The organism is Pseudonocardia sp. N23, assembly GCF_002583555.1.
Taxonomy (GTDB): Bacteria; Actinomycetota; Actinomycetes; order Mycobacteriales; family Pseudonocardiaceae; genus Pseudonocardia.
In genome coordinates this window covers 1-57,671 of the sequence record NZ_BEGX01000048.1, presented here as the reverse complement: position 1 = coordinate 57,671, position 57,671 = coordinate 1, and the positions used below count along the sequence as shown (strand labels likewise).

Genomic DNA, 57,671 nt, shown 5'->3' with positions numbered 1-57,671 from the left:
TCGACCCAGGACCTCATCGGCGCGCTCGCGTTCCGGGCGACCTCGCCGTCGGGACAGGGCAGCCGGCCGCCGATCCTGCTCGCCCCGCCCCACCTGTGGGGCGCCGAGGGCGTCGGGGCCGACGCCCTGCTGTCCGCGGTCACGCTGATGACCGAGCGCGGCCTGCTCACCCCGCGCCCCCTCACCACCAGTGGCGCGACGGGCCGCCCCACGTCGCTGCTCTACCCGATCGGCGCCGGTGCCGAGGAGGTGCCGACGACGCTCGTCGACCGCACCCGGACCCTCGTCGGCGAGATCGACTCCGTGGCCACGGCCGCCGTCGCCGACCCCGGTGCCGACGTCACCCCCGACGACGTGTTCGTCCCGCTGCGCCGCGCGATGCTGCGTCCCGTCTCCGCCACCTGGCGCGGCCGGCCGGCGCTCGCCTCCCGGTTCGCCGACCTGGCCTCGACACGCCTCGACGAGCTCCGCGGCACCGTCCGCGTCCTCGAACCGCCCGGGCCGTACTCACTGGGCACGTCCGACGCCCCGCTGCTGATGACGGTGTCCAACGGCCTGCCCGTGGCGCTCGACGTGCGCATCGTCATCGCCAGCACCGCAGGCCTGCAGGTCACGCCCATCCCCGACCAGCGCATCCCACCGCTGGGGCGCATCCAGGTCCGGGTCAGCGCGCAGGTCGTCCGCGCCGGACAGTTCGCCGTCGACGCCATCGTCCAGACCCCCACCGGCGGCGACCTCGGCCCGCCCACGCGGCTACAGGTCCGCTCCACCGCGTACGGGACCGTGACGGTGTGGCTGACCGTGATCGCCGGTGCCCTGCTCGTCCTGCTCGTGATCCGCCGGATCGTGCGCCGCGCCCGGGACCGGTCGGGGCCGCCGGACGGTCCGGACCGCGGTCGCGGCCCCGGGCCGGGCGGCCTGCCCGGCCCGGGGGAGGAGGGCGCGTCCGCATCCGAGCCTGCGGGAACCGGCCCCACCGTCCCGATCAGGACAGAGTGACGAGAACACGAACGGTTGCGTCGTCGTGTGGAAACGCACCCGACGCGCCCGGAGCGACTGCTCCCCGCAGGGGCCGCCCCTGTCGTAGTCTGGCCGCCGGGGGAATGTGACCGGGCGTGAAGCAGCGTCCGGTGGGGGGAGGCGTCGCTGGTGAGCGGGCAGACAAGGGGCCGGCCCGCGTCCACGCGCACCGTGACCGCGACGGTCCCCGCACAACCCGGCCGGCCGTCCGACGAGACGACCGCGCCCGCCGACCCGGCCGAGGTCCCCACGACGGAGACCGACGGTTCCGCGCCGGGTGACCCGGCCGTCACCGACGCAGGCACCACGCTCGCCGGCCGCTACCGGCTGCGCGCCAAGCTGGGCTCCGAGCCCGCCGCCGGCGCCGAGTTCTGGACCGCCGAGGACACCGTCCTGCGGCGCGACGTCGCCGTCACCCTGCTGCGCCGGCTCGCCACCGACCCGGACGCCGACGACCCCGACGGGACCGCCCGCGCCGGCGAGATGATCGTCCGCGCGCTGCGCACCGGCAGCTTCGAACACCCCGGGGCCGCCCGCCTCCTCGACGTGCTCGCCCCCGGCGGCGCCGCACTTCCCACCGACGTCCTCGGTGCCGCAGTCAGCGAATGGTGCGGCGGCCGCGGGCTCTCCGACGTCCTCGCCGACGGCATGATCCGCCCGCTCACCGCCGCCCGCATGGTCGAGCCCCTCGCCGAGGCGGCCGCCGCCGCGCACCGGCACGGGCTCGTCCTCGGCTGCGACCACCCCCAGCGCGTCCGGGTCAGCGCCGACGGCCGCACCCAGCTCACCTTCGTGCTCGCCCGCCCCGACGTCACCCCCGACGACGACGTCCGCGGCCTCGGCGCCGTCCTCTACGCGCTGCTCACCGGCCGCTGGCCGCTCGCGGTCGCCGACGCCGCGCGCGCCGGCATGCCCGCCGCCGAGCGACTCGTCAGCGGTGACCCGGGCGGCCGCGTCGTCCCGCCCTCGGAGGTCCGGCCCGGCGTCCCCGTCGCGCTCGACGCCATCGTCCTCGGCGCCCTCGCCGGCGACCACGCCGGCACCTCCACCCAGCGCGTCCGCACCGCCGCCGCCGTCCACCGGATGCTCGCCGAGATCGTCTCCGAGGACGACAAGAACGCCCTGTTCCCCCCGGTGCACGACGGCCTGCCCCCCGAACCCGGCGACGTCTGGCAGGCACGCCGCAAGGCGCCCACCGACCGCGACCGCCGCCGCAAGCTGATGCTCGGCCTCGGCGTCCTCGCCGTCGGCGTCGTCGTCGTACTCGGCTACCTCGGGCTCGTCCTCGGGTCCGTCTTCGGCGACTCCTCGGGTGCACCGAAGATCGTCGTCGACGCACCCGCCGCGCCCGGGGGCGCCATCGCCGCCGGACCCCCGCAGCCGCAGGCCGCCACCAGCTCCGTCGCCGCCGCGGGCGTCGAGGTCTACGACACCACCGCCGACCCCGACAACGCCGGACGCATCTCCCGCGTCATCGACGGCAACCCCGCCACCAGCTGGCGCACCTACGCCTACCGCCAGCAGTTCCCGGTGCTCAAGCCCGGCATCGGCGTGATGGTGTCGTTCGCCTCCGCGGTGCAGCTGTCCAGCCTGTCGATCAACTCGCCGAGCGACGGAACCGTCGTCCAGATCCGGTCGGCACCCACCGCCGACGCCGACTTCGCCGACACCGTCCCGATCGCCGACGCCACGCTCACCTCCGGCGTCACCCCGATCTCGCTGACGCAGAGCCAGCCCGTGCAGCACGTGCTGATCTGGATCACGAAGCTCGGCAACGACAACGACCAGCACATGACCGAGATCAACGAGGTCACCTTCCAGCGCGCCGGGGTCTGATCCGGTACCGGTTCGCGGCCGCGAACGATCCCCCCGTTCCGCCGCGGGGCGCCCGGCATCCTTCGTAGCGTGCGGCCGTGTCCGCACCGGCCCTCGACGACGTCGCCCTCGTCGCGGCCCATCGCGAGGGCGACCCGCAGGCGTTCGTCGAGCTCGTGCGCCGCCACGGCGACCGCCTCTGGGCGGTGGCCGTCGGAATCCTGCGCAACGCCGAGGACGCCCGCGAAGCCGTACAGGAAGCCCTGCTCACGGCTTTTCGTCGACTCGACGGGTTCCGCGGCGACGCGGCGCTGGGCACCTGGCTGCACCGCATCCTCGTCAACGTCTGCATCGACCGGCTCCGCCGCGACCGCACCCGTCGCGCCGAACCGTGGCCCGACCACGACGTCCCCGACCGCCGCCCGGATCCGTCCCACACCGCCACCACGCGCCTCGACGTCGTCCAGGCGCTCGCGCTGCTGCCCGTCGAGCAACGGGTCGCCATCGAGCTCGTCGACGTGCAGGGCCACCCCGTCGCCGACGCCGCGCGGATCCTCGACGTCCCTACCGGGACCGTGAAGAGCCGGTGCGCCCGCGGCCGGCTCCGGCTCGCCGAACTGCTGGGCCACCTGCGCGAGGAGTACTGATGAGCGACCGCCTGCACCTCGCGTCGATCTGGGACGCCGCACCGGTGTGCGTCGCGGCGGGGGAGCGCCCCTGTCCGCGGTGCGCGGCGGTCGTCGACGATCCCGGCGCCGCGGCCGTGTTCGCCGCCCTCGACGCGACGCGACGCGACCTCGCCGGACTCCCCTCCCGCTCGCCCGGGGAACCGGGGCAGCCGTCGATGCCCGACGACCTCCGCGACGCCGTCCTCGCCGCCGCCGACGCGATCCGCAGGGGTCCCGCCGCAGCTGAGCCCGTCGTCCACGGCGTGCCCGCTGTCGAGGGCATCTCCTCCGTCCCCGATGCTCGAGGACTGCTCGGGGCACCCAGGGCATCAGTTGCATCCGGCGGGTCCGGCGCTCTCGGCGCTCTCTGCGCGGCCGACGTCTCCGGCGCTTCCGGTACGTCCGATGCTTCCGGTACGTCCGGCATGGCCGACACCCTCGGCGTCACCGGCCCGTCCACCGCCTCCGGCGCGTCCGGACCGGGCGTCGCGTCCGGCCCGGCTCCCGGCGCGCCCTGCCGGTCCGGTGCGGCCCGTGGTGGGTCGGACCGCGGGACGTCCGGTACCCGGGGTCCTGGCCGCCGGGGCCAGCGTCCGGGCGGCCGGTCACGCGGTCGCGGGCTGCTGCTCGCCGCCGTCGCCGCGGGCGTCGTCCTCTCGGGGGTCGCCGTCATCGGGGTCGCCGGACAACCGTCGCCCACTGTGCCCCTCGCTGTGCCGGACCAGCCCGGCACGCACGCCCTCGTCGGCACCCCGGAGACCGTTCACGGACCCCTCGGCGACCCCGCTCGACAGGCTGCGTGCCTCGGCGTCGTCGGCGTCCCTACGACCCGCGCACTCGCGACCCGGGAGGTCGCGGTCGACGGCGTCCCGGGCGTCCTGCTCGTCCTGCCCACCGGCTCGGTGGGCCGGTTCCGCCTGCTCGTCGTCGACCCCGGATGCGGCGCCGGGGGAGGACGCGTACTGGCCGACCGCACCGTCGACCGGTGACACGTGAGCCGGATCCCCCCTGACCGGCAGCGGAACGGGGAATGCCCGCTTCTAGACTCGTGTTCTTACGACCGGATGCGGAGCTTCTCGTTCCGTCCGATCTACCTGAGGAGGGACCGCCGCGGTGAGCACCGACGACGTCCGGGAACTGATCATCATCGGGTCGGGCCCGGCCGGCTACACGGCCGCGGTCTACGCCGCCCGAGCCCAGCTCAACCCGCTGGTGTTCGAGGGTTCCCAGTTCGGTGGCGCGCTCATGACCACCACCGAGGTCGAGAACTACCCCGGCTTCACCGACGGGATCATGGGCCCCGAGCTCATGGAGCAGATGCGAAGCCAGGCCAAGCGTTTCGGCGCCGAGCTGCGCTCCGAGGACGTCGACTCCGTCGACCTCGAGGGGCCCGTCAAGACCGTCACCGCCCACGGGCAGACGTTCACGGCGCGCGCTGTCATCCTCGCGATGGGCGCTGCCGCCCGCTACCTGAACGTCCCCGGCGAGCAGGAGCTGCTCGGCCGCGGCGTCTCGGCCTGCGCGACCTGTGACGGCTTCTTCTTCCGCGAGCAGGACATCGCCGTCATCGGCGGTGGCGACTCCGCGATGGAGGAGGCCACCTTCCTCACCCGGTTCGCACGCTCGGTGACGATCATCCACCGCCGCGAGGAGTTCCGGTCGTCGCGCATCATGCTCGAGCGCGCCCAGAACGACCCGAAGATCAAGTGGCGCCTCAACTCCGAGGTACTGCGGGTCGACGGCGACGGATCGGTCTCCCACCTGCGGCTGCGCGACACCGTCACCGGCGAGGAGTCGACGCTCGACGTCACCGGCATGTTCGTCGCCATCGGGCACGACCCGCGCAGCTCGCTCGTGCGCGAGGTCCTCGACGTCGACGGTGACGGGTACGTCAAGGTCGAGTCGCCGTCGACGCGTACGACCATCGAGGGCGTGTTCGCCTGTGGCGACCTCGTCGACCACACCTACCGGCAGGCCATCACGGCCGCCGGCTCCGGCTGCTCCGCCGCGATCGACGCCGAGCGCTGGCTCGCCGAGACCCCGGTCCCGGCCGAGCTGGCCGGCGGCGGGTACGGCACCGCCGCCCCCGAAGCCGCGGCCGCGGCGCACTGACCACCGACTCCACCGACCATCTCCGCGAAGGGCAGAACACGATGGGCAACAACACCGTCGACGTCACGGACGCCTCGTTCGAGGCCGACGTCATCAACAGCGACAAGACCGTCCTCGTCGACTTCTGGGCCACGTGGTGCGGCCCGTGCAAGATGGTCGCCCCCGTCCTCGACGAGATCGCGGGCGAGCACGCCGACAAGCTGACCGTCGCGAAGCTCGACATCGACGTCAACTCGAAGACCGCCGCCGCCTACCAGGTCATGTCGATCCCGACCATGATCCTGTTCAAGGACGGCAAGCCGGTCAAGACGATCGTCGGTGCCCGCCCGAAGGCCGCACTGCTCTCCGACCTCGCCGACTACCTCGGCTGAGCCGAGAACGATCGTTCGGCAACGGACCGGCCGGTTCCCAGCGGGAACCGGCCGGTTGCACGTCCGGGACGGGGCCGTTGCGAACACCGCAGGTCACGACGAGGACACGCCCGTGCACGCCCCGCTGTCCCCCGGTCGGGGTGGCGCAGGGCAGAATGGGCCGCGGCCGCACGCCGACGGCGGCGGACTGACGACGATCGAGCGAGGGTGCATGCATTTGCTCCGCCGCGGAGACAGCGGTCCGGCGGTCGCCGAGATCCGGGGGATGCTCGTGCGTCTGGGGCTGTCCTCCGGGGAGCCGGAGCCTCCTGCCGGCTCACCCGCGGAGTTCACCTTCGACGCCGACGTCGAGCACGCCGTGCGCGCCTTCCAGCAGCGCCGCGGGCTCATCACCGACGGCATCGTCGGCCCCGCCACCTACCGCGCGCTGCGCGAGGCAGGCTGGAAGCTCGGCGACCGGATGCTGGCCCTGCTCGTGTCGGCGCCCATGAGTGGCGACGACGTCGTCACCCTGCAGGAGCGGCTCCTCGAGCTGGGCTACGACGTCGGCCGCCCCAGCGGTGTGTTCGACGACCTCACCGAGCGCGGCCTCAAGGCCTTCCAGCGCGACTACGGCCTGGCCTCCGACGGCGTGTGCGGCCCGCAGACGCTGCGGGCGCTGCGCCAGCTGGGCCGCAAGGTCACCGGCGGCCGTCCGGGCCTGCTGCGCGAGCAGGAGCTCCTGCGCCGCGCCGGGCCCCGGATGCGCGGCAAGCGCATCATCGTCGACCCGGGCCACGGCGGCGCGGACCGCGGCGTCGTCAACAGCGGTGTGGCCGAGGCCGACCTGATGTGGGACCTCGCTCGTCGCCTCGTCGGCCGGATGGCGGCCACTGGCATGGAGGCGATCCTCACCCGCCGGGAGGACACGTGCCCGCCCGAGGCCGAGCGGGCCGCCTTCGCCAACACCGCGGGCGCAGATCTCGTGCTGTCGCTGCACACCGACGCCAACCGCAGCATGCATGCGCAGGGCCTCGCGACCTTCCACTTCGGCAGTGGCTCCGGCCCGACCTCCACAGTGGGGGAGGCGCTCGCCGGGCTCATCCAGCGCGAGCTGCTGAGCCGGACATCGATGCTCGACTGCGGCAGCCAGGGTCGCACCTGGGAACTGTTGCGCCTCACCAGGATGCCGACGGTCCGCGTCGAGGTCGGCTACCTGACCAACATCGGCGACCGGCGCAAGCTGCTCAACGCCGAGTTCCGTGACATCGTCGCCGAGGGCATCCTCGTCGCGGTCAAGCGCCTCTACCTGCTCGGCCAGGACGACCACCCGACGGGAACGTTCACGTTCTCCGACGTGCTCGCCCACGAGATCGCCCGCAACGAGGCGACGGCGATCTGATCGACGCCTCCCCTTGCGGCGCAGCGGTCCGCGGCACACGGTCAGCGCGCGGGGATGACCTGACGCTCGATCGGCGGGGCGGACTGCAGCGGGATCGTGACGGTGCCGAGGATCTGCTCAAGGGCAGCCTCGACGTCTTCCTTCCACGTCATCGCCGCACGGAGCTCCATCCGCAGCCGCGGCCAGCGCGGGTGCGGGCGGATGGTCTTGAAGCCGACGCCCCGCAGGAACTCCGCAGGGATGACGCAGCTGGGCTCGGTTCCGGGACGCGCGTCGCCGAACACCTCGACCGCCTTCACCCCGCGGCGCGTGAGGTCCTTCACGACGGCCTGCGCGAGCATGCGTCCCAAGCCTTCCCCGGAGAACTCGGGGAGGACCTGCATCGTGGTGAGCAGAACGGCGTCGGCACTCACCGGCCCGGTGGGCATGTCCGCCGCGCGGGGCACCGCTGACGGCGGCGCGTACATGACGTACCCGGCGGGCGCGCCCTGGACGTGCACGATCTTGCCGCAGGAACCCCACTCGAGCAGGACGCCCGAGACCCAGGCCTCCTTCTCGAACTCTGTCGACCCGAAGTCACGCGCCTGCTTGCCGAGGTGGTCGGACAGCTCCCAGTAGACGCACGTGCGACAGCGCTTCGGAAGTTCGTCCAGATTGTCCAGAGTGATGCTGGCGACGTGCCAGGACAAATCGACCTCCGGCTGGTGGTGACGATCGCGCGTGAGCGTCCGGCTGCGAGACCACGCGCAGGGCCGGGACACGCCGATGTTAGATCGATCCAGACCCGTTGGACAGGAAATGTGCTGCGACCGGGCCTCCCCGCTCGCCGAAGGGCAGCGCGTTCCCCCGTCCCGGTTACACTCGAACGGTCCGCTGCGCCGCTTGACCTCGCCGAAGGGGAGCCCCAGGTGCCCGTGCCACCGCCCGCCGTGCCCGATCCGTACGACCTCGGCGGAGCGGCAGCAGCGGCAGCGGCAGCCCCCACCGGACGCTTCGCCCGGCGCACCGCCGGCATGACCGCCTCGGAGATCCGTGCGCTGTTCGCGGTCGCCAGCCGGCCCGAGGTCGTGTCGCTGGCCGGTGGCATGCCCAACCTCGCGGCCCTTCCGCTCGACACCCTCGCCGCCGAGATCGCCCAACTCGTCGCCGCCGAGGGGCAGACCGCGCTGCAGTACGGCTCCGCCCAGGGCACCCCTGCGCTGCGCGAGCAGATCTGCGAGGTCATGCGGCTGGAAGGGATCGACGCCGACCCCAACGACATCGTCGTGACCGTTGGCTCCCAGATGGCGCTCGACCTCGTCACGCGCATCTACTGCGACCCGGGCGACGTCGTCCTCGCCGAGGGCCCGTCCTACGTCGGGGCGCTCGGCTCCTTCGCCGCCTACCAGGCGCGGGTCGTCCACGTCGCGATGGACGCTCATGGCCTGGTGCCCCAGAACCTCCGCGACGCGCTCGAATCCCTTGCACGCCAAGGAGTCACACCGAAGTTCCTGTACACGATCCCGAACTTCCACAACCCCGCGGGTGTCACGCTCGCCGTCGAGCGGCGCACCGAGATCCTGGAGATCTGCGCGACCTACCGTGTCGCCGTCGTCGAGGACAACCCCTACGGCCTGCTCGGGTTCTCCGGCACCGTCTACCCCGCGCTGCGCTCCTTCGACCGCGACGTCGTGTACCTCGGCTCGTTCTCCAAGACCTTCGCCTCCGGTCTGCGCGTCGGCTGGGCGCTCGTGCCGCCGGCCGTCCGCGACCGTCTGGTCCTCGCCGCCGAGTCCGCCACGCTCTGCCCGCCGACGTTCAACCAGATGATCGTCTCCCGGTACCTGCAGACGCAGGACTGGCGCAGCCAGGTCAAGACCTTCACCGAGGCCTACCGTGAACGCCGCGACGCCATGCTTGCCGCGCTCGCGACGTACCTTCCCCCAGACTGCAGCTGGAACGTCCCCGACGGCGGGTTCTACGTGTGGCTCACCGTGCCCGAGGGAGTCGACACCAAGGCGATGCTGCCCCGCGCCGTCACCGCCCGCGTCGCCTACGCCTCCGGGACCGGCTTCTACGCCGACGGCTTCGGCACCCGCCAGCTCCGGCTCTCCTACTGCTACCCGACGCCCGAGCGGATCGAGGAGGGCGTCCGCCGGCTCGCGGGTGTCCTCGGCGCGGAGCTCGACGTCATGAGAACCTTCGGCGTGCCCGCGCGGACCCTGCGCCTGCGGTCCGGACCCGACGCACCGTCCCCGGACACCGCCTGAGCGTTTCACGTGAAACGTGAGCGGCCGGGCCGTCCTTGTTCATGAGACCGACCAGGAGCTGACGTGACGGACCGGACCGTGGCGGTTCTCGCCGGTGGGCTCTCCCACGAGCGGGAGGTATCGCTGCGGTCCGGCCGCCGCGTCGCCGGCTCCCTGCGCTCCGCCGGAGTGACCGTCTACGAGTGGGACGTCGACGCCGCGCTCGTCGGACGCCTGCGCACCGAGCGACCCGACGCCGTCGTCATCGCCCTGCACGGCGGGGAAGGGGAGAACGGCGCGGTCCAGGCAGTGCTCGAGCTTCTCGACGTCCCCTTCGTCGGCACCCCTTCGCCTGCCTGCCGCCGCGTCTGGGACAAGCCCACCGCGAAGTCCGAACTCCGACGTGCCGGCCTCGAGACCCCCGACTGGGTCGCCCTCCCGCATGCCACCTTCCGCGAGCTCGGCGCCCGCGCCGTCCTCGACGCCATGGTCGAACGCCTCGGGCTCCCGCTCATGCTCAAGCCCGACCAGGGCGGCTCCGCCCTCGGCGCACAGGTCGTCACCACGATCGACGACCTGCCCGCCGCGATGGTCAGCTGCCTCGCCTACTGCGACACCGTCCTCGCCGAGCGCTTCGTCGACGGCACCGAGGTCGCCGTCTCCGTCGTCGAGACCGACGACGATCCCCGCGTCCTGCCGCCCGTCGGCGTCGAGCCCCTCGGCGGCGTCTACGACTACACCGCCCGCTACACCCCCGGCAACACCACCTTCCACTGCCCGGCGCCGCTCGACCCCGACCTCCTCGCCCGCGTCCAGGACGTCGCCCTCTCCGCCCACCGCCTCCTCGGGCTCCGCGACCTCTCCCGCATGGACGCCATCGTCGATCGGGACGGGAAGGTCCAGATCCTGGAGCTCAACGTCTCGCCCGGGCTCACCGACACCTCCCTGCTCCCCACCGCCGCCACGGCCGCCGGTCTGGACCTCGGCGACCTCTTCGCCTCCCTCGTGGAGCGCGCGGTCGACCGCGCCTGATCCAGTAGATGCAGCGCGGTGTTTCACGTGGAACCACGACCGCACCGGAGAGACGACCCGACATCCGTGCCCTGGACCGTCCCGCGCAGCCAGGTTGCCGCCGCCGGGGGAGTGGGGTCGATCGGTCGCATCCCGGACGAGGACAGCCCGTACCGAGCGGCCGACCGCCGACTCCGCCGGCTCGGGCCCTGACTTCGTCAACAGAACCCGGTGAGCAGGGGTCGCTCGCCCGGGAATCCCACAAGTCCGCCACGGCTGCCGTCACGCCACGCGGGACGTCGCGACGCCGTACTGCCGGCCGGGCACGGTGCGTCTGAGTGCAGCGGCGGTCTCGTGTCGTAGCTACTCGCCTCGTCGGCGTGTGCGGGTATGTCGCGAAGGACGACCGCCGCCGCGTCCCCTCGACGTGTCGCCGCGCTGCTGGTCCGGCGAACTCGCGTCGTTGATGGCCGGCCTCCGCCTACTCAGACGCCGTCCCACGGGTTTCGCGCGAAGGCCGGGGTGGCGCTCGTGGCCCCTGGTTGGTGAATCGACTGTAGGACTCGTGGCGACCGCCCCGCCCGCGTGACGAGGACGACGCACGCGCGCCACCGGCACCGTCCGGTGAGCAGGCTCGGTCCATCGTGCGGAGCGGGAGGGAGTGCGGGGACCGCAGCTCCGACGGGCGTCGCATGTGCGCCCCCGGGGCACCGGTGCCGTCCGATGTGCGGGCTCATTGAGCGGGAGGGCGTACGGGGCCGGCGACCGTCGCCCCCACGCCACGACGACGCCTCGCGTTGACGACGTGCCGCTCAGCTGGGCGGAAGCCTGGACCCGGGGCATCGGCGACAACAACATCAACGCTTCGGCGCACTTCCCGCCGCCGGCTGACCCTGGGCTCCGCGGGCTCCCGGGGCTCCGTGGACTCCGTGGACTCCGTGGACTTCGTGGACTCCGTGGACTCCGTGGGCGAGTCTCCCAAGCGGTACGCCGGGCCATGTGAACCTGGTCCGAGGGGTCGACGTCGCATTGTCCGGCGGCAGCCGTCCAGCAGCACCGGTCCGGGCACAGTCCGGGGTGGTGCCGTACTACTGGAACTCACTGCGAGACTCCACGCCTCCGCGGGGTCCGGCTGCGGGCAGTCCAGTGGCGGACGCGGTCCGTCCCGAGACTGCCGACCGCGCGGCGGCGCTCGTGCCTTCCTGTTTCACGTGAAACACGCGGCAGGCATCCAACGAGGTACCCCGGGTACCCCTGTCGCACCAGACGTGCCGTCGTCGCGCGGGTGCGGGCGGCGACCATGAGCGCGCCGTGGTGCAAACGTCCCGCACGATCGCGCGTCCGCCTGCGCGGCACCCAGGGTCGGGTCCACCGCCTGCTGTGCTACCCGGCCGAGGCGCCGTCGCGGATCTCCGCCGACGAGGACATCGAACGACGCTCTGTCCGACCCGTGGGACAGCTGAAGATCTCCGGACAGACCCGGCCCCGATCGTCGCCCGTGGACCGGCCACTCGTTCGACCGGGATCGACGGCGAGATTGCTGCACTGGTCGGTCGGCAGGCGTGCGGATGCAGCAGCCGTCTGCGCAGCTCTGCGACCCGTTGAGCCCTGACAGCGCCGCGGACGGTGTCACGTGAAACACCAGCACCGGACCCGACACGACGATCCGTCTCAGAGGTGACTCCGGCAGCACCCCCGCACGCGCACGACGCGGCGGCCACGCCACGGAGCATCCACGGGTGCCCGACACCCTCCTCACTACGGTCCAGCCCTCGCCGGAGACCGCCCGGCGCAACCGTCAGCACATCGCCGGGGGAGCGCCTCACGGTCCGTCAGACAGTCGTGCCTGCGCAGCATGCCGTGAAACGCCGCCCTGAGGCCGGACACCGGAACTGTACGAGCGTCGGGATGGACATCTGCAGCCTCGTGCCGTGAACCGTCGTTCGGGACGTCGACGAGACATCCGCAGGCGCAGTCACGGGCGCCGTCCTCCGTCACGCATCTCAGCCCACGCCGGGCTGCATCCGGCGCCCGCTCCTCTGCCAGATGTGCTCGCGCAGTCGCACGGTCCCAGGCCACCGGCGGCGCGGTCGACAGGGAGACGCCCGACCGAGTTCGCCACGAAGACGGCGCCCAAGCGCTCGGACACCCCTTGCTCGATGTGGTCATCCCACCCGAGGCGATCCGAGCCACGGTTTCACGTGAAACACCGACACCGCTCGTGGCCCGGCAGCGCCGGCGGGCGGTCATTCGCGCTGTCACGACGGACTCGCCCCCTGCCGTGCTCGCGTCGGATTCACGCCCGACTACTCGCGTCGCATAGCCTTGATGTCGCCGCGGACGCGGGAACCAACGCTGTGGCGGGCAGATCGAGAAGACGTTGGCAGCGCCGACCGACGCCGCCGAGGTGCCCGCGCGGGATGGGCCCGAAGGTGGGCGCCACCGACGACGGCGCACCGTGTCCACCTGCCGCAGCGAGCTGCCACGAGACCACCCTGAGGTCATCGTCGACAACGCCCCACTGCCGAGGGTCCGCTCTCACCCGGAGCCCAGGGACAGGGTCCACCTCTCGGCACAGGATCACCGGGACGAGACACCGTCGCCACGCAGCCGGGGCACCTTCATCGGTGCCGCAGGGGCTGAACTCACTGTCACATCCGCCCGGATCGGCGAGTTGCCGCGGCTGAGGACAACGGGCGAGCAGGGTGTGAGCTGTGATTGCCGGTACCGCACCGGAGCAGGTCTATGCGGCAACCCTGTCCGCGGGGACGGCAGCCTGTAGAAGTGTCCGCTAGCCGGCACCGTTACACCGACCTCCACCCAGTCCTCGCTGTGCTTCCCGGACCGGTACGGCGAGTCACGCCGCTTCGCGACGATCACCGGGAGCCCGCCACACCGCCACAACGCTGGGACAGCATCGAATCTCGGTGGCGATCGGCCGCCTGGCGAGGGAGACGGCACGTGCACGAGCGACAGGCGTTCCTCGGCCACGGCGAGGCCGAATCCGACAGGGCAGGCGTGGCAGTCGCTGGGACAGCCGGGGAACCCGGGGATGCGAGGAGGACAAGCGGCGTCGCCCCTCAGAGATTGCGCCCGCCCCGCCGCTGCTGCAGTACGCGGCGAGAGCGGACGCGGCCGACGACACATCAGCAGGACCGGCGGTGTCCTGGACGCAGAGCGACGGCAGCGTCGTCGCCATGGTCACCGGCCGATCCCGATCCTGCACCGGGCACCGGGCACCGGGCACCGGGCACCGGGCACCAAGCACTGGGCACCAAGCACTGGGCACCAAGCACTGGGCACGGAGGCTCGGCTGGTCGTCGCCGCGCAACGCGCCGATCGCCCGCAGGGCCTCGTCGAGTCCGTTGCGGCACAGTGATGAGCCGCGCTGTGCCTGCCGCCTGCCGAGGGAAGGCACAACCGACGAGCGAACGATGCCGACCCTCGACCTCTCCCGGTCGGGCGGAGTCGTCGTCGTCGTCGGTGGGCCGCCCTTGCGCGTCAGGGACACAATCGTGCGGCATTCGGTGACCGGGCCGGCAGCACGAGGGGCGCCCGGATCGCCGTCGCCTCGGACACAGCTGCTCTTCGGACCTGTCAACGGCGCGGTCGCAGGAGCCCCGGCAGCGTGGTGCGCGCCCCTGTCGCTCACCGTCGTGCAGACGGCGCTCCACTTTCAGCCTGAGCTCGGGCCACCCCGAACTCGGCGTGCATCTCCGCCGCGGAGCCGCCGCGCCGGCGGCCATGAGGACGGCACTGACTCGCCGAACCGCGCGGTGACGTCGCAAGATGATCTTCAGGAGGTGTGCCCGGCGGACCGATTCGTTCGGTACCGAACATTCGGTGCCGTCGTACGTGATAATCAGACAACGTCGTGCCGATCACCGAGGGTCCCTGGATAGCTCTCCAACGACCCGAAGATCGGCGTCAATTGCCCTTTTTCGGGCTGTTCATCAGCTCCGCGATCCGCTCGAGGTCTTCGACGGATCCGAACTCGACGACGATGCGCCCCTTCCGTTGTCCGAGCTCGACGCGGACGCGGGTGTCGAAACGATCGGAGAGCCGCTCCGCGAGTCGTTCGGCGCCGGGCGCCTGGATCGTCTTGCGACGGGCCGGGCGGGTCGGGGCCGGCTTCTCGCTACGCGCGAGGAGGACTGCCTCCTCGGTCGCCCGGACCGACATGCCCTCGGCGACGATGCGCGTCGCGAGCTCTTCCTGCCGGCCTGCGTCCTCGAGTCCGAGGAGGGCGCGGGCGTGGCCGGCGGAGAGGACTCCGGCTGCGACGCGGCGCTGCACCGCGACCGGGAGGCGGAGCAACCTGATCATGTTGGTGACGACAGGTCGACTGCGCCCGATCCGGTCGGCGAGCTCGGCGTGGGTGACGCCGAACTCAGCGAGCAGCTGCTCGTAGGCGGCGGCCTCTTCCAGCGGGTTGAGCTGGACGCGATGGATGTTCTCGAGGAGCGCGTCGCGGAGCATGGCGTCGTCGCCGGTGCTGCGGACGATGGCAGGGATGCGGTCGAGCCCGGCACGCTGCGACGCGCGCCATCGACGCTCACCCATGATGAGCTGGTACCGCCCTCGGGCCGCCTCGCGAACGACGACCGGCTGGAGGAGCCCGAACTCGCGGATCGAGTGTTCGAGTTCGGCGAGGTGCTCCTCGTCGAAGGCGGTCCGGGGCTGCTTCGGGTTGGGCTCGATCGAGTCGACGTCGATCTCGCGGTACGTCGCGCCGTCGATCATCATGGGTGCGGCGTCGCCGGGGCCGGCATCGGGCAGTGGCCGGCTCCACGAGCTGGGCACGTCGCCGGTCGGGTCGGGCGGAGCGCTCACGGGTCCGGTCGGGATCAGCGCGGCGAGGCCACGGCCCAGTCCACCCTTGCGCTCGGCCATGGTCTACCGCCCGTTCGTCTCTGCGCCGACCGTTCCCGGTGAGCCCATCTCCGCGCCGCGGACCGCAATCTCCCGGGCGGCGTCGACATAGGACATCGAACCGCGGGAGCCGGGGTCGTAGGCGAGGACGGTCTGGCCGTACCCGGGCGCCTCGGAGACCTTGACACTGCGCGGGATCACCGTGCGCAGCGCAACGCTGCCGAAGTGCTGGCGGACCTCGGAGGTCACCTGGTCGGCGAGCTTGGTGCGACCGTCGTACATCGTCAGCAGGATCGTGGAGACGTGCAGGCGGGTGTTGAGGTGCGACCGGACGAGGTCGATGTTGCTGAGCAGCTGGCCGAGCCCTTCGAGTGCGTAGTACTCGCACTGGATCGGGATCAGCACCTCCTCGGCGGCGACCAGGGCGTTGACGGTGAGGAGCCCGAGCGACGGCGGGCAGTCGATCAGGACGTAGTCGACGTCGAGCGCGTCGAGGACCTCGGGGTTCAGGGCCTGCTTGAGCCGCTGCTCGCGCGCGACCATGCTGACGAGCTCGATCTCGGCACCAGCGAGGTCGATCGTCGCGGGCACACAGAGCAGGTCAGGGGAGGCAGTACTGGTCGCGGCGGCCTCGGTGAGGCTGATCTCGCCGAGGAGCGCCTCGTAGACCGACGGCGTCCCGGCGCGGTGCTCGACGCCGAGCGCGGTGCTGGCGTTGCCCTGGGGGTCGAGATCGATCACCAGGGTCCGGACACCGTGCATCGCGAGGGCCGCAGCGATGTTCACCGTGCTCGTGGTCTTGCCGACGCCGCCCTTCTGGTTGGCGACGGTCAGCACGCGACGATGCGCGGGCCGCGGCATGGCGTAGCGGTCGGGATGCCGCATCCGGGCGGCGCGTTCCGCCTCCTCCGCGATCGGCGTCCAGTTCGGACTCGGCACCGGACCGCCCGATGTTCCACGTGAAACGTCGGCTTCGGTCACGATCGCTGCTCCCTCCTCCGGTCCGGACGCCCCGTGCGCGGCGCCGCGGTCCGTTCGACGAGCACGACGGTGCTCGGCACCTCGACGAGCCCTTCACCGCACCTGACGACCGTCGGCTCACCGCCACCGGCCCTGCGGACGGCGACGGCGTCACGAGCGACCTCCTGGTCGGCGGACGCACCCTTGACGGCGACCAGCGTGCCACCTCTGCGCAGCAGCGGTAACGCCCATCCGGCGAGACGTGCGAGTGGGGCGACGGCACGAGCGGTGACCACGTCCGCCCCCTCCCATCGCCGTCGGACCTCGGACTCCTCGGCCCGTCCGCGGTGCACGTGGATCGGCAGTTCCAGATCCTCGATCACCTCGGCGAGCCAGTCGACCCGACGGGCCAGCGGTTCGACGAGCACGATGTGCAGATCCGGACGTGCCAGTGCCAACGGTATCCCGGGCAGGCCCGCTCCCGAACCCAGGTCGACGAGACGTGCCCCTTCGGGGAGTACTTCCTTCACGACCGCACAGTTCAGGATGTGCCGGTCCCACAGCCGCTCGGTCTCACGAGGGCCGATGAGACCTCGTTCGACGCCCGTCGTCGCCAGGTGCTCCGCATAGCGCACCGCCGCCGGCAGCCGTTCGCCGAAGATCTCGGCGGCCACCGACGGCGGGGAGGCGCCGGGCGCGGCGTCGCCGGGCGCGGGGACGTCAGCCGCCACTGGGGAAGACGACGACCTGGCGACGGGGCTCCTCGCCCTCGCTCTCGCTGTTGACGCCCTTGATCCGGGAGACGGCGTCGTGGACGACCTTGCGTTCGAACGGCGTCATGGGCCGCAGCTTGACGGGCTGACCGGAGTCGATCACGTCCTTGGCGGTGCGCTCGCCGAGCTCGGTGAGCTCGTCGCGACGCCCCTGACGCCACCCCGCGATGTCCAGCATGAGCCGGCTTCGGTTGCCCGAGGCCTGCTGTACGGCGAGCCGGGTGAGCTCCTGCAGGGACTCGAGGCCGGATCCGCGGTCGCCGACGAGCTTCTCGAGGTCCTCACCGCCGTCGATGCTGACGATGGCTCGCCCGGCCTCGACGTCGAGGTCGATGTCACCGTCGTAGTCGAGCAGGTCGAGCAGGCGCTCGAGGTAGTCACCCGCGATGTCGCCCTCACGGATCAGCTGCTCCTCAGCCGTCACAGGCTTCGGGGTGGCTTCGGCAGGACCGTCCTCGGCGGTCTTCGGCACGGTGGGTCTCCCTTCTGAGAGTGCGACGTCACGACGGCAGCGGGAGCTGCCACGTGACGCCGTGGCCGGGTCCCCGTCGGGCCCGGCGCGAGGTTCGGGTCAGCGGCGCTTCTTGCCCTTGCGGGCCGCGGAGGGCCGTGAACCCCCGCTGGTCGCCCGTCCGTTGCGCGCGTTGGGTGATCCGTTGGACCCCCCGCGCTGCTGTCCGGAGGACGGCTTGACCGGCTTCGCGCCGGGCTTCCTGGCCGGGGGAGCGGGCGTGTCGCCGTTGGTCTCCGTGTCCTTGGTCAGGTCGACCTGGGCCTCGTCGGCCGGGTCTGCGTCGGCCCTGTCCGCGTCGGACGCGGTGCCGTTGCGGTTGGGCTTCTGACCGGGCTTGGGCGCGAGCGCCTGCCGCGTGGTCGTCGCCTTCTCCTTCTTCTCGGCCTCTTCGGAGTCGATCTTGTTGTACACGATCCGCTGCTGCGCGAGCGTCCACAGGTTGTTCGCGACCCAGTACATGAGGATCGCGAGCGGCAGGAACGGCGCACCGACGACGACACCGATGGGGAAGACGTAGAGCATCAGCTTGTTCATGATCGCCGACTGCGGATTGGCCGACTGGGCCTCCGTCTGCCGGGCGACCGAGTGCCGCGCCGTGATGTGCGTGAAGACACCCGCCATGATCATCAACGGGATCATGACGACGAGCATCTGCCCGACGGTCGTGCCGAGCTCGGCGAGGCTGGGGGCGCCCTGGATGGGGACGATCGAGGCACCGAGCTTGGCGCCGAACAGGTCCGACTCGACGAACGACTGCACATCGGTGGCGTTGAAGATGTAGTTCTCGGTCTTGCCGGGCTTGAACTCGCGCAGCACGTGGAACAGACCGATGAACACCGGCACCTGGATCAGCACCGGCAGACAGCCGCCGAGCGGGTTGACGCCCTGCTCGCTCTGCAGGCGCTGCATCTCCTGCGTCATCTTCTGCTTGTCGTTCGCGTACTTCTTGCGGAGCTTCTGGATCTCCGGCTGGAACTCCTGCATCTTGCGCATCGACCGCACCTGGCCGACGAACGGCTTGTACAGGATCGCGCGGAGCGTGAAGACCAGGAAGATGACCGACAGCGCCCAGGCGACGCCGCTGGTGGGCGAGAAGACGAAGCCGAACGCCTTGTGCCAGAACCACAGGATGGCCGAGACCGGGTAGTAGATGAAGTTCAGCACCGGGCTTGCTCCTCGTGGTTCTCACCGTGGTCGGCGCCGCGACGGGCATCTGCGTCCTCGGCCGGGCGTCGGTCGTCGTCGTGGCGTGCTGGTCGGCGCGGTGGCACCGGGTCCAGACCGCCAGGGTGCCACGGTCCGCAGCGGAGAAGCCGACGAACCGTCAGATAACTCCCGCGGAGCACCCCGTGGACCTGGAGCGCCTCGATCCCGTACGCACTGCACGACGGGTAGAAGCGGCACACGGGCGGGAACGCGGGGGAGATCCAGCGCTTGTAGAAGCGGAGCGCGCCGATCATCACGCGTGCCACGGGAGACGGTCGTGCCGCTCCCCCGGGGGCCGACCCGACGGCCGCGGGGGCATCGGGACCGTCGTCACCGTGGACGTGGCTGCTGTGCGGATCGGTCATCGCGCGGCTGCCGGAGAAAGGCGCCGCAGCGCGGTACGCAGAGCGCCGTCGAGATCGCCGGCCAGCTCTGCCGAGGATGCCGTCGCGGAGGGCGGCAGAGCCCTGACGACGAGCCGAGCACCGGCAGGCAGGGCGGCCAGCCGGGGGCCCACGACATGACGAAGCCGTCGGCTCACCCGGTGGCGGACCACCGCGTTGCCGACGGCCTTGCTGACGACGAATCCGGCACGGGGCGCGTCGGAACCCGCGACGTCGAGATGGACGACGAGATGCGACCGGCCGCTACGCCGACCACGCCGCATCGTCGTCGCGAACTCGTCCCGACGGGTGAGCCGGGCCCCTGCCGGCAGCACTCCGCTGCCTGATCAGGCGGAGAGCTTGTCGCGTCCCTTGCTGCGACGCGCAGCGAGGATCGCGCGGCCCGCACGGGTACGCATACGCAGCCGGAAACCGTGCTTGCGCGCCCGACGGCGGTTGTTCGGCTGGAAGGTGCGCTTGCCCTTGCTCACTGTCGGCTCTCCTGGTCGACGTCGCCCCTGCGAACAGGGGACGTCGTGTCGCTCTGGACGATGTCTGCGGTGGTGCGGTGGTGCTCGGACGGGCCGACGAGCCGGTTGGGGCACGCGACCTCGCGAACGATCGACGGCACGCGGAACGTGCCAGTCCTCGGACGCGGCTCTTTCAAGGGTACGCAGCGCCCGAAGAGGGGGTCAAACCGGCCCCGAAGTCCCCTCACACGCCCGAGCGCAAGCCGACACGCCGAGGTCAGGACGAGGGGTCGGAGGGCGCCTTGTGGCATCGGGTCGTGGGTTGTTACCTTCCCCCCTCACAGTTCGATCCGGGGGGATCGGGAACACCCGCTCCGACACACCCATGTGGGCCCGCAAGGCGCCCACCGCTGAGTCCTGCGTACGGTCTGCGCACAAGTGTGGATAACTCTGGGGATCAACTGCGGGACCCGACGGGCTCCCGGCGTCCGATCGACAGAGGCCCGTCGTGCGCGAGGGACGGCCCCCGGGACACAACGGACGCGAACTGCGGAGGGAGCACGCCCGGTGACCGACCAGCCAGGGGATCTGGGAAAGGTCTGGAACCGGGTCATCGCAGACCTGTCCGGCTCGTCCGGTGAGGCCGGCGCTGCGACGCTCTCGTCACAGCAGCGGGCGTTCCTCCGGCTGACCCGCCCGCTCGGACTCCTCGACGGCACCGCGCTCCTCGCGGCACCGAGCGAGTTCGCCAAGGACGCGATCGAGCGCATCCTGCGCAAGCCGATCAGCGATGCGCTCGGCCGTCACCTCGGCGTGCAGGTGAACCTGGCCGTCGTCGTCGACGCGTCCGCCGCGTCCGGTGGCACCGAGGTCCCCGACCCGCCCGATCCGCGCGCCGTCGCCCGGGTCGCCGCGTCCGGTGCCCTCGGCCGGCCCGACCCGTCGGCAACCGTCGGCGGTCCTGCCGAGGCCGACGTGTCGTCGCCCCACGGCGACAACCCCCACGGGAACGGCCTCAGCGGCCACGACCCCGACGGCGACGGCCTCGGCGACCACGGCTTCAGCAGCGGCGGCCCCAACAGCGGCGGCATGGTCAACGGCCAGGACGCCATGCTCGGCGTCGACAGCATCGACGTCTCCGCGTCGCAGCCCGCTGCGGAGACCGACGGCGGGTTCTCCGACAGCGGATTCGCCCAACGGCGGCCCGGCAACGGTTCACTCGGCCGTATCGGCGGAGGCGGGCCACAGGGCGAGATGCGTCCAGGACAGGACGGCTGGCCGACCTACTCCGCGCCTGCCCCCGATGCCGCCGCACGCTCACGGTCGATGCTCAACGAGAAGTACACGTTCGACACGTTCGTCATCGGGGCGTCCAACCGCTTCAGCCACGCGGCGTCCGTGGCGGTCGCCGAAGCGCCGGCGCGGGCCTACAACCCGCTGTTCATCTGGGGCGAGTCCGGGCTGGGCAAGACCCACCTGTTGCACGCCGTCGGGCACTACGCCCAGCGCCTCTTCCCGGGGATGCGGGTGCGCTACGTCAGCACCGAGGAGTTCACGAACGACTTCATCAACAGTCTTCGTGACGACCGCAAGGTCGCCTTCCAGCGCCGCTACCGCGATGTCGACGTGCTGCTGGTCGACGACATCCAGTTCCTCGAGGGCAAGGAGGGCACGCAGGAGGAGTTCTTCCACACCTTCAACACCCTCCACAACTCCAACAAGCAGATCGTCGTCTCCTCCGACCGGCCGCCCAAGCGCCTGGAGACGCTCGAGGACCGCATGCGCACGCGATTCGAGTGGGGCCTGATCACCGACATCCAGCCCCCCGAGCTCGAGACGCGCATCGCGATCCTGCGCAAGAAGGCCGCGCAGGACCGGCTTGCCGTCCCCGGCGACGTCCTGGAGTTCATCGCCGCCCGCATCGAGCGCAACATCCGCGAGCTCGAGGGCGCGCTGATCCGGGTGACGGCGTTCGCGTCGCTGAACCGCCAGCCCGTCGACACCCAGCTCGCCGAGATCGTGCTGCGCGACCTCATCGGCGACTCGGCGGCCTCGGAGATCACGGCGCCCACGATCATGGCCGTCACCGCGGAGTTCTTCGACGTGACGATGGACGAGCTGTGCGGGCCCGGGAAGACGAAAGCCCTCGCGCAGGCCCGGCAGATCGCGATGTACCTCTGCCGCGAGCTGACCGATCTCTCCCTGCCGCGCATCGGCCAGACCTTCGGCGGCCGCGACCACACGACGGTCATGCACGCCGACAAGAAGATCCGGAACGAGATCTCGTTGCGTCGCAAGACGTTCGAGCAGGTCCAGGAGCTGACGGCGCGCATCAAGCAGCGCGCCCGCCGCTGAGCCGCTGTTCCACGACGCCACTGCGCACAACGCTTTCGCCTGCCTCACCGCGGCACACTGCGAGCCGACCGGACGGCGAGGACACAGCCCCTGGCCCGGGGCGCACCGGGGCTGCACGCGGTCGACGACGGCGTGGCCGCAACGTCCGTGCCCGGGCGGGCCGTCGCCGCACGACATCTGCGGTCGCCGCCCACGCCGGGAGAGAGGTGCCTCCGGTGCATCCCGCGCGCTGTCCGGGATGCTCGCGTCGTGGCACTCGACGCCCAGGACGTGAGCGAACACCGCGGCGAGGGCCTGCTCGCCGGCGCCTCGTGGAGTCGATCGGGTGGGAGCCGTACGCGGGCCGTCGCGTGGCGAGGAGCGGGACGGCCGGCGCCACGAGCCACCGGGTGCGGACGGTCGCGGACGCATCGGCGTCGGCGGTGCCGGTCCAACCCGCGCCAACGACGCGTGGGTGAAGGCGGGACGAGGGCGTCGTGGCCGACCGGACGGCGCAGCAATCACCTTCCGGTGGATTCCATGAGAGCCGCGTGTCGCTCACGGCTCAACCGCTCGCCGTCCGCTAGGCCACGTTCGGCGCAAGCGGAGATCGCGAAGGCGTGTCCGACGCAACCCTCGTCGTCACGCTCCGTTGACTGTCGTGTGCCTCGCGGGACAAGAGTGGGTTTCGCCGTCCTCCCCGCCCCCGCCGCGACCGGGACGACCGGTCGCGCAGCGTCGGCGCATGACCACATTTTCACCCACATCTGGGGACAACTCTGTGGATTGACGGCCGAAGGCCCGTGGATCGTTGCCCCCGGATCCGTGGACAACCCGTGCCGAAGCGGGGGATGGATCCGGGACAACGGGGGGCGGACGGGGGGTTGTCCACCGTCGGCGGCAGCTCTCCACCGGCCGTCCCATGACGACGTCCCCAGCGCGCCGCACCGCCCGACCTGCGACGACGGCGTCCATCCACACAATCCACAGGCCCTATTACTGTTCCTGGATCTCTCTCTTGAGAAATACACAAGAAGAGAAGGGCGGTGGATGGAGCCGTCCAGGGCGTCACACAAGAGCACTCCGAAGGGCACACGGCCCGGCGTGACACCTGGGCCGCGGAGGCTCTACGGTGGTCCGGTCCGACCTGGTCGACCCCGGTCGCTGTTCGCGTCCTGGCTTCGTCCGTTGCGATCGGCTCCGCTCGACAGGTCGGCACGCTGCACGTCCCCGGGTGCCAGGCCATCCGGTCGCAGTCTCGTGACCGTCGGTGAAAGGTCCTCACGTCATGAAGTTCCGGGTCGAACGCGACGTCCTGGCCGATGCCGCGGCCTGGGTCGCGCGCAGCCTGCCCGCTCGTCCGCCGGTCCCGGTCCTGGGCGGCGTCCTGATCCAGGGCGGCGGGGACCCGGGTGCCGAGACGTTGACGGTGTCGGGTTTCGACTACGAGACCTCGGCCCGGGTCGAGTTGGACGCGACGATCGGCGATCCGGGTCAGGTCCTGGTGTCGGGCCGGCTGCTCGCCGACATCACGCGAGCGTTGCCGTCGAAGCCGGTCGATCTCGTGGTCGACGGGTCGCGGGCGACGATCAACTGCGGTAGCAGCCGGTTCAGCCTGCCGACGATGCCGGTCGAGGACTACCCGCAGCTGCCGGCGATGCCGCAGCGGGCGGGTTCGGTCGCGGCGGACGTGCTGGCGTCGGCGGTGGCGCAGGTCGCAGTGGCGTCCGGGCGTGACGACACGTTGCCGATGCTGACCGGTGTGCGGCTGGAGATCGAGGGGACGCGGCTGACTCTCGCGGCGACCGACCGGTTCCGGCTCGCGGTCCGCGAGCTCGACTGGGAGCCCGAGGACGCGGCGGTGTCGACGGCCGTGCTGATCCCGGCGCGTACGCTGGCGGAGGTCGCGAAGACGTTGGGGGGCGCGGGGACCGTCGAGCTCGCGCTGTCGGCGGGCGACGGGATGCTCGGCCTGACCGGCAACGGCCGGCGGGCGACGACGCGCCTGCTCGACGCGGAGTTCCCGCGGTTCCGCCAGCTGATCCCCGCCGAGAGCACGACGGCGGCCGAGGTCGAGGTGTCGGTGCTGGTCGAGGCGATCAAGCGGGTCGCGCTGGTCGCGGACCGGGTCGCGCAGATCCGGCTGGAGTTCGGCGAGGACGGGCTGCGGCTGGCCGCGGGCGGCGACGACGTGGGCAGCGCGGAGGAGGAGATCCCCTGCATGCTGCAGGGTGAGGGCCTCACGATCGCGTTCAACCCGTCGTACCTGCTGGATGCGTTGGGCGCCTTGCACACCGAGCGCACGCAGCTGACGTTCACGACGCCGAACCGGCCGGCGCTGGTGCGCCCGGTGGTCCCGTCCTCGGGCGACGAGAAGCCCGCGGGCGACAGCGGTTACCTGCACCTGCTGATGCCGGTCCGCCTGCCCGGCTGACCCCGGGACCGTCGGTCCCGGTCGCTAGCCTGGACCGGTTCCGCGCGCGATCGACGGGAGTCCCAGGTGCAGTCCGACGGGTTCGACGATGGCCGGCGCTGCGGCGCGGGCCCGGCGCGGGGCTGATCGGCGACGTGCATCTTCGACGGCTGGCCGTCACCGACTTCCGTTCGTGGGAGCAGGCCGATCTGGAGCTCGACCCGGGGGTCACGGTCCTCGTGGGGTCGAACGGCGTCGGCAAGACGAACCTGGCCGAGGCGATCGGCTACATCGCGACGCTCGGCTCACACCGGGTCGCCACCGACGCCCCGCTGATCCGCCGAGGGGCGTCTCGGGCGGTGGTGCGCGGCGTCGTGGTGAACCAGGGCCGCGAGCTGGCGGTGGAGCTGGAGATCACGGCGGGCAAGGCCAACCGGGCGCGGGTGAACCGGTCGCCGGTGTCCCGCACACGTGACGTGCTGGGCATCCTGCGGACGGTGCTGTTCGCGCCCGAGGATCTGGCTCTGGTGCGTGGCGATCCGGGCGAGCGCCGCCGGTTCCTCGACGACCTGCTGGTGGCCCGGTTCCCGCGCTACGCGGGTGTGCGGGCCGACTACGAGCGGGTGCTGCGGCAGCGGTCGGCCCTGCTGAAGACGGCGCGTTCGGGCGGTGACCTGCGCACACTCGACGTGTGGGACGGGCATCTGGCCCGGCACGGCGCGGAGCTGCTTGCGGGCCGGCTCGAGCTGGTCGCCGGGTTGGCGCCGCCGGCAGTGGCGGCGTTCGCGGACGTGGCGCCGTCGTCGGATCCCGCTGCGTTGCAGTACCGGTCGAGTCTCGACGGCGAGTTGTCGGCCGACCGGCCGGCGTTGGAGGAGGCCCTGCTGGAGGCGCTGGGCCGGGTCCGCAAGCAGGAGGTGGAGCGCGGGGTGTGCCTGGTGGGTCCGCACCGCGACGACCTGGAGATCCATCTCGGCGCGGGCCCCGCGAAGGGGTACGCGAGCCACGGCGAGTCGTGGGCGTTGGCGTTGGCGTTGCGGCTTGGGTCCTACCGGCTGCTGCAGAGCGACGACGTCGAGCCGGTCCTGATCCTCGACGACGTGTTCGCGGAGCTGGACGCACGACGGCGGCGGGCGTTGGCCGCGGTTGCCGCACAGGCGGAGCAGGTCGTCGTGACTGCGGCGGTCGCGGAGGATGTCCCGGAGGAGCTCGGGGGTGTCCGAATCGCGGTGAGTGGCGGCGCGGTCGTGCGCACACCGGCCGATCCGGCGGACGATCAGCGGGTGACATCGACATGACCTGCGGTGAAACGGTGCGTCCGGTGGGCGCCGGTCAGGGCGCCCTCCTGTGGACAACGTTGTGGATACTGTGGATAACTCGAGTGGATCTGGTGACAGTTCCTGAGAACCACCGCCCGTCGACGGGAAGGTGCCGCCGATCGTGAGTGACGACGACCACTCTGTCCCCAACCCTGGGGACAACGCGGATCCGGCCGCTCGTCGTGGCCGGCCGGCCGATGGTGCGGGGGCGGACGGACCGCGCGGCCCGGACATCGCCCGGGAGGCGTTGCGGGCCGCGCGGGAAGCGTCGGCGCAGCGCGCGGCGGAGCGGTCGGCGTCGGGGGACCAGCGTCGGCGGCGGGCCGGTGGGACGCGTGGGAACCGGCGTCGCTGGTCGGGCGCGGGTCCCGACGACCGGGACCCGCAGCCGTTCGGGAAGATGCTGTCGCGGGTGTCGATGGACCGGGGCTGGTCGCCGCGCCTGACCGACGCGACGGTCCTCGGCCGCTGGCCGCAGCTGGTGGGGCCGGACATCGCCGACCACTGCACGCCGGTGTCGTTGCGCGACGGGGAACTGACGTTGCAGGCGGAGTCGACGGCGTGGGCGACGCAGCTGCGCACGTTGCAGCGTCAGCTGTTGTCCCGGCTGGCCGCCGCGGTGGGTGACGGGGTGGTGCGCCGGATCCGGGTGGTCGGGCCGTCGTCGCCGAGCTGGCGGCACGGCCCACGGCACGTGCGTGGCCGGGGCCCGCGCGACACGTACGGCTGATCGGCCAGGACCTGGAGGGCGTTTTCGGGCATCCCCTTCGTCGTGTCGTCGTTGAACGAGGGTGAACGGCGGGGGACGTACCGTTTGACGCGTTCTCGCGCCGTTCAGCGCGACGTGACGGGGCGGGAGCCTTTCAGGAGCCCCGTTCGAGCGGAGGTCCCCCGTCCTGTGACGCGTTCGGCGCTCTGCGACGCGCACAGGGGTGTCCTAGGCGGCTTTCTGTCGGGTCGGACCAGTAGAATCGAGATGGTGCTTCGGGCGGACCCCGAATCCGCCCGACCGAACCGGCCACCTCGCGCGTGCAGTGCGGGCGAGGGGCAGGACTTGTACGAGGAGACCTACAGCCCGTGGCAGCGGAGAAGAAGAACGGCTACAGCGCGTCGTCCATCACCGTCCTCGAAGGCCTGGAAGCTGTCCGCAAGCGCCCCGGCATGTACATCGGCTCGACCGGTGAGCGCGGCCTGCACCACCTGGTGTGGGAGGTCGTGGACAACGCGGTCGACGAGGCCATGGCCGGGTACGCCACCAAGGTCGAGGTGTCGGTACTGGACGGCGGCGGCGTCCGCGTCATCGACGACGGTCGTGGCATCCCGGTCGGCATGCATCCGGTGGAGAAGAAGCCCGCCGTCGAGATGGTGCTGACGATGCTGCACGCGGGCGGCAAGTTCGACAGCGACTCCTACGCGGTCTCCGGTGGCTTGCACGGTGTCGGCGTCTCCGTCGTGAACGCGCTCTCCACGCGCCTCGACGTCGAGATCGACACCGACGGCTTCCACTGGGACCAGCAGTACACGCGCTCGGTCCCCGGCACGTTGAACAAGGGCGCGGCGACGCGGCGGACCGGTACCACGATCACGTTCTGGGCCGACCCCGACATCTTCGAGACCACGGTCTACAACATCGAGACGATCCGCCGCCGGCTGCAGGAGATGGCGTTCCTCAACAAGGGGCTGACCATCGTGCTGCGCGACGAGCGCAACGGCGACAGCGACGAGGCGGAGGAGCCCGACGCGGAGGGCTACGTCGCCAAGGTCAAGGAGCACGTCTTCTGCTACCCGAACGGGCTGGAGGACTTCGTCGCGCACCTGAACAAGACGAAGGACCCGATCCACAAGAAGCTCGTCGCCTTCACGGGGGAGGCCCCCGGACACGCGCTCGAGGTCGCGATGCAGTGGAACTCGGGTTACACCGAGTCGGTCTACACGTTCGCGAACACGATCAACACGCACGAGGGTGGCACCCACGAGGAGGGCTTCCGCGCGGCGCTGACCAGCACGGTCAACAAGTACGCGCGCGACAAGAAGCTCCTCAAGGAGAAGGACCCGGCGCTCTCGGGCGACGACATCCGCGAGGGACTGGCCGCGATCGTGTCGGTCAAGGTCAAGGAGCCCCAGTTCGAGGGCCAGACCAAGACGAAGCTCGGCAACACCGAGGTGAAGTCGTTCGTCCAGCGGATCAGCAACGAGTGGCTGGCCGACTGGTTCGAGCGCAACCCCACCGAGGCGCGCACGATCGTCAACAAGGCGGTGCAGTCGGCGCAGGCCCGGCTGGCGGCGCGCAAGGCGCGTGAGCTGGTGCGCCGCAAGAGCGCCGGCGACATCGGTGGTCTGCCCGGCAAGCTGGCCGACTGCCGCTCGACCGACCCGTCCAAGTCCGAGGTCTACATCGTCGAGGGCGACTCGGCGGGTGGCTCGGCCAAGTCGGGCCGGGACTCGATGACCCAGGCGATCCTGCCGATCCGCGGCAAGATCATCAACGTCGAGAAGGCCCGGATCGACCGCGTCCTCAAGAACACCGAGGTCCAGGCGATCATCACGGCGCTCGGCACGGGCATCCACGACGAGTTCGACCTGGCCAAGCTGCGCTATCACAAGATCGTGCTGATGGCCGACGCGGACGTCGACGGCCAGCACATCCGCACGCTGCTGCTCACGCTGCTGTTCCGCTTCATGCGCCCGCTCGTCGAGCACGGTCACGTGTTCCTCGCGCAGCCGCCGCTGTACAAGATCAAGTGGGGCGGCCGCGGCGCCGAGCCGGAGTTCGCCTATTCCGACAGCGAGCGCGACGGGCTGATCGCGGCGGGCCGCGAGGCCGGCAAGAAGCTGCCCAAGGAAGAGGGCGTGCAGCGCTACAAGGGCCTCGGCGAGATGAACGCCAAGGAGCTGTGGGAGACCACGATGGACCCGTCGGTCCGGGTGCTGCTGCGCGTCACGCTCGACGACGCCGCGACCGCCGACGAACTGTTCTCGGTCCTGATGGGCGAGGACGTGGAGTCCCGCCGCTCCTTCATCACCCGCAACGCGAAGGACGTGCGCTTCTTGGACGTGTGATCCACACACATGTCCTAGACGCACGTATGGATAAGAGGAACTCGTGACAGACACCTTGGACCCCACGCTCCCGCCCACCGGCGGTGCGGGTGGTGGCGACCGGATCGAGCCGGTCGACATCCAGCAGGAGATGCAGCGCTCCTACATCGACTACGCGATGAGCGTGATCGTCGGTCGTGCGCTGCCGCTCGTCGAGGACGGCCTCAAGCCGGTCCACCGCCGCGTCCTGTACTCGATGGGGGAGAACGGGTTCCGGCCCGAGCGCTCCTACGTCAAGTGTGCGCGCGTCGTCGGCGAGGTGATGGGCAACTACCACCCCCACGGCGACTCCGCGATCTACGACGCCCTGGTCCGGCTGGCCCAGCCATGGTCGATGCGCTACCCGCTGATCGACGGGCAGGGCAACTTCGGCTCCCGCGGCAACGACCCCGCCGCGGCGATGCGCTACACCGAGTGCCGGCTCACCCCGCTGGCCATGGCGATGCTGCAGGACATCGAGGAAGACACTGTCGACTTCCTCGACAACTACGACGGCAAGACCCAGGAACCCGTCGTCCTCCCGTCGCGGATCCCGAACCTGCTCATCAACGGGTCCGTCGGCATCGCGGTCGGAATGGCCACCAACATCCCGCCGCACAACCTGCGCGAGGTCGGCGCAGGCGTCATCTGGGGCCTGGAGAACCACGAGGCCTCCGACGAGGAGCTCCTCGAGGCCCTCATGGCCCGCATCCCGGGCCCCGACTTCCCGACGTCAGGCCTCATCGTCGGCCGTGACGGCATCGAGTCGGCCTACCGCACAGGCCGGGGCTCCATCCGGATGCGCTCGGTCGTCGAGGTCGAGGAGGACGCCAAGGGGCGCACCATCCTCGTCGTCACCGAGTTGCCCTACCAGGTCAACCCGGACAACCTCATCGAGTCGACCGCGACGATGGTCCGCGACGGGAAGCTCACGGGCATCTCGGAGATCAACGACGAGTCGTCCGACCGCATCGGTATGCGCATCGTGTTCACGCTCAAGCGCGACGCGGTGGCCAAGGTCGTCCTGAACAACCTCTACAAGCACACGCAGCTGCAGACCAGCTTCGGCGTGAACATGCTGGCGATCGTCGACGGCGTGCCCCGCACGCTGCGGCTCGACCAGGTGGTGCGCAACTACATCCGCCACCAGATCGAGGTCATCGTCCGGCGGACCCGTTACCGGCTGCGCAAGGCCGAGGAGCGGGCCCACATCCTGCGTGGTCTGGTCAAGGCGCTCGACGCCCTCGACGAGGTCATCGCCCTCATCCGGGCGTCGCAGACCGTCGACGTCGCCCGCCAGGGCCTCATCGACCTCCTCGACGTCGACGAGATCCAGGCCCAGGCCATCCTCGACATGCAGCTCCGCCGCCTCGCGGCCCTGGAGCGGCAGAAGATCATCGACGAGCTGGCCGAGATCGAGCTCGAGATCGCCGACTACCAGGACATCCTGGCCCGCCCCGAGCGGCAGCGGCAGATCGTCCGCGACGAGCTGCAGGAGATCATCGACAAGCACGGCGACGACCGCCGCAGCCGGCTCGTCCCCGACGACGGCGACGTCACCAACGAGGACCTCATCGCCGTCGAGGACGTCGTCGTCACCATCACGCGGACCGGCTACGCGAAGCGCACCAAGACCGACCTGTACCGCGCCCAGAAGCGTGGTGGGAAGGGCGTGCAGGGCGCCACCCTGAAGCAGGACGACATCGTCGCCCACTTCTTCGTGAGCTCCACGCACGACTGGCTGCTGTACTTCACCAACAAGGGCCGCGTGTACCGGCTCAAGGCCTACGAGCTGCCCGAGGCCAACCGCAACGCCCGCGGCCAGCATCTGGCCAACCTCCTCGCACTGCAGCCCGGCGAGGAGATCGCCCAGGTCATGCAGATCAAGGACTACCAGGCGGCGCCGTACCTCGTCCTCGCGACGAAGAGCGGCCTGGTGAAGAAGTCCCGCCTCGAGGACTTCGACTCCAACCGGTCGGGCGGCCTGATCGGCATCAACCTGCGCGACGAGGACGAGCTCGTCGGAGCGGTGCTCTGCGCCGCCGACGACGACCTGCTCCTCGTCTCCGCCGAGGGTCAGTCGATCCGGTTCACCGCCGACGACGCCGCCCTGCGCCCGATGGGCCGCGCCACGTCCGGTGTGCTGGGCATGCGGTTCAACGAGGGCGACCGGCTGCTCTCGATCGGCGTGGTCCAGGACGACAAGTTCGTCCTGGTCGCCACCGCCGGCGGCTACGCCAAGCGGACCCCCATCGAGGACTACCCGGTGCAGGGGCGCGGTGGGAAGGGTGTGCTGACGCTCCAGTACGACCGCCGTCGTGGCACGCTGGTCGGCGCACTCATCGTCGGTATCGACGACGAGCTGTACGCGATCACCTCGACCGGAGGGGTGATCCGGACATCGGCCCGCGAGGTTCGCAAGGCCGGTCGGCAGACGAAGGGGGTCCGTCTGATGAACCTGGGCGAGACCGCCACCCTGCAGGCCGTCGCGCGCAACGCCGAGGACGATGCCGACGACGCCGAGCTGAACGGTTCGACGAGCTGAACCCTGCAGCGATGATCGAGCTGGTCACCGTGCCGAGCACCGAGGAGAGCGCCACCTCGTGAGCGAGAACAGCAAGCAGGCCGACGAGAGCGGTCGCGTCGCCACCGGCGATGCGGCCGCCCCGCCGCCCGGCTCCACCACCGAACCCGACACCGCTCCGGGAGCGGGGAACGGCGCGACCAACGGATCCGGCACCGGGACGGGCGCAGGAGCGCCGGCCGTCGACGGAGCCGCGGAGACCGATGCCGCGGACACCGGCGGCGTCCCGGCTCCGGCGACCGCGGCCGCCGAGGCCCCGACCGGGGCCCGGCCGGCGGTGCAGACCGGGCCTGGGGCGCAGAAGGGCACTGCAGCCCAGGACGGCCCCGCCGCGCAGAACGGAGCGGGCGCGGTCGACACGACCAAGCCCGCTGGCGCTAAACCGTTGTCGGGCAACGGATCCCCGTACCCGACGCCCAGCCCGACCGCACGGCCGGTGCCGACGCCTCGCCCCGCGGAGGAGACCGTCCGCGTCGCGCCGGTGGCGGATCCGTCCGGCGTCCCTGCCCCGGGCCCCAACGCCGAGACCCCGCCGCCGTGGCAGCGCATGCCCGGCTCGGAGCCCGTCGGCTCCGCGCCGCCGCCCGTCGCGGACAACCCATCGGTCGCGGGAGGGCTGTTCGACGGCCCGACCGCCTACATGGACCCCGCCGACGGTGGTCGCACCACCGAGCACCCTGGCCCCGGCGGGCCCGCCATCTCCGCCGCACCGCGCCGGCCCCGCCAGGCGGCGCTGCAGCTGCGACGCCTCGACCCGTGGTCGGTGCTCAAGCTCGCGCTGGTGCTGGCCGTGGTCATCTTCTTCATCTGGATGGTCGCGGTCGGCGTGCTCTACGGCGTGCTCGACGGCATGGGCGTCTGGGACCGTCTCAACGGCACCTACAACGACCTCGTCTCCGGCGAGGCCCAGACAGGCAGCGCCCTCATCAGCGCCGGCCGCGTCTTCGGCATCGCAGCCGTCATCGGGGCGATCAACAGCCTGCTGTTCGCCGTGGCGATGACGATCGGCGCCTTCGTCTACAACGTGTCCGCCGACCTCGTCGGCGGCGTCGAGGTGACGCTGTCGGAGCGCGACTGACCTGCGACGATTCCCGCCGCGCCGGGCCCGCCCCATGATGGCCGGGCCGGTGCGGAGGGGCCGGTGGGGCTGATGTAGTGTCGTCCTCGCCGCAGGGGCCTATAGCTCAGTTGGTTAGAGCGCGTCGCTGATAACGACGAGGTCGCTGGTTCAAATCCAGCTAGGCCCACTCTTCCGGTTTCCGGTCACACATCTCCCGTCGAGGACGTGATCTCGTTGAAGAAGTTCATCGCGCTGGCCATCGTCGCTGCCGGAGCCGCACTGCTCGTCGTCGCCAAGCTCCGTGGGCGCGATGAGGAGGACCTCTGGCACGAGGCCACCACCCGCTGACCTCCAGCACCCGAGCGGGGTACCGTCGTCCCTGCTCGACGGGGACGTAGCTCAATTGGCAGAGCACCGCCTTTGCAAGGCGGGGGTTAGGGGTTCGATTCCCCTCGTCTCCACCACCGCTGACCAGCGCATTCGCTGAGCAGAGCCCGCGCCGACCGGCGTGATGGCAATGACAGTGGCAATGGCTAGCTTCGCGACGTGGCCAAGAACCCGTCGAAGCCCCGCGCCGAGGGCATGATCAGGCGCCGAGGGAACTCGTTCCAGGCGGTCCTGTATGCCGGCATCGATCCGGTGACCGGGAAGCAGCTCTACCTCCGTGGCTCCAGCAGCGACGAAGCCGAGGCGAGGAAGATGCTGCGCAAGTTCAAAGCGCAGGTCACCGAGCAGCGCCACGCCAAGACTCGGGCCTCCCTGCGGACAGCGATCGAGTCCTGGCTCGAGACGCACGAGCTCGAAGAGTCGACCCGCGAGAACTACGTCGGCTACGCCGATCGTCACATCTATCCCGTCCTTGGCGACCAGCCGCTCGGGAAGGTCAGTACGCACGCCCTGGAGAGCCTCTACGCCCAGCTCAGACGCTGCGGCTCACGCTGCGCTGGGCGCCCGTTCGTCGAGCATCGGGTGGAAGGACCGCACGAGTGCCGTGAGGTCCGGCATAAGCGGCCTCCGGGGCGGCCGCCCGCGGCCGGCTATCCACCCCACGACTGCCGGGAGAAGGGCTGCATAGCGATCGAGTGTCGGCCGCACGTCTGCGTGCCCCTCGCCGCGGCCACGGTCCGCAAGGTTCACTTCGTCATCCGTGGCGCTATGACCGCTGCGCAACGCTGGGGCTGGATCACCACGAACCCGGCCGAACTCGCCCGGATCCCGCGGCAGCCCACGCCCGACCCTGACCCACCCACCACAGCCCGAAGCAGCCGCCCTTGTCGCTGCAGCATGGGAAGAGGACGAGGGCTGGGGCATGCTCGTGTGGCTCGTCATGGTCACCGGGCTCCGGCGAGCCGAGTTGCTAGCACTGAGGTGGTCGGACGTCGACTTCGATGCCGGCGTCATACATGTCCGCCGCAACCATGTGCGGGTGTCCGGCAGGAACATCGAGAAGGACACCAAGGCCCACCGCTCCCGACGTATCACTGTCGACGGGGCCACGGTCGAGCTCCTGACCGAGCATCGCGAGCGGTTCGAAGAGCGGTGCGGTCAGCTAGGCGTGAAGCCGACGAGTGCGGCCTACCTGTTCTCCTACTCCCCGACGAACGATCGCCCATGCAACCCGAGCGGTGTAACGCACCGCTACGGCCGGATGTGCGAGCGCCTCGCCGTCGTCAGCCACCTCCATGCGCTACGGCACTACTCGGCAACTGAGCTACTAACCGCCGGCGTCGATCTTCGTACAGTGGCGGGACGGCTTGGGCACGGCGGCGGTGGTGCGACAACACTGCGGGTGTATGCCGCATGGGTAAGTGAACGAGACCGAGAAGCTGCGGCAATTCTTGGGAGTCGACTTTCGAAACCTGGCCACCGTTTAGGTGACGTGTGCGACGCGAGTGGCAACCCGGCTTCCGAATGACTGGTCCGTTCCGCCCGATGGCGCGTGCGAGAGGGCGCCCAATTACGACGGCTCAGTCCTAGACCTCGCCAACACCCAGCGGGTGAGTCGGCCTGTGCTGTTATCTGCCGCTACCGTACGCCCATCAGGCATATGTACAATCGTAAATTCCTCGGTGATCGGGACCAGTTCTTGGTTGCGCACCGCGACCATCGTTGTCTCTACGAGAGATGAAATAAACACATCCGCTTCAACTCCTGCGTCCGCGGCCAATCGGGCCAGGAGGGGATCGTGAAGAGCCACAGGACCTGATTTGTGGAGACTTAGAAAGAATATTCCCTGCTGTGCATTCAGTTCGACCGGCTCCCATATCTCAGTGGGCTCGCGATCCAAGAATGTCGATTCTGCCGCATCGACATATGAGTACTCCCAGCCGGTCTGATCGTTGAGTTCGCACACTCTTCCGTCGATGAATCTGTTCAGATTCTCTATTTCAAGATCTTCACCCCAGGGCATGGCGACTGGGAAATCGGCCTCAATTCGAGTCCACAGAAGCTCGAGTAGTACGACAAGCGGGTTCGCTGAGGTGGATAGATAGAACGGCCACCGACCGTCCTTCAGGGTGGTCATGTAAGGCAACCCGTTCGCCTTGACGAGCGCAAACTTCCCAGAGATCATCAATGTGGGAAAATGAAGAGGAGAAAATCCGTGCGTCATCAAGTTCACCGAGAGATGCTTGATAAGAGAGTTGCGAAATCCTCGTTCTGTCTTGAATCCGTCATAGCCGACTACGACGAGAATCGCGCTAATCCGTTCCAGGGTTAAGATGCTCAGAAGGATTTGATCACTTGGGCTAAGGCTGGAGATTTCCTGCTGTGGGGGCTTTACTTTCCCAGTCATTTGCGCGAAAGTACGGTCCGTCAGCTTCATGGTGTATGAACGGCTGTCGTAGGTCCCCGCGTCCAAGGCAACTTGCTCGATGCGTCGCACTGTCTTCAAGTGCTCGAAGGCATCAGACATAGCTCGGCCCGTGAGGGTCTTTTTCACCTCAAAAACAGCTAGGACGTCGGGTGCACTCCACACGAATTCTTGCGTGTAGGGGATTCGATTACCGGCTCCTCGTACCAGCATGCAGTCGATCTGTCCGCTGAGATTATCGCCGTCGGCGACGAATCCTGAAACAACTCTTAGGTCTAGATCTGCGGGAAATGTAGTGGCGAGGAGCTTCTTTGACAGTCCTTCGTACATTTCACCGATGGTGGGGGCGTGCTTAACTTTAACGTCGGCGAGGACGGCTGACTCTCGACGCATGACTTCCTGCAGGAGATCCGCGAACGATCGAATCATGGCGGCACTCCGCTATTCGTATCTTGACGATAGAGCGTGGGAGATTTCGTAGGTCTCAATGATGGCCTTTCTGCCGATCATCTTGGCTCCCACGATTAGCCCTGCCTCGTGCGGCGTTGAGCCGGAGTGGCTAGCGCAGGCGTCTTTAAGAATCCATGCGCGAATACCGCGCTCGAACGCATCTACGGCAGTCTTCAGAACGCAGACCTCGGTGTCAATTCCGCATACGAAAACATCCGTCCAGCCGCGATTCTGTGTGAGTCTGGTGCCCTCTGCGTTGTACATCGTGTAGATCGTCTTGTCGACGATGGTCAACGCTTGTTTGGTCAGCGGTAGGAGCTCGTCGACGATATCGATCTCTGGCGACTCTTTTAATTTTGACCAGCCCATGATCTTTTCAAATGGACTGTCGTGGTAGTTCAGATAGCGCGTGAAGACGACGTCCCGACCTTTGTCGAGCCAATCGTGAACGAGCTGTTCGATCACGGGCACGACGTGCTTCGACTCGTCGGTGATGAATCCGTTCTGGACATCCACAACGACCAGGACTGGGTTGACCGCTTTCACTCTTACCGCCTGTCGCAGTCTCGAAGGGTGTCGATTGCTTGGTCGAGTCGTCTCAGGAGCCCGCTCGTACCGACGATCGCCTCTCGCATCGCCCGGTGCTGCGAGGTTTCTTGCGGTCGCTCCGTCGTGAGCCGTGACCGGATTCCGCGAAGGTAGCGCCAGCCGTACTCGTGCGGGACGTCCGGATCCTTGCCGGCCTCGACAACCTGGCGCACATAGTCGGTGTACGCCCAGGTAGCTTGAACCGACAGTTCGCAGGCAACAAGCTCGTGCTCGGCAAGGCACTGTTCCAGCGCGCGGGGGGCGTAGACGACGCCTGACCATGACGCGAAACCGGTTGCGATCGCACGCACACCAAAGTCATTGATGTCCGAGTGATCGAACCCGTCGCGAAGGAGCGCCTGTTCGACGACAGATGCGCGGGCGAGCTTCTCCTCGGGGGTGCCGGTCTCGTGTCGGCTTACCAGGACTCGGGGCACGCACAGGAGGCGGAGCGCGCTGTCGAGCTGGGGTCCGCCGGCGAGCGGAGTCTCCTCGACCCAATACGCGCTGAGCACGTAGAGATCACTCAGTACCCCCAGGCCGACAGCCTCCGCTGCTGCGGCGGCCTTGCGCATGTCGTCGTCGTAGGTGAGACGGCGCCAGACAGCGACCTCCGCAATCGAGGCTGGCTGCAGGTCCTCGACCAGGTGAAACATGATGACGCCGAAAGGCCAGCAATGCGCCGAAGCGCCGGCCATCTCCACTTCGTCCACGCGCCGGCAGGACAACCAGTCGTCGGCTGCACGCTCAGGGGAGCGCTGACGAAGCTTCGTGACGGCCTCGGCGCCGACGTAGAGCGGCACGAACTTGTGGCTGCGAATGCGGTACGTGCTGCTGCGCTCGCTGGCTGTCGTCGAATCGGAGGGACCGAAGAGCTCAGCAGGGGAGACCTCGAAGAAGTCTGCGAGAAGGCGCACGTAGAAGGGTTCGGGCTGCCGAATCCGTCCCGTCTCCAGGCGGTAGATCTGCTTCCCGAGGTTCGGCTCGCCCGGTGATGCCCAGCCGCGCGTCTCGCAGTAGCGATGGAGCTCGCGAGCGAGTCGCGGCCGGCCCCAGGTTCTTGAGGTGCGGAGTGCTAGGAGCACAAGATTCGGCACAAGGCTAGGTGTCCCTGTGTCCATCCCCGATGTCCTCCGTGTCCATGTGACAGCGGACGTGTCCGTCGCTGTCCCCGCTGTCGTCTGTTGATCTTCCCTGCTGCAGACGACTCTTGTGGCATGAACGGAGAAAGTCGCGAGAACGGGTTATCGAGGATTCGAGCGTTCGGCTTCGAGGCGAGCCACGCGCTCGCTGAGGGCGTCGAGCTCTCGGCGCATCGCGGCCAGTGCGGCATCGCGAGGAACGGCAGCGTCGGCGGCGCCGTCGAGCACGAAGGCGCCCTTGCCCTGGTGAGTGGATACCAGGCCTTCAGAGCGAAGCTCCGCGACCGCGGAGCGGGCGACCGTGATCGAGACGTCGTATTCGCGCATCAGCGCGGAGTACGAGGGCAGCTGATCTCCGGGACCGAGCTGGCCGTTGCGAATCTTCTGGCGAAGGGACTCGGCGACCTGTAGGTACGCCGGTTCCCCTCGAGTCCAGTCGGGCACGGGGTGCACATCCTCTCGCTCGACGCAGGCCTCCGACCTCGTCGGTCACAGCATGCCGGTCGGCCATTCGAGGGGGAACACTTGACGCACTATGAGGCAGAGTGCACTGTGAGACACAGTAAGCAATCCGAGGAGAGGGAGACATGGTGAGCAGTGAAAACGGAGAGTCGGCGACTGCCGCTGCACCGATTCGGGCACAGGTGCGGACGTCGGCGCTCGACAGGGCGATCAGGAAGCGGGCGGAAGGCGTGCCGTCCTACACGGTTCCGGAGGCCGCGGCACTCCTGAGTATTTCCCAGGAGTACCTCTACAGGCTGATCCAGGCCGACGAGTTCCCTGCTGTTCGGATGCGGCTCGGCGGCAGGCACGGGCGCTATGTCGTGCCTGCGAAGGCCGTCGAGAAGATCCTCGACGATGCCGTCGACGGGCGTCCGTCCGGCGCCGGCGATCCCGCGACGCTTCGCGGCGGTGTCGCGTGAACGCCGTCGGGGTTCTGATCTTCATGGCGATCCTGGGCGCGCTCATCTGCGCGAAGGTCCGGGCCGCGGGTGGCGCGATTGTCTTCTCGCTCTTGGCTCTCGTCCTGTTCATCGCGACGCCGGCCGGGCAGGGCTTGCCGGACGCGATCGGATCGTTCATGAACGCCGTCGACACCGCGTCGACGCCGGCACTCAACGGCAGCAGCCCACAGGCCGGAGTCCAGCAGTGAACCGCGTCGACTCCGGTGGAACGCCGACGCGCGTCGTGAGGACCGACGGCGTCAAGCAGTGGCGAGACGGTGCGGTGTGCCGAAGCGTCGATCCAGAGTTGTTCTTCCCGGTCGCCGAGCACGGATCACGACGATCAGCGGCAGAGCAGCGCGCGAAGCAGGTGTGTGCGCGTTGCCCGGTGCTCGCGCCCTGCCTGGCGTGGGCTCTCGCGGAGCTTCCGCACGGAGTCGCAGGCGGTCTGAACGAGCAGGAGCGGAGCTCGTTGAGGAGCGTCGGTGCTGATCAGCCCTCGCGGTTGTTCCGACCGCTGATCATCGTGCCGGTCGTGTACGCGAAGCGTGGGCCGAGCCGAGGCGAGCTGATCGAGGCCGGGCGGAGGGCCATCGCCGATGGAGTACCTCGAGACGACGTTGCCGAGGCATTCGGAGTGTCGCGTCGCACGGTCGATCGCTGGGCAGCCTCGAGCACCGAGCCCGGTGGACGCGCTCGGGTGGCAGAGGCGCCGGTCGAGAAACCGAATCCTCGCCGGTCCGGGTCACGCGATGCCGCGCACCGGCGGCATGACGAGGCACGCACGAAACGCGTCGCACGAGCCGGACGCGGGGGAGGGGAGCCCGGCGGCAACCGGAACTCCCCTCCGAATCTCCACAGCACAAAGGCCCTGGCAGGCAACACAGCACTGGAAGGACTCCGAGGGTAGATGAACACCCACACGAACACCCACGACCCCGATACCCCTGAGGCTGTCCGCGAGGCCGCGGCCGGTGCGAAGGCCTGGCGCGCCTCGGTGCGTGCCCAGCGCACCGCCGTCCCTGATCATGCCGACTTCTACGCGATGACCGCCGACGTGGTCGACACCCTGGCCGCGGCGGCGGGGTTGGCGGAGGTGATGGCCTGGCAGGTCGCCCACTACGGCGACACCCGACCCGTCTACGACGACACCGGTGTGGTCGACCCGCGCGAGCGCCTCGATGCCGCGGCGATGGACCTGCACGAGCTCGCCGCGAGCCTGCGGAGTGCGCACCGGATCGCGAACACGTTCTGGTCACGTATCAGCCACATCGGCGTCGACGCCCCTGCCGACGACTCGGCCACCGACTCGACCGACGCGCAGCTCCGCGCGGAGGTGACTCGATGAGCGCGCCGACGTCGACGACGTCTGCGGTGATAGGGCTGCGGCGGTGGGCGCGCGGTCACAGCCCGCACGTCACTGCCGCGGTCGGGCTGCTGATCGTGCACGGCACGTGGCCGGCCCGCCCGGAGTTCCGCGACGCGTGCGTGGAGCGCGACCGGGACGGGACCTGCTGGATTGACTGGACCGCTGCCCGGGCCGCGTTCGACGCCGGCGCGTTCGCGAAGGCGTCGACGAGTGAGATCGCGGTGCTGGACTTGGCGATCGCGTTGGGGCAGGACCGGTTCCGGCTTTCGCGGATGGGCCCGGTCAACGCGCGCGCGATCACCGATAGCGTCGCCTACGCCCTGGGTATTCTGCGATGAACCTCTGGACGCTCCTCATTCCGATCGCCGCAGTTGGCGGAACGGTGATCGCGGCGAAGCGCGGCGCTACGGTGCTCGCAATCTGCCTCGGCCTGGTCGCGCTGTTGCCCCTGGCGGCGTTGGCATCCGCGGTTGGCCTGCCGGTGCTGCTGCTCGCCGCTGCCGCGGCTGCGGTGTGGGTGTGGCACCGCTGGACCCGGTCGTCGTCGACGGTGAACCGGTGGGGCTCGCGCTCCCGGCGCAAGTCCGGCGTGGCGTCGACCATCGACGTTGTCCGTCACGCGGGCTCCGCCGCGATGCGCCGGCGCGCCGGCGCCGTCCGCCCCTCGCTCGCCGGGATGGACCGGCGCGAGCGATGGCGGCTGCCGGTCCCGGAGGTCGCGGTCCGCCTGTGCCGCAGCGGGTTGCTGTGGGTGTGGTCTTCGGTCGAGGACGTCACCCTCATTTTCGGCGGCCCCCGCACCGGCAAGTCCGGGTGGCTGGCCGGGCAGATCCTCGACGCCCCCGGCGCCGCCCTCGTCGCGTCCACTCGGCGGGATCTCTTCGACCTGACGAGGGTGGCGCGGTTCGAGCGGGGCCCGGTATGGGTGTTCAACGCTGTCGGCCTCGCCGGACTGCCGTCGACGGTGACGTTCGACCCGGTGTCCGGTTGTGGCGATCCGGTGACGGCGGGGGAGCGGGCGACCGACATGCTCGCCGCCACTACCCGCGCTAGCGCCAGTGGGGATCGGGAGTTCTGGGACGCCCAGGGCCGCCGCGTCCTCGCCGCACTCCTGCACGCCGCCGCCCTAGGCGAGAAGTCGATGCGCGACGTCCTCGGGTGGCTCTCGGATCCGGAGGCGGCATCGCGGGAGGTGACGGTCCTGCTGCGCCGCAGCAGCGAGCCGGCGTTCGAGCTCGACCTGGGCCAGTTCCTCGGGACGAACGACCGCACCCGGTCCTCGATCACCTCGACAATCATGCCCGCCCTCGGGTGGCTCACCACCCCCGCGGCGTCGGCCGCGGCCGGACTCGGCGCCGAGCAAGCGCGGGCACGTCCGCTCGACGTCGACGAACTCCTCGCCACTAACGGCACCGTGTATCTGCTCGGTGGGGAGGAGGCGCAGGTCGCGCCGTTGGTGTGTGCGCTGACCGGGCACATCGCCCGCCATGCCCGCCGCACCGCCGCCACCAGGCCGGGTGGGCGCCTCGACCCGCCGCTGCGCCTCGCGCTCGACGAGGCCGCGTTGATCTGCCCGGTCCCGCTGGAGAGCTGGACTGCGGACATGGGCGGACGTGGGGTGAACATCATCTGTGCGTTCCAGTCCCGCGCCCAGCTCCTCGCCCGCTACGGCACCCATGACGCGGCGACGATCCTGAACAACTCCGGGTCGATCATGGTGTTCGGCGGCACCCGCGACCGCGACGATCTGCAGTTCTGGTCCACCCTCACCGGCGACCGCGACGAGCCCGCCGACGCGATCGATCCGGCCCGGAACACGGCGGCGCGGGCAACGCGGAAGACGGCGGTGTTGTCGCCGGCACAGATCGCGAACCTGCCCGCCGGGCGGGTGTTGGTGATCCGTCGGGGGATTGCGCCGGTGATCGGTCGGGCGCAGATGATCTGGCAGCGCCGCGAGGTCCGTTGGGCCGGCTTCTGCGACGACCACCCCGAACTCACCGAGCACCTCGAGCGAATCGCGCTGTGGGTACGGGATCTCCCGTCGCGGTTCGGCCGCCGCCTCCGGCGTGTGCGGCGTCGCGAGGTGGCGCGCCCGATCCGGGGAGTCCTCACCGCTCACTCCCACGAACCGCCGAGTGGACGGCCGCACCTGGTCGTTGTCGACGCCCTCCCGTTCGACGACGAGGACGACCAACAGCCCACCGGCTGACCTGACCTCCGCTGCCGTACCGGCCAGACCTGCCTCGCTTCGAGGTGGGTCTGGCCCGGCACGCCCTCGAACCACTTCAGGAGAAATCTGATGAGCCCGAACAATTCACCGGCGAACCCGGCCGCGGGCGACCAGGACAACTGGTCCGGGCCGGTGGCCGGGCTGGCGAGGCTCGTCGACGGTCTGCGCCGCGACGTCGACCCCCTCACGGGCCTTCCGGCCCGGGTGGAGGAGCTGGCCGAGGTGCTGGCCCGGCTCTCGGAGACTGTCGCCTCGATGGCGACGCGCCGCAGCGCCGGTCCCGCACCGTCCTGGCTGCTCGCCCCCGACAGCACCGAGGACACCACCGCGATCCTCGACGACCTCGCCGCCTGGCTGGGCGCGATCTACCTCAGGTACCCGGACGCGGCCGCTGTGTTGCCGGACTGCTGGGCGTGGCATCCCGACGTCATCGAGGAGCTGGTGTGGCTGATGCACGCCTGGTCCGCCGCCTACCAGGGCCCCGCCGCCTCGGTCGCCCTCGCGGGGGACTGGCACGACCGCCAACGCCCCGGGGTGGTGCGGCGCATCCGCCAGAACGTCGCATCGTGCTCGGTCGAGCGCCACCAGACCCGCGCCGGCCGAGCCCCCCTGACCCCGACTGCTCCGACGGTCCCCGCGGTCGGGCAGCTCGGCGAGATCGCCGCCTGGTGGGCGACCGCCCGCGACAGCGCACCGCCCGAACCCGCCGACCACAGCGCGAACGGAGCCCACCGATGACCACGCCCCACACCACCCACCTCACAACCTCGACGCCGTCGGCGACGCAGTCGTACCTCGTCGAGCGCGACATCGAAGCCATCGAAGGGCTCCTGGACGGTTGGATCGCCGAAGTGAATGGCGTCGACATCCCACTGCTCGGCACGCCCGACTGGGTTGCCGCCGACGAGCGGACGCAGCTGGCCGCGGTCGCGGTGTTCGTGCTCGGCTGCCTCGTCGAGCGCGACCCGATCGTCATCGCCGCCCGCCTGGCTGCCGAGGTCGCCACTGTCCGCAGCATCCGCCTCGTCGCCGCCCGTCAGGCCTCGCACGCGATCTCCGCTGGTGCCGACTGGTCAGCAGTCGCAGCGCGGCTGGTTCAGCGCGACCGGATCGCCCGCCACGACCGGCTCCGCCGATGACCAGCCCGCACAACACCAGTGAGCACGACGGCGGGGGCCGGTGGGTGTTGTGGCTGCCCGGGCTGATCGTCGCCCTCGGCGCTGCGGCCGCGACCGCGCACGGCCTGTTCGAGGTTGCGGTAGCCGCCCGGGTGCCGACGCCGATCGCCTGGATCTACCCGCTGATCACCGACGGTCTTGCCGTCGTCGCCTACACCGCCACCGCCCGTCTAAGCGGGTCGGCCCGCGGCTACGCCTGGGCCGTTGTCGTCCTCTCCGCCGGCCTGTCCGGCCTCGCCCAGGCTGTCTTCCTCGCCAGTGACTTCCCGACACCCAGCGACTCGAACGGGAGCGCGGGGCTGGCGGTGTCGGGGGCATTGCGGTTCGGGATCGGGGCGTGGCCAGCGATCGCGGCCGCTCTCGCCGCGCATCTGCTCCACCTTCTCGCCGCCAGCCCCGCCGCCGCCGCAACGATCGAGGAGCGTTCAGGCGTTCAACACCCCGCACCGAGTTCAGCGGTCACTGTTCAACAGCTGCCGTTGAACAGTTCAGAGGGCCGTTCAACCAGCGAGCCGGACGCGTTGACCGCGCCACTCCCGGTCCTCGAACCGGCACCCGAACTCAGCCCGGATCTGGGCTGCGGGGACGCGGTGGTCACCCCGTTCATCGCGCGCACTGAACGCACTGAACGAGGGAACGGGCGGGGCGCGGAGTCGCCCGCGCGCGACCGCGCGCTGGCTGCCGCTGCGCGGCTGACGGCCCGCACTGGAGCCCTCCCGACGGTCTCCGAGCTTGAGACCGAAGCCCAGGTCTCCCGCGGCACCGCCGCAGCCGTGCTCAAGACCCTCCGCGAGGACGACCCCGCGCCCACGACGCGACGCACCGCCGCCCCGAACAGCACTCAGCACCTCAGCACCGGCGAGCACGAGGACGCCCAGCCATGACCAGCACAGCTCCCCAGCACCGACCCAGCACTCACCGCATCAACGACACGAACACGACTACTCAGCACGCCAGCAAGACCGGCAAAGCCACCGAAGCAGACTCAAGAGCTACAAGATCAAAGCCATCACACCTATGCATCACGATCCGAGGGGACGCGCCGGCCTCCGGCCGCCCGGCGCCGCAGTCACCCCGACTCAAGATCGTTTCGGGGTGGTCGACGTGCTGACCGTGTCGTCGGGCTACAGCCCCGAGTACCTGCTCAAGGAGGTCGCCACCGGGCGGGAGAACTACTACACCGGCGCGGTCACCGAGGGCGAGCCGCCCGGGCGTTGGTGGGGTCGCGGCGCCGAGCAGCTCGGCCTGACCGGGCTCGTCGAGGCCCAGGACATGCGGGCGGTGTTCGAGCGGTTCCTCGACCCCCGCGCCGACGGGTTCGGCAACCCCGACCGCTGGGACGAGGTCGGCACTCTCGGGCACACCGGCCGGAAGTTCAGCACCGAGGATGAGCTGTACAACACCGCCCTTGAACGCGAGCCGAACGCCAGCCCTGAACGACGCGCCGAGCTCCGCGTCGAGGCGGGCAAGAAGGTGCGCCAGAATGTGGCCTTCCACGACGTGACGTTCAGCGTTCAGAAGTCGGTGACCCTGCTGCACACCGCGTTCGAGGCGCAGGAGCATAAGGCCCGAACAGCCGGCGACACGGAGACCGCCGAGGCGTGGGGCCGGTTCCGGTCGGCGGTGGAGGACGCGATCTGGGCGGGCAACAACGCCGCCCTGGACTACCTGTCGGACAAGGCCGGGTACTCCCGCGTCGGGCACCACGGCGGCGCCGCTGGCCGCTACGTCGACGCGCACGACTGGATCGGCACGTCATTCTTCCAGCACGATTCTCGCGACCACGACCCGCAGTTGCACATCCACAACCCGATCCTCAACCGCGTCCAGGGCCCCGACGGGCAGTGGCGCACGCTCGACGGGCGCGCGCTCTACCGTTGGCGCGGCGCCGCGGGCGCGGTGGCCGAGCGCACGACCGAGGAGCGCCTCACCCACGCGCTCGGGATGGTGTTCGCGACCCGCCCGGACGGCAAGGCCCGCGAGGTCGTCGGCGTCTCGCCCGAGGCGATGGCGCTGATCTCCTCCCGCCGTCGCGACGTCACCGCGAAGGCCGCCGAGCTGATCGAGGGCTTCGAGACCCGGTTCGGCCGCGCGCCGAACAACTTGGAGCGCGATCGGCTCGCCCGCCAGGCCACGTTCGCGACGCGGCGGGCGAAGTCCCACGACGGCGAGACCCGCGAGCAGGTCCTCGACCGCGTCGATCGCCAGCTGCGCGCCGAGGTCGCCGACGGGCTGTCCGGCATCGCCCGGACCGCCCTCGCAGCCCGCGGCGATGGACCGCAGGTGCGGGAGTGGTCACCGCAGGCGGTGATCGAGACCGCCCTGGCCGAGGTCCAGACCCGTAAGTCCGGGTGGACCCGCTCCGACCTCATCCGGGCGATCAACGCCGCGCTGCCGGACTACCTCGGCACGGCCGACGGCCGCGACGTCGGGTCGCTGCTCGACCAGCTCGCCGACGAGGCCGTCCGCTACGCGGTCCCGCTCGACGCCACCCGCCCCGCCGAGCAGGCGCTGCCCGCCGAGCTCCGCCTCGCCGACGGCTCGTCGGCCTACCAGGCGCCCGGCGGGCAGCTCTTCGCCACACCCGAGCACGTCCGCACCGAGCGGATCCTCGTCGGCGCCACCGCCGAGGGCGGCGCACCGGTGGTGGCGCCGCCGGCGGTCGACCGGTTCCTGTCGACACTGCGAGAGTCTGGGATCGAGCTCGGCGTCGACCAGGCCGCCGCCGTGCGCGGCGTGCTCACCTCCGGTGCCCGGGTCGAGTCCCTCGTCGGGCCCGCGGGAACGGGGAAGTCGTTCGTCGTCGGAACCCTTGCCCGCGCGTGGAGCACGCACCCCGACCCGGACAGCGGCGCGGAGCGGCGGGTGTTCGGGCTGGCGACCTCGCAAATCGCCACTGAAGTCCTCAGCGGCGAAGGCCTGACCGCACGCAACGTCGCCCGCTGGCTTGCCACCCAGGACCGCCTCACCGCGCCGGAGGCCGAAGGCCGCGCGTCCGGGGACGACTCGGTGTGGCGTCTGCGCGCTGGGGACCTGGTCGTGGTCGACGAGTCCGCCATGACCGACACCGCCGCGCTGGCCGCGATCCACCGCCACGTCGACACCGCGGGCGCGAAGCTGCTGCTGGTCGGTGACCACCGCCAGCTCGCCGCCGTTGGTGCCGGCGGCGGGATGGACCTGCTCGCCACTTCCGGTGCCCGCTACGAGCTCGCCGACGCCCGCCGCTTCCGCGACCCTTGGGAACGCGCCGCATCTCTGCGGCTGCGGGCCGGGGACGAGTCCGTGCTGCGCGAGTACCACCAGCACGGCCGCCTCCTCGACGCCGGCACGACCGACGAGGCCGAGCAGTCGGCGACCCGAGCCTGGCTCGGCGACACCCTCGCCGGGAAGCGGTCGCTGCTGCTGGTCGACAGCAACGACCAGGCCGCCCGCCTGTCGGCCACCCTGCGCGCCGAGCTGGTCCGCCTTGGCCGCGTCGAGAGCAACGGTGTCCCGCTCGGGCTGCAGGGCACCTACGCCGGCGTCGGGGACCTCGTCGAGGCCCGCGCCAACGCCTGGGACCTCGCCGGCGTTGACGGCAATCGCCGCGGCCCGATCAACCGTGAGACCTACCGCGTCACCGCCACCCGCCCCGATGGCTCGCTCGAGGTCACCCCTGACCTCGACACCGCCCCCACCATCGACTCTGAGCGGATCGTACTGCCCGCCGGCTACGTGCGGGAGAACCTCGCGCTGGCCTACGCCTCGACCGTGCACTCCGCGCAGGGCACCACCGTCGACACCAGCCACACCGTCGTTACACCGCGAACTAGCCGGTCCGCGCTCTACGTCGGCATGTCCCGCGGCCGCGACGACAACACCGCCCACATCACCACCCGCACCGGCCCCGACGATGCCGCGGACGGCACCGACGCCCACCAGGTCCGCCGTGACCCCGTCGCCGCCCTCGCCGCCGTGCTCAACGACACCGACCAGACTGCCACTCGCTCCGCGCTGGCCACCGCCACCGAGTCTGCTGACGAGAACGCCTCGGTCCGAACCCCGGCCGAGCTCCTGGCCGACGCCGCCACCCTCGCCGCTACCCAGCGCACCGCGACCTGGCTCGACGAGCTCACCGCTGACGGCACCCTCGCCTTCCGCGACCGAGCCCGCGTCGCCGCCGAGGACGGCGCCGCCTCGCTGACCCGCGTTCTGCGCTCCGCGGAGATCGCCGGGCACGACGCCCGTCAGGTCCTGCGCGACGCCATCGCCGACCGTCCCCTCGGCGGAGTACGGAACGCCACCAACGTGATCTACCACCGCATCACCGAGGCCCACCGCTTCGACCCCGCCGGCGACACCTGGGCCGACTGGACCCCGAATATCCCCGACCCCGGCTGGCAGCACTACCTCAACGAGCTCGCTACGGCGGCGGACCGCCGAGCCGCCCAGCTCGGCGCCCAGGCCGCCGAGACCGCACCCGCGTGGGCAGTCGCCGCGTTCGGCGAGGCACCTGACGACCCGACCACTCGCGACCGCTGGATCGGCGACGTCGGTCGCGTCGCCGCCTACCGCGAGCTCCGCGGCCACGACAGCGACGACGACGCCCTCGGCCCCGCCCCCAAGCCCGGCCAGGTCGAGCAGTTCGCCGCCTACCGCGCCGCCTGGCGCTCCCTCGGCCGCCCGGAGATCGACCGTGAGGAGCTGGAGCTCTCCGACGGTCAGCTCCGCGTCCGCATCCGCGCCGCCGAACGCGAGGCCGCCTGGGCGCCGCGTTACGTCGGCAACGAGCTGGCCGGCACCCGCCACGCCTTGGCCACCCACCGCCAGACCGCGGCCGTCCGAGCCGCCGAGGCTGAGTCGGCATCCACCGAGGCGCGACTCGATCTTCAGGGCCAAGCAGCAGAAGCCGCGGCCCTCGCGGAGGTCCTGGACGAGCGCTCCGAGCAGCTCGCCCAGCTCGACGACGCCCGCTCCCGCTGGCTCGCCCACACTGCCGCGACCCGGGCCGCAGCCGACCGGGCGCGGGCCGAACTCGCATTACGCCGTGCGGGCGCCGAGCCCGAACAGCAGGTTACTGCCGACGATTGGCTCGCTGCGCACCGAGAGGCCGACGCCGTGGAGGACTCGCACCGCGAGATTACCGAGGACTACCAGCTGCTCGACCGGCAGGACGACCGCTTCGACGAGCCCGCACCTCCAGGCTGGGACGACGTCCGCGAGGAGTCCACCCGCGAGCACCAGCTTGAGGAAGACGCCGTCCGCGTTCCCTCAGCCGAAGAGATCATCACCTCACTAGACCGCGCCCACCGCGCCCTCGCCGAGATCAACACAAGAGACGCCTACGACGCAGGCCGTACAGCGGAGGAACGAGCGGCCGACCTCAACCGCTGGAGCGCTGACGACTCCGCGGCAGAGGAGGAGCTAACCCTCGTTGACGAGGGCTGACTCACCGGTGCCCAAGGCCGGACAGCCGTAGGCACTGGTGGCGTTTAGTTCACCGGCCGCAGGTCCGGCACAGGTCCGCTCCGCCGCCAGGCCCACCGAAGCGTCGCCAGAACGGCCTCCACATACCCAGTGCGGTCGCCGTAGAGCCGTTCCCGCGGTGGGCGGACCTCCATCGCGACAGCTGCCAGGTACTCGGCCTCGATTACCTCCTCGAACGCTGGCCGCTCGTGGCGCGTGATCGGCGCGATCGGCATCTGCCGCTGCCCGTCGTGGGACACAACCACAGCCCCCGCAAGCCACCGACAAGTCATCGCTACGCCGCCGGAGACCCAATCCGTGTAGCCCGACGCGGCGAGCTCGCTCGCCTGCACCTCCGCGGTGTCCCAGAGCGCAGCGAACTCCGACCGCGGCACCCGCAGGTTTCCCGGCCTGATCTTCTCGATCTCGCGCTCGTCGAAGCGCACCAAGCCAGAGTCGCAGACGGCACCGACGATCCGGGACGGCCGAGCTGCGTAAGGGGAGCTCGGCGGCGTCCTATCAGCGGCCTTGTCCGCCGAGGCGATCGACGATCTTCATCGTTTCCACGGCCACAGTCGTGACCCGCTGAATTAGATTCACGATGTACTGAGGGTCGTCGTGTTCATCGCACCATTCATTGGGGTCGTTGACGATCCCGGACGCGTTGTCGACCTTGCGCTGGTAGCGGTCGATTATCCAGCCCAGGGCGCTCCGAGAGCCGAGTTGGTAACGCTCGGCATCCTCGGGGATGCCTGCGATAGTGACCTTCGGATTATAGACGATCGTCGTATGATTACCTTTAACCTTCCATTTCATCTTGGCTACACGCCAGGTTTCCCGGTCGTCCGGGTCAGTGCCAGGCCTGACCTGCACGTCCAGTGGATACGGCTCGACCGATTCGTAGTTGATGTGTAGGTCAGCGAGGGCGCGGCCAGCGGCAGCGAGCTGCTCGAGCCGTTCTCGGCTGGACGGTGTAGGGATCCGTGGGAGCATCTTGCGGAGGTCGGCGATGTAGGCCTGGCGGTAGTCGGAGTCGTGCAGCAGGCCGTACACGTAGTAGAAGACATCGTCCTTGGTGACCGGGGCGCCCACTGCCTCCTTATAGCTGTCGACGATGGCGTCGGTGATGTTGTCGACCTGGCAGTAGCCATGCTCATCCGCGGCCCCCGCGTCCGATCTGAAGTCGAACCCGCCGTCGTCAGGGCGAGCCTTTTCGTAGGTCCAGCGAGGAAAGAACTGCACGGAGTTGGTGAAGAACGAGAGATCTGGTAGCGAGGTAGTAGCGAGGACGGCGAACTCGGCTGATTCACGAGGCGCCATGACAATAATTCCCAAATTCTTGTGGCGCGGTGTCGGGAACATCCAGGGGAGCTGCGATCGCTCGTGGTTTAGGTGCCGATCATAGTATCCGTTGAGGCGCTGGAATGGTCGATATGTACCCGTGAAGACCTTTTCGCCCTCGTAGTCGAGATGTATCCCCCGTGCAAGGTGAGTACGTAGGCTACGGGACCACTTGACGTGATCCTCACTGGCCGATTCAGGGTTCTCGGAAAGGTAGTCGGAGACTGTCTTGTCATTTGCGCGACTAATGTGGCGTGACCTTGCGAAGGCTGCGAATGGCGCGAGCTCGCCGTTATAGTTTTCAATTAGTCGCCGGATATTGGAAGCTGCGCGTTCCCGCGAGAAGTTGTAGACCCAACTGTCCCTGTTGGTCTGGAGGCCGGCGGAGATGGTTGAGAACACTCGGAGGCCGCCTGCCTTGGCGCCGAGGGCTGGCCACGTCAGGAACTCGTCGTTGCGCTGACTGATCCAGTCCCCGTGCTCGTTGGGCGTGATCGTCTGCCAAGTAGTTGTGGTGAGCGTGCTTTCGGCGACGATGCGGAGCTTGTCCTCGCGGTCGAGGTAGTCGCCGATGTCGCGGTAGTGAAGCTGGCAGGGTCCAGCGTGCCTCGGGTCCTTGACTCCGATGAAAATCGCAACAGTGTTGCGGCTACCAGAGCCGAAGATCTTTCCGCCCTCCTTACGGGAGAGCTCGCCTGCCGTGCGTTGATTGCCGCGCAGGTTATAGACGTAGATGCGGCTGTATTCCTCGCTAAGGGACAGGCGGATACCGTCAGCAGTGTTGCCGTCGATCCAGCCCCCATTGGAGACGAACCCCACGACGCCCTTGTCACCGATGCGATCAGTGGCCCACCGGAACGCACGTATATATGAATCATAGAGACTGTTCTTGTTTGTCCCAGTGGACCGCTCCGCGTAGGTGGCGGCGATTCGCCCATCGAGCGTGGGGTAGGCAACATTGGCGTTGAGATCGTTGGCGGAAGTCTGCCCCTTCGAGTAGGGCGGATTGCCGACGATGACATTGATCGGGGTGGCGAGCTCGCGGACGATGCGATCGTTGTTCTGGGGGAACATGATCGAATCTAAACTGTCTTTGTCTTCGGTGATCTGGAAGGTGTCAGCGAGCACGATTCCCTGGAACGGCGCGTACTGCCCCTTAGTGATCGCGTGGTATGTGGTTTCGATGTTCACTGCGGCGATGTAGTAGGCGAGTAGCATGATCTCGTTGGCGAACAGCTCGTTGGCATACTTCCGGGCGAGATCATCGGGGTGAATGAGACCAGACTGTAGGAGCCGTGTGATGAATGTGCCGGTTCCAGTGAAGGGGTCGAGCAGGTAGACGCCTTCGTCGGTGAGGCCGCGGCCGAACGTATCCTGGGATGCCTGGTCGGCGGCGCGGAGGATGAAGTCGACGATCTCGGTGGGGGTGTAGACGATGCCGAGTGCGTCGGCCTGTTTAGCGAAGCCGATCTTGAAGAATTTCTCGTACAGGTCGGCGATCACCTGCTGCTTACCCTCTGGGGTGTTCACTTCGGACGCACGGACTCGGACGGAGGCGTAGAAGCTTTCCAGGTGTGCGGTTTCGGCTCCGAGGCCGGCGTCGCCAAGGCTGGAGAGCATCGCCTCCATGACTTGAGAGACGGGGTTATGGGCGGCGAACTCGTGGCCGGCGAACAGGGCGTCGAAGACAGGCTTGGTGATCAGGTGCTGTGCGAGCATGCTGATCGCGTCTGTTGCGGTGATGGAGTCGTTGAGGTTGTCTCGCAGGCCCTGCAGGAACTGTTCGAACCCGCTGGCGACGCTCTGGTCGGCGCCGTCGAGCAGCGCGGTGATGCGGGTGACGAGGGCCGACGCGATGTCGGCGACGTCGCGGGCCCAGTCCTCCCAGTAGGTGCGGCTGCCGACCTTGTCGACGATTCGAGCGAAGATGGCCTCCTGCCATTCCGACAGTGAGAACAGTGCCATTTGTGTGGCGAGCCCCGCCCCAGAGCCGTCTGGCGTCGGGTCCGTGCCGGGCGTGTCGTCGCCGGCGAAGGTCTCGGTGCTATCGCTGGTGGCGCCGATGTGGCCGCCCAGGATGGCGTCGCTGCCTTGGCCCTTCTCGGCGCCGGGTTGGGTGGTGTTGAGCGCGATGGAGTTGACCATGGCGTTGAAGCGGTCGTCGTGGGCGCGCAGAGCGTTGAGAACCTGCCAAACGACCTTGAATCGCCGGTTGTCGGACAGCGCCTGGGACGGTGAGACGCCGGCAGGCACGGCAACGGGCAGAATGATGTAGCCGTAGTCCTTGCCCGGCGCTTTGCGCATGACGCGGCCGACGGACTGGACCACATCCACGACGCTGGAGCGTGGGTGCAAAAACAGGACCGCGTCGAGGGCGGGGACGTCGACGCCTTCGGACAGACAGCGGGCGTTGGTCAGGATCCGGCATTCGCCCTCGGGGACAAACGCTTTGAGCCAGCGCAGCTTCTCATTGCGCTGCAGGGCGTTGAAGGTGCCGTCGACGTGCTCGACCGCGCAGGACAGATCGACGTTGCTCGGGTTGACCTCGTTGCCGTCGTTCTCGGAGTCGGCGAGCAGGTTGCGGTAGGCGTCGACGACGCGAGGGAACAGCTCGGCAACCTTCTTCGACGAGGCGATGTCCTGGGCGAACGCGACCGCGCGGCGCATCGGCGGTGCCCCGGGTGGGAAGCCACTTCCGTCGGGGGCACGACCCGCGCGTTTGGCCAGGCCGTTCCAGCAGCCGACGATCTTGGTGGCGTCGTCGAGGCGCAGCTCTCCACCGCGGCCGGCGAACTGGGCCTGCAGCGGCGCTGCGACGAGTTCTTCGTCGACGGTGAGGACGAGGACCTTGTAGTCGGTGAGTAGCCCGCGGTCGACTGCCTCACCGAAGGACAGCCGGTGAAACTCCGGGCCGTACTTCGTCTCATCCTCCATGGAGGTGAGCTCGGCAGAGACCTCGTCGGCTTTGGCCTTGATGTTCTCGTCGAAGATCCGCGGGGTGGCGGTCATGTAGAGCCGCCGCGCCGCCCGCAGGTATTCGCCGTCATGGACGCGGACGAAGTTCGACTCGTCCTTGCCTTCCAGGGTGACGCCGGTGGTGCGGTGGGCTTCGTCGCAGATGACTAGGTCGAACGGGTCCACGCCCAGCTGCTGGGCGCCGGCGACGACAGGCAGGGACTGGTAGGTCGTGAACACCACTGTGAGGCCCTTGGCGCGTCTGCGGTGCGCCATCTCCTCGGCAAGCCGGTCGGGTGAGGTGGTGACGGGGATGGCCACGTCGTGGACGTTGATGTCCTCGGCGGCGCGGGAGACCTTCGCGTCGGAGCAGACCGCGAACGCGCGCAACGGCAGGTGGGTCTGGGCCGTCCACTCCCGCAGGGTCTGCGACAGCAGCGAGATCGACGGGACCGCGAACAGGACCCGCGCCGAGCCGCCGTTCTCCACCGCAGCGCGCTCGGCGATCTTCAGCGCGGTGAAGGTCTTCCCCGTGCCGCACGCCATGATCAGCTTGCCGCGGTCGTGCCCGGCGGCGAAGCCCGTGAACACCTTCTCGATGGCCTGCCGCTGGTGCTCGCGGGGCTCGTGGCGCTCGGCCTCGGCGAGCTCGATGTGCAGGCCCTCCGCGGGCCAGGCGATGTCCCAGCTGATGGGGGAGTCGGCGATCTCGGCGAGCCCGATGCGCTGCACCGGGAGGCTCTGGTCCTCGAGGGCGTCCTCAGCGTTCTTCCCCCACTTGTCGGTGGTGGAGATGATGATGCGATTGGTGAAGGGCTTCTTCCCAGACGCGGTGAAGAACGAGTCGATGTCGCTCTTGGCCAGCGTCGTGGTGGGCTCGTAGAACTTGCACTGGATAGCGGTGTACTCGCCTGTGTCGGCGGCGCGGGCGACAAGGTCGATCCCGGTATCGGCCTTGCCGTCTCGGCCGGGCCAATCGATCCAGCGCGACACCTCGTCGTACTGCTGGGACAGTAGCGGGTCGAGCTGGAAGTAGCGGACCATCAGTTGCTCGAACTTCGTGCCACGCTCTGAGTTTGTCGGCTCCTTCCGCAGCGCCTCGATCACCTCGTGGATCGACCCCATGCTCGCGTTTGCCCCCTTCCAGCCTGAGGCCCCTTTGGGCCCGGCCCATTCGGGAGCCTACGGTCGAGCTTTATAGGCGACTGATCGTGGTAGCAGAGCACTCAGGACATCCCGTGGCTGTTGGCTCGCCCTCATCAAGGCCTGGGGACCACAGCCACAGATGGTGGGGCGGCGTCGCCGCGCTGTCGGCTGGAAGGCGTCGAACCGACGCTGCGGGCGTGCCCCTCCCAGGTCAAGGGCGCCTTCGGCGTCGCTACGCGACAGCACTGCGCGCTGCCCTGGACCTGCGAGCCTCTGCACGCCCTGGGACACGCCCCAAGGGGCAGGCGCACCACAGCCTGCCCCGCTCGGGCCGGTCCGACGCCGGGACTCGGGAAGGGCCCACGATCGGTCGATGGCGGCAGCTGGGCTTGCGTTCAGCTTTATTACGGCGATCAGGTGCTGCGCTCCGCATCGAATCCGGCGACGGATAGCGTCGCCCTTGAGCGCGAGCCTCGGAGGGCCGTGCTGGGGCGCCTTAACGGCGGCAGGGGACAGCACCCCGCTACCCAATGGGACGGGCCAACAGGCCCAAGCGCAATAGGAAGCCACCATGACCAGACCGAGCACGCCCGGCAGACAGGCTCCGACGGTACGACTACGGCGGAGCGGCCGGACGGGCACGCGCAGGTGGTGGAATTCTCCATCCGCATCGCGGGAAGGGTGCCGACCCGGGTGGACCTGGAGCACGCAGGCACTCCGGAGTACCAGCTCGGGCTCCCGCTGGGGACGGTACTGGTCTACCTGAGCAGCCACGCCGCCCAGATCATCGCCGGGGTCTGGGCGTCCGCCGCCCCGGTGGCCGCCTCGCTCGTTCCCCAGCTGCCGGCTCGGCGCTGCGGGTTGGTGCTGAGCAGCTGGCCGTAGTCGGTCCCTGCGATGGTCCGGATGAACGGGACGCGGACGTCACCGATGGGCTGATCGCGGGCCTCCCGGGTCGGAGGTCCCGGCGATGCTGGGCCTGTGGATCGGGCCGGTCAGGTGGGACCTCTGCGGCGCCGCCGCGTACACCATGACACTCGTCGCGCGTAGGTGAAGGCGGCCGCGTTGCTTCCGGCTGTGGATGAGATCGAGCGTTCCAGATCGCTGTGATGGTTCGGCCCGGCCCGCCGAGGCCGCCTGAGGCCGAGCCGGTCACGGTGCCAGCATGCGATGGAAGGCAGGACCCGGCAGCGAGAACGTCGACCGGACCACAGCTGTAGACACCGAACCCTGGGCGGTGCCGCTCCAAACGGAACGCCGTGAGCTCGAAGTGTTGGTCGCGCATGAGGGCGTGCGCCAGGAGTACCGGCTCGATCCCGCCAGCGTTCCGGTGATCGTGTGATCGGGGCACGACCGCAACGACGAGGTGCAGGCGCGCAGCTCGATGACCTGCCCGTCGGCTGGCCGGGCGAGATCAGCGGGCAGGGGCATGGGTAGCAGTTGCGGTGGGGCCGGTCGACTCGCCGGCCAGGGCAGAGCTGACGGCGTCGGCACGGATGCTGCATTCCCCCGCCCGGCACCAGGGTCCAAATCGGCCTAGGCGGCAAGCGCGGACGAGAGAATGTCGCGTTCGCGGTTGCGGGCCATCCTTGCTCCCACAGATCCGCGTTCGGTCCAGTGAAAGGGGTCTTGCGACCGTGGGTCGGCAGGAGTGCCAGTAGCCGCCGTCGAAGAACACGGCGGTGCAGCAGCGGGGCATGACAATGTGGGGGGCTGCCCTTGGCGATTCGCCGGGCAGGCTGAACCGCGCACCGGCGGCGTGGAGCGCCCCTGCGCAGGGCCGCCCATCGTTCGTGTCGAGCAAGGTTGGACTTCGGGTCTGAAGCTTCGGGAGTGGCATGCGGATGTGGGCGCATGATCCGGTGTCCAACCGAGACCACAATCATCTACTGCCCCTGGCGTACTGTTAGTTGGCAGCCTTTCGCTCACCTCGCTAGGGCTGCCATTTGTGGAGGAGGGACAGTTGAAGGGAAGGCCAAGACTCAGCTCGACCCCGTTAGGAGAGCGCTGGTTAAGCAATTTTTCAGCAGGCGATGTTATGACGGCCGCCATGCTGCTGGACAGCGTACGTGTTGTCTCATACTCCGAACTGCGAAATGGGGTGGCTGCTGCTCTAGTCGATGAACTTTACTCGCGGGATGGCGAACGAGCCGCGCTGTACCCAGTCCGGACGCCTCGCTGGGTATCAGACCCTGAGCAATATTCGAATAGCTACGTGGTGCCCGAGCCCGACGTTGATCGTCCATTGGGGGGCGGAGAGGGCAGCGAGCTTGTTATCAATGAGATACTCAGGGACATTCGAACCGACTTGGTGGACCGCGGATTACCGGTATCGAACTATTCTTCACTTCAGTATCTGCGGGATCGCAGGTGTCGGCATATTTGGCTCGTCGACGACTATGCGGCGACCGGCGACTCGGCACTTGCTTGCATATACGCCTGGCGTGCGAACAAAACAATTCGAAGCTGGGCCTCACTCAAGCTGGTATCTCTCAACTATCTGGCTTTTGCCATCACTCCATATGCAAGGCTTAATATCGAGGGCGCTCTGGGTAGAATGCAAGGTCGGATCGTCTCGGTCGAGCCAGGTCTAAGCTTTGCCACAGTAGGCTGGCTCCCCGATCAACTCAGCGCCGTAGAGGACATATGCAAGCGCTACGCGCATAAATCGGGTGACGCCTTTGGATGGAAGGGAAGCGCGGGCCTCATGTTGTTCTCTCATGCTTCGCCTCCCAACAACTTGCCCGCGATCTTGACTCAATCACGAGGTCCGAACGGGCGGCCGTGGATCCCTTTGGTGCAGCGTCGCCGCGACGCCGTACGCGATATTGATTTGAATGATCGGTATCTTCCGACATTTGATCCGAGGCACAGCGCAGAGTCGTTGAAAGAAGTACGTCTGGCAAGAGCACTAACTCATCAGGTTCATGCAGAGCGGACTCGAATCGTGTTGGTCTTGGCAGCGGTAGCGAGGAGGCAGGCTAGCGCTGATCAGCTCGCAAGTCTGCTGAGGATCCCGGTGCATCGTGCCGAGCACCTACTTACCAGGACGAGATTGATGGGCTTGGTGGCTGAGCAAGGTCTGCGCTTGACCGACGAGGGCTGGCACGAGCTCCGTCGGGTTCGGAGGCAGGGCGACACGCCTGCCGGTCGCGCCTGGGATGGCTGGGATGCTGACCCGATCTACTACCCTGAGTCGCTGAGGAGGGGCGATGATGTCTAGTGCGCCCGAGTCGTTGACTCGGGAACGGGTGACGATGCGAATTGTCACAATGCAGAGGTCGTCGACCGCTGCGCCGTGCAAGCGGACGCCAACGGCTGCACTACTGGGTCGTCCTTTCCGCGTCGAGGCCTCCGCCGGACGACCCAGTCGTCCTGCCGGACGAGGCCTTCAACGGTAGATGATCAGCGCCTCTCCTCACCAATATGTTCATTACGGTCTTCTGGCTCTTCCCAGATGAGGGTGTAGTTGGCGGTCTGGTGGCGCGCGGGGTGGTCG

45 protein-coding genes, 2 tRNA genes and 1 pseudogene (1 of these 48 running past the window's edge) are annotated in these 57,671 nt (G+C 69.5%); 33 read left to right on the top strand and 15 right to left on the bottom strand.

Annotation, left to right across the window (positions count from 1 at the left end; translation table 11 throughout):
• From TOK_RS13115 to TOK_RS13085, 7 genes are all read left to right on the top strand, one after another.
• A protein-coding gene (locus TOK_RS13115; protein WP_098958131.1) for a DUF6049 family protein crosses the window boundary here: on the top strand, window positions 1-999 show its final stretch. Its footprint begins 1,308 nt before the window's first position; 999 of the gene's 2,307 nt are visible here — the last part of the coding sequence; the start codon falls outside the window, past its left edge; its stop codon occupies window positions 997-999.
• Window positions 1,000-1,149: 150 nt separating this feature from the next.
• Window positions 1,150-2,856 carry a protein kinase family protein gene (locus TOK_RS13110; protein ID WP_098958130.1) on the top strand — a complete coding sequence of 569 codons (1,707 nt, stop codon included), beginning with the start codon at window positions 1,150-1,152 and terminating at the stop codon, window positions 2,854-2,856.
• Between the two features lie 77 nt (window positions 2,857-2,933).
• The gene (sigM, locus tag TOK_RS13105) at window positions 2,934-3,482 is read left to right on the top strand and encodes an RNA polymerase sigma factor SigM (protein WP_098958129.1); all 549 of its coding nucleotides are present in this window, start codon (window positions 2,934-2,936) and stop codon (window positions 3,480-3,482) included.
• Window positions 3,482-4,492 carry a hypothetical protein gene (locus TOK_RS13100; protein ID WP_098958128.1) on the top strand — a complete coding sequence of 337 codons (1,011 nt, stop codon included), beginning with the start codon at window positions 3,482-3,484 and terminating at the stop codon, window positions 4,490-4,492. Before sigM ends, TOK_RS13100 begins: the two co-directional genes overlap by 1 nt.
• 124 nt (window positions 4,493-4,616) lie before the next feature.
• Window positions 4,617-5,615 carry a thioredoxin-disulfide reductase gene (gene trxB, locus TOK_RS13095; RefSeq protein WP_098958127.1) on the top strand — a complete coding sequence of 333 codons (999 nt, stop codon included), beginning with the start codon at window positions 4,617-4,619 and terminating at the stop codon, window positions 5,613-5,615.
• Between the two features lie 41 nt (window positions 5,616-5,656).
• Entirely contained in the window at window positions 5,657-5,986 is a 330-nt protein-coding gene (trxA, locus tag TOK_RS13090; protein ID WP_098958126.1) for a thioredoxin, read from the top strand.
• Between the two features lie 211 nt (window positions 5,987-6,197).
• Window positions 6,198-7,367, top strand: coding sequence for an N-acetylmuramoyl-L-alanine amidase (locus TOK_RS13085; protein WP_098958125.1), 1,170 nt, complete (start codon window positions 6,198-6,200; stop codon window positions 7,365-7,367).
• A 41-nt stretch (window positions 7,368-7,408) separates the two neighbouring features.
• Here TOK_RS13085 and TOK_RS13080 read toward each other — a convergent pair whose 3' ends face one another.
• The gene (locus tag TOK_RS13080) at window positions 7,409-8,056 is read right to left on the bottom strand and encodes a GNAT family N-acetyltransferase (protein ID WP_098958124.1); all 648 of its coding nucleotides are present in this window, start codon (window positions 8,054-8,056) and stop codon (window positions 7,409-7,411) included.
• Window positions 8,057-8,296: 240 nt separating this feature from the next.
• Between TOK_RS13080 and TOK_RS13075 the strand changes: the two genes are divergently transcribed.
• Window positions 8,297-9,616, top strand: coding sequence for a PLP-dependent aminotransferase family protein (locus TOK_RS13075; RefSeq protein ID WP_253258364.1), 1,320 nt, complete (start codon window positions 8,297-8,299; stop codon window positions 9,614-9,616).
• Between the two features lie 63 nt (window positions 9,617-9,679).
• Window positions 9,680-10,627, top strand: coding sequence for a D-alanine--D-alanine ligase (locus TOK_RS13070; protein WP_098958123.1), 948 nt, complete (start codon window positions 9,680-9,682; stop codon window positions 10,625-10,627).
• A 3,906-nt stretch (window positions 10,628-14,533) separates the two neighbouring features.
• On the opposite strand, the gene TOK_RS13065 is transcribed toward TOK_RS13070, so the two are convergent.
• The 8 genes from TOK_RS13065 to rpmH all read right to left on the bottom strand — a co-directional run bounded on the left by TOK_RS13065 (window position 14,534) and on the right by rpmH (window position 19,805).
• Window positions 14,534-15,499 carry a ParB/RepB/Spo0J family partition protein gene (locus tag TOK_RS13065; RefSeq protein WP_098958122.1) on the bottom strand — a complete coding sequence of 322 codons (966 nt, stop codon included), beginning with the start codon at window positions 15,497-15,499 and terminating at the stop codon, window positions 14,534-14,536.
• A 3-nt stretch (window positions 15,500-15,502) separates the two neighbouring features.
• On the bottom strand, window positions 15,503-16,363 hold the full coding sequence (locus tag TOK_RS13060; protein WP_172457558.1) for a ParA family protein: 861 nt from the start codon (window positions 16,361-16,363) through the stop codon (window positions 15,503-15,505).
• A gap of 92 nt (window positions 16,364-16,455) precedes the next feature.
• Complete coding sequence (rsmG, locus tag TOK_RS13055) at window positions 16,456-17,169, bottom strand: 16S rRNA (guanine(527)-N(7))-methyltransferase RsmG (protein WP_172457556.1); 714 nt, start codon at window positions 17,167-17,169, stop codon at window positions 16,456-16,458.
• A complete protein-coding gene (locus tag TOK_RS13050; protein WP_098958120.1) occupies window positions 17,159-17,683 on the bottom strand; it encodes a R3H domain-containing nucleic acid-binding protein in 525 nt (174 codons plus the stop codon). Before TOK_RS13050 ends, rsmG begins: the two co-directional genes overlap by 11 nt.
• Before the next feature lie 99 nt (window positions 17,684-17,782).
• Window positions 17,783-18,889: a membrane protein insertase YidC gene (yidC, locus tag TOK_RS13045; protein WP_098958119.1), complete on the bottom strand. Its 1,107-nt coding sequence runs from the start codon at window positions 18,887-18,889 to the stop codon at window positions 17,783-17,785.
• Window positions 18,883-19,185 (bottom strand): membrane protein insertion efficiency factor YidD, encoded by a 303-nt coding sequence (gene yidD / locus TOK_RS13040; RefSeq protein ID WP_253258363.1) that lies wholly within the window; start codon window positions 19,183-19,185, stop codon window positions 18,883-18,885. Before yidD ends, yidC begins: the two co-directional genes overlap by 7 nt.
• Window positions 19,186-19,292: 107 nt before the next feature.
• Window positions 19,293-19,649 (bottom strand): ribonuclease P protein component, encoded by a 357-nt coding sequence (gene rnpA, locus TOK_RS13035; RefSeq protein ID WP_098958117.1) that lies wholly within the window; start codon window positions 19,647-19,649, stop codon window positions 19,293-19,295.
• A gap of 12 nt (window positions 19,650-19,661) precedes the next feature.
• Window positions 19,662-19,805: a 50S ribosomal protein L34 gene (rpmH, locus tag TOK_RS13030; RefSeq protein ID WP_013678662.1), complete on the bottom strand. Its 144-nt coding sequence runs from the start codon at window positions 19,803-19,805 to the stop codon at window positions 19,662-19,664.
• 546 nt (window positions 19,806-20,351) lie between these two features.
• Here rpmH and dnaA point away from each other — a divergent pair.
• The 12 genes and pseudogenes from dnaA to TOK_RS34035 all read left to right on the top strand — a co-directional run bounded on the left by dnaA (window position 20,352) and on the right by TOK_RS34035 (window position 34,487).
• Entirely contained in the window at window positions 20,352-22,139 is a 1,788-nt protein-coding gene (gene dnaA / locus TOK_RS13025) for a chromosomal replication initiator protein DnaA (RefSeq protein ID WP_172457555.1), read from the top strand.
• A 1,267-nt stretch (window positions 22,140-23,406) separates the two neighbouring features.
• On the top strand, window positions 23,407-24,552 hold the full coding sequence (gene dnaN / locus TOK_RS13020) for a DNA polymerase III subunit beta (RefSeq protein ID WP_098958116.1): 1,146 nt from the start codon (window positions 23,407-23,409) through the stop codon (window positions 24,550-24,552).
• Between the two features lie 134 nt (window positions 24,553-24,686).
• Window positions 24,687-25,829: a DNA replication/repair protein RecF gene (gene recF / locus TOK_RS13015; RefSeq protein WP_098958115.1), complete on the top strand. Its 1,143-nt coding sequence runs from the start codon at window positions 24,687-24,689 to the stop codon at window positions 25,827-25,829.
• A gap of 142 nt (window positions 25,830-25,971) precedes the next feature.
• Window positions 25,972-26,580 carry a DciA family protein gene (locus tag TOK_RS13010; protein ID WP_098958139.1) on the top strand — a complete coding sequence of 203 codons (609 nt, stop codon included), beginning with the start codon at window positions 25,972-25,974 and terminating at the stop codon, window positions 26,578-26,580.
• Between the two features lie 347 nt (window positions 26,581-26,927).
• Window positions 26,928-28,910, top strand: a complete 1,983-nt coding sequence (gene gyrB / locus TOK_RS13005) for a DNA topoisomerase (ATP-hydrolyzing) subunit B (protein ID WP_098958114.1) — start codon at window positions 26,928-26,930, stop codon at window positions 28,908-28,910.
• A 55-nt stretch (window positions 28,911-28,965) separates the two neighbouring features.
• Window positions 28,966-31,473 carry a DNA gyrase subunit A gene (gyrA, locus tag TOK_RS13000; RefSeq protein ID WP_374754896.1) on the top strand — a complete coding sequence of 836 codons (2,508 nt, stop codon included), beginning with the start codon at window positions 28,966-28,968 and terminating at the stop codon, window positions 31,471-31,473.
• Between the two features lie 58 nt (window positions 31,474-31,531).
• Window positions 31,532-32,590, top strand: a complete 1,059-nt coding sequence (locus tag TOK_RS35345) for a DUF3566 domain-containing protein (protein ID WP_374754894.1) — start codon at window positions 31,532-31,534, stop codon at window positions 32,588-32,590.
• A 95-nt stretch (window positions 32,591-32,685) separates the two neighbouring features.
• A tRNA-Ile gene (locus TOK_RS12990) sits at window positions 32,686-32,759 on the top strand.
• A gap of 38 nt (window positions 32,760-32,797) precedes the next feature.
• Window positions 32,798-32,920 carry a DLW-39 family protein gene (locus TOK_RS33370; protein WP_216361964.1) on the top strand — a complete coding sequence of 41 codons (123 nt, stop codon included), beginning with the start codon at window positions 32,798-32,800 and terminating at the stop codon, window positions 32,918-32,920.
• 40 nt (window positions 32,921-32,960) lie between these two features.
• Window positions 32,961-33,036, top strand: a tRNA-Ala gene (locus TOK_RS12985).
• A 118-nt stretch (window positions 33,037-33,154) separates the two neighbouring features.
• Window positions 33,155-33,412, top strand: a pseudogene (locus tag TOK_RS35045) (site-specific integrase); the annotation flags it as partial.
• A 469-nt stretch (window positions 33,413-33,881) separates the two neighbouring features.
• A complete protein-coding gene (locus tag TOK_RS34035; RefSeq protein ID WP_253258360.1) occupies window positions 33,882-34,487 on the top strand; it encodes a site-specific integrase in 606 nt (201 codons plus the stop codon).
• 42 nt (window positions 34,488-34,529) lie between these two features.
• Here the strand turns inward: TOK_RS34035 and TOK_RS31685 are convergent, their stop codons facing one another.
• The 4 genes from TOK_RS31685 to TOK_RS12965 all read right to left on the bottom strand — a co-directional run bounded on the left by TOK_RS31685 (window position 34,530) and on the right by TOK_RS12965 (window position 38,008).
• Window positions 34,530-35,813, bottom strand: a complete 1,284-nt coding sequence (locus TOK_RS31685) for a DUF6602 domain-containing protein (protein WP_141566377.1) — start codon at window positions 35,811-35,813, stop codon at window positions 34,530-34,532.
• Window positions 35,814-35,825: 12 nt separating this feature from the next.
• On the bottom strand, window positions 35,826-36,380 hold the full coding sequence (locus TOK_RS12975) for an isochorismatase family cysteine hydrolase (protein WP_098958112.1): 555 nt from the start codon (window positions 36,378-36,380) through the stop codon (window positions 35,826-35,828).
• Between the two features lie 2 nt (window positions 36,381-36,382).
• Window positions 36,383-37,543, bottom strand: a complete 1,161-nt coding sequence (locus TOK_RS12970) for a hypothetical protein (RefSeq protein WP_098958111.1) — start codon at window positions 37,541-37,543, stop codon at window positions 36,383-36,385.
• 123 nt (window positions 37,544-37,666) lie between these two features.
• Window positions 37,667-38,008, bottom strand: a complete 342-nt coding sequence (locus TOK_RS12965) for a winged helix-turn-helix domain-containing protein (RefSeq protein ID WP_172457554.1) — start codon at window positions 38,006-38,008, stop codon at window positions 37,667-37,669.
• A 143-nt stretch (window positions 38,009-38,151) separates the two neighbouring features.
• Between TOK_RS12965 and TOK_RS12960 the strand changes: the two genes are divergently transcribed.
• From TOK_RS12960 to mobF, 10 genes are all read left to right on the top strand, one after another.
• Complete coding sequence (locus TOK_RS12960; RefSeq protein WP_098958109.1) at window positions 38,152-38,487, top strand: helix-turn-helix domain-containing protein; 336 nt, start codon at window positions 38,152-38,154, stop codon at window positions 38,485-38,487.
• Window positions 38,484-38,717 (top strand): hypothetical protein, encoded by a 234-nt coding sequence (locus TOK_RS12955; RefSeq protein WP_253258359.1) that lies wholly within the window; start codon window positions 38,484-38,486, stop codon window positions 38,715-38,717. The genes TOK_RS12960 and TOK_RS12955 overlap by 4 nt, the downstream gene beginning before the upstream one ends.
• A complete protein-coding gene (locus tag TOK_RS35340) occupies window positions 38,714-39,418 on the top strand; it encodes a WhiB family transcriptional regulator (protein WP_141566376.1) in 705 nt (234 codons plus the stop codon). The genes TOK_RS12955 and TOK_RS35340 overlap by 4 nt, the downstream gene beginning before the upstream one ends.
• Complete coding sequence (locus tag TOK_RS12945) at window positions 39,419-39,856, top strand: hypothetical protein (RefSeq protein ID WP_098958107.1); 438 nt, start codon at window positions 39,419-39,421, stop codon at window positions 39,854-39,856.
• Window positions 39,853-40,215: a hypothetical protein gene (locus tag TOK_RS12940; RefSeq protein ID WP_098958106.1), complete on the top strand. Its 363-nt coding sequence runs from the start codon at window positions 39,853-39,855 to the stop codon at window positions 40,213-40,215. Before TOK_RS12945 ends, TOK_RS12940 begins: the two co-directional genes overlap by 4 nt.
• Window positions 40,212-42,086, top strand: coding sequence for a type IV secretory system conjugative DNA transfer family protein (locus TOK_RS12935; protein ID WP_098958105.1), 1,875 nt, complete (start codon window positions 40,212-40,214; stop codon window positions 42,084-42,086). The genes TOK_RS12940 and TOK_RS12935 overlap by 4 nt, the downstream gene beginning before the upstream one ends.
• A 90-nt stretch (window positions 42,087-42,176) precedes the next feature.
• Window positions 42,177-42,845 (top strand): hypothetical protein, encoded by a 669-nt coding sequence (locus TOK_RS12930; protein ID WP_098958104.1) that lies wholly within the window; start codon window positions 42,177-42,179, stop codon window positions 42,843-42,845.
• Window positions 42,842-43,246: a hypothetical protein gene (locus tag TOK_RS12925; RefSeq protein ID WP_098958103.1), complete on the top strand. Its 405-nt coding sequence runs from the start codon at window positions 42,842-42,844 to the stop codon at window positions 43,244-43,246. The genes TOK_RS12930 and TOK_RS12925 overlap by 4 nt, the downstream gene beginning before the upstream one ends.
• Window positions 43,243-44,169: a hypothetical protein gene (locus tag TOK_RS12920; RefSeq protein ID WP_098958102.1), complete on the top strand. Its 927-nt coding sequence runs from the start codon at window positions 43,243-43,245 to the stop codon at window positions 44,167-44,169. Before TOK_RS12925 ends, TOK_RS12920 begins: the two co-directional genes overlap by 4 nt.
• Window positions 44,170-44,380: 211 nt before the next feature.
• On the top strand, window positions 44,381-48,712 hold the full coding sequence (gene mobF / locus TOK_RS12915) for a MobF family relaxase (protein WP_098958101.1): 4,332 nt from the start codon (window positions 44,381-44,383) through the stop codon (window positions 48,710-48,712).
• 44 nt (window positions 48,713-48,756) lie between these two features.
• Here mobF and TOK_RS12910 read toward each other — a convergent pair whose 3' ends face one another.
• On the bottom strand, window positions 48,757-49,176 hold the full coding sequence (locus TOK_RS12910; RefSeq protein WP_098958100.1) for a hypothetical protein: 420 nt from the start codon (window positions 49,174-49,176) through the stop codon (window positions 48,757-48,759).
• A gap of 73 nt (window positions 49,177-49,249) precedes the next feature.
• A complete protein-coding gene (locus TOK_RS12905; RefSeq protein ID WP_098958099.1) occupies window positions 49,250-54,151 on the bottom strand; it encodes a DEAD/DEAH box helicase in 4,902 nt (1,633 codons plus the stop codon).
• 714 nt (window positions 54,152-54,865) lie between these two features.
• Between TOK_RS12905 and TOK_RS12900 the strand changes: the two genes are divergently transcribed.
• Window positions 54,866-55,057 carry a hypothetical protein gene (locus tag TOK_RS12900; protein ID WP_141566375.1) on the top strand — a complete coding sequence of 64 codons (192 nt, stop codon included), beginning with the start codon at window positions 54,866-54,868 and terminating at the stop codon, window positions 55,055-55,057.
• Between the two features lie 280 nt (window positions 55,058-55,337).
• Window positions 55,338-55,514: a hypothetical protein gene (locus TOK_RS32590; protein WP_172457552.1), complete on the top strand. Its 177-nt coding sequence runs from the start codon at window positions 55,338-55,340 to the stop codon at window positions 55,512-55,514.
• Window positions 55,515-57,671 lie beyond the last annotated feature (2,157 nt).

What these genes read in the sequence shown, in the direction of transcription:
- TOK_RS13100 (WP_098958128.1), top strand. Translation starts at nt 3,482, where the DNA reads ATGAGCGACCGCCTGCACCTCGCGTCGATCTGGGACGCCGCACCGGTG.
- trxA (WP_098958126.1), top strand. Translation starts at nt 5,657, where the DNA reads ATGGGCAACAACACCGTCGACGTCACGGACGCCTCGTTCGAGGCCGAC.
- TOK_RS13085 (WP_098958125.1), top strand. Translation starts at nt 6,198, where the DNA reads ATGCATTTGCTCCGCCGCGGAGACAGCGGTCCGGCGGTCGCCGAGATC.
- TOK_RS13065 (WP_098958122.1), bottom strand. Translation starts at nt 15,499, where the DNA reads ATGGCCGAGCGCAAGGGTGGACTGGGCCGTGGCCTCGCCGCGCTGATC.
- TOK_RS13060 (WP_172457558.1), bottom strand. Translation starts at nt 16,363, where the DNA reads ATGCGGCATCCCGACCGCTACGCCATGCCGCGGCCCGCGCATCGTCGC.
- yidD (WP_253258363.1), bottom strand. Translation starts at nt 19,185, where the DNA reads ATGATCGGCGCGCTCCGCTTCTACAAGCGCTGGATCTCCCCCGCGTTC.
- dnaN (WP_098958116.1), top strand. Translation starts at nt 23,407, where the DNA reads ATGAAGTTCCGGGTCGAACGCGACGTCCTGGCCGATGCCGCGGCCTGG.
- TOK_RS34035 (WP_253258360.1), top strand. Translation starts at nt 33,882, where the DNA reads ATGCTCGTGTGGCTCGTCATGGTCACCGGGCTCCGGCGAGCCGAGTTG.
- TOK_RS31685 (WP_141566377.1), bottom strand. Translation starts at nt 35,813, where the DNA reads ATGATTCGATCGTTCGCGGATCTCCTGCAGGAAGTCATGCGTCGAGAG.
- TOK_RS12970 (WP_098958111.1), bottom strand. Translation starts at nt 37,543, where the DNA reads ATGGACACAGGGACACCTAGCCTTGTGCCGAATCTTGTGCTCCTAGCA.
- TOK_RS12960 (WP_098958109.1), top strand. Translation starts at nt 38,152, where the DNA reads ATGGTGAGCAGTGAAAACGGAGAGTCGGCGACTGCCGCTGCACCGATT.
- TOK_RS12945 (WP_098958107.1), top strand. Translation starts at nt 39,419, where the DNA reads ATGAACACCCACACGAACACCCACGACCCCGATACCCCTGAGGCTGTC.
- TOK_RS12940 (WP_098958106.1), top strand. Translation starts at nt 39,853, where the DNA reads ATGAGCGCGCCGACGTCGACGACGTCTGCGGTGATAGGGCTGCGGCGG.
- TOK_RS12935 (WP_098958105.1), top strand. Translation starts at nt 40,212, where the DNA reads ATGAACCTCTGGACGCTCCTCATTCCGATCGCCGCAGTTGGCGGAACG.
- TOK_RS12930 (WP_098958104.1), top strand. Translation starts at nt 42,177, where the DNA reads ATGAGCCCGAACAATTCACCGGCGAACCCGGCCGCGGGCGACCAGGAC.
- TOK_RS12925 (WP_098958103.1), top strand. Translation starts at nt 42,842, where the DNA reads ATGACCACGCCCCACACCACCCACCTCACAACCTCGACGCCGTCGGCG.
- TOK_RS12920 (WP_098958102.1), top strand. Translation starts at nt 43,243, where the DNA reads ATGACCAGCCCGCACAACACCAGTGAGCACGACGGCGGGGGCCGGTGG.
- TOK_RS12905 (WP_098958099.1), bottom strand. Translation starts at nt 54,151, where the DNA reads ATGGGGTCGATCCACGAGGTGATCGAGGCGCTGCGGAAGGAGCCGACA.
- TOK_RS32590 (WP_172457552.1), top strand. Translation starts at nt 55,338, where the DNA reads ATGCGATGGAAGGCAGGACCCGGCAGCGAGAACGTCGACCGGACCACA.